Here is a 57,148-nt window from a genome sequence, read left to right as displayed (position 1 = left end):
AATTCCCGCTGCCGCACCAATGATCGCGCCCGGCCAGAGCCAGGACATGCCTGCTCCCAATCTGTCGTAGTCGTAGGATGCCTGCGTGCCTAACGGGTCCAAATAATCGGTCGGATCGTCACCAGCATATGTGTACCGATTCATCGCTCCTGCGCTACCGATCGACCCGGCGATCGGATCCCGTTGCGTCCAGCGGCCCACGATGGGGTCGTAGTACCTGGTTCCGAACTTGATCAGCCCAGTGGAGTCTAGATAGCCGCCGGCAAATTGCCAAGGGTTGCTGACCGTCTCCGACTTGTAGACAGTCTTGCCATAGGGCCCGTAGCTGTAGCGGTTGGCCACGGTCGAGCCCGAGTCGTTGATCAGTGCCGCGGTCGAGCCTAGGCCGTCCTTCAGGTAGTAGTAGCGGTTGGCGCCGATGCGCTCGCCGATCAGGTTGCCCTGATTGTCGCGGACGTAGTAGGTCGAGCTGCCACCCGACTTGGCGACCTGGGCGCCCAGCGGGCTGGAGGCATAGCTGCTGCTGCCGGCCTGGGTCCGCTCGGTCTGGTCGACATCGGCATAGGCGAGCGAGGAGAGCGTGCTGCCGCTGTTAGTGATCGAGGTCGACTGATTCTGGTCGTTGTAGCTGATGCTCGCCCCGCTCGAGTTGCCGGTCAGGTTCCCGGCCCCATCGTAGGACCAGCTTGAAACTCCGGGTGCGGCGGTCAGCTGGTCGGCGGCGTTGTAGCTGTAGGAGCCGTTGGTGTCTGAGGTCCGGTTGCCGGCGGCATCATATGCGAAGTTGATATTGCCGATCTTGGTGTTGAGGGCCGAAGTCAGCCGGTTGAAGGCATCGTAGACATAGGTGCTGGTGCCGCTGAAGACGGCGTCGGACTCGGTCACTGTCTTGCGCAGCGCGGTGTCCTTGGTGCCGACGTTGTAGGTCTAGCTGAAGCTGGTCAGCACCGCCGAGCTGGAGCTCTTGCCGACTACCGAGGTCTCGTTGCCGGCGTTGTCGTAGCCGATGTTCAGCGTGGCGCCGCCGGGGAAGGTGCTCTTGGTGCGCTGGCCGTTGTTGTTGTACTGGAAGCTGGAGCAGGGGTTGCTCCCGCAGGCGCTGCCACTGATGCTGCCGCCCGGCTCGGCGAGTGCGGTCAGGCTGTTGCCGGCGTCATAGCCGCGGATTGAGAGATCCTGGCCATGGATGACCAGGTTGCCGTTGGCGAGGTTGACCTGGAGGTCAGAGCGGTCGCTGAGCTTGTGGCTCTCGAAAGCAGCCAAACCGGACGATAGAGGGCTAGCGTTGACACAGTTGCGGCTCTCCTTCCTCCGCAGGCGTGAACAAATTCGGACGGATGCTCACCGGGCTGGCGGGCTCCGATCAAGAGTCGTGGCGGCGCCATAAAATGCGATCGGGAGCGCGCCGTTAAGCGCCGCGAAGCCGAGACGGATCTTGAGCGACCCAGCTCGCGGCCAGTTAACCACGCAGGAAGCGAAGGTAGTACAGCACTCCGTATACGATAAAGTACCCCACCAGTGCAGTCGCCGCTGTCACAGCAGCAACACGTGGCAGGAAGCCGGCTACGCTACCGGCGATTAAGCAAGCACACCCCACGACAACAACAGCGGCCAAGACGAGGGCGAGACGCGCGGGACTCATATGTTGGCCGACCATGATCAGCACACCTCAGTGGATTGACCGATTAGGGCCCCATAGCGGGCGCGCCGATGCCAGCCGCCGGCGGGTGGTCGCCTTGCTGGCATCGTTCTGCCGATGACGTGCCTCTTTTCGAGGCGGTAAAGGGTTACCATGCCCAGGCCGATGACCCCTTTTCTCGCCATTCCGCCAATGCGGCTTCAGACCCCGGCTGGGATTCTCGGCAGCTCCTCAATGGCGGCGTCGATCCGCGACTGCGACAGCTCCACGTCCTCCAGCTTGCCGGCGAAGTAGGCGTCGTAGGCCGACATGTCGAAATGGCCATGGCCGGAGAAGCCGAAGAGTATCGTCCGCGGCTCACCCGCCTCCCGCGCGGCAGCGGCCTCTTGCGCCACCGCCCGCAGCGCGTGCGCGGCCTCAGGCGCCGGCAGGAAGCCCTCGGAGCGCGCGAAACGCACGGCCTCGGCGAAGCATTCGTTCTGCTTGTAGGCGCGGCCCTCGACGATGCCCTGATCGACCAGCGTGCACAGGGAGGGCGCGTCGCCGTGGTAGCGGAGGCCGCCGGAGTGGATGCGATCGGGCACGAAGCTGTGGCCGAGGGTGAACATCTTGACGACCGGGCCCAGGCCCACCGCGTCTCCGAAGTCGTAGGCGTAGGCGCCCCGCGTCAGGGTGGGGCAGGCGGCGGGCTCGGCGGCGATGAAACGCGTCTTCGACCGCTCGCCCTTGAGGCGGTCACCGATGAACGGGTAGGTCAGGCCTGCGAAGTTGGACCCGCCGCCGACGCACGCGATGACCACGTCGGGGTACTCCCCCGCCATCTCCATCTGCTTCTTGGCCTCCAGGCCGATGACCGTCTGGTGGAGCAGGACGTGATTGACCACCGAACCCAGCGAGTACTTGGCATCGTCATGGGTGGCGGCGTCCTCGACCGCCTCGGAGATCGCGATGCCTAGGCTGCCAGGGGAGTCCGGATCCTGCTCGAGGATGCCGCGCCCGGCATTGGTGAGGTCCGTGGGCGACGCATGCACCGTTGCACCCCAGGCCTCCATCATGGCTCGTCGGTAGGGTTTCTGCTCGTACGAGACCTTGACCATGTAAACGGTCACCTCGAGGTTGAAGAGCGCACCCGCAAAGGCCAGCGCCGAGCCCCACTGCCCGGCGCCCGTCTCGGTGGTCAGGCGCTTCACGCCCTCCTGCGCGTTGTAGTAGGCCTGCGGAACGGCGGTGTTTGGCTTGTGGGAGCCGGCCGGCGAGACGCCCTCGTACTTGAAGTAGATCCGAGCGGGCGTGTCCAGCGCCTTCTCCAGGCGTTCGGCGCGGTAGACGGGGCTCGGGCGCCAGATCCGGTAGACGTCACGGACCTGGTCGGGGATCTCGATCCAGGGCTCGGCCGAAACCTCCTGGGCGACGATCGCCTGCGGGAAGATCGGCGCCAGGTCGGCGGGGCCCATCGGCTGCAGTGTCCCCGGGTGCAGATACGGTGCGGGGGGGCCCGGAAGGTCGGGCAGGATGTTGTACCAGCGCTCCGGGATGTCGCTCTCGGCTAGCAGGATCTTCTTGACCATGGCTCCGCCTCCTGACTATCGGTTGGACAACAGCTGAAGACTAGCGGTCTGGCGGGGTGGATCGGAATCGAACCCACTAAGGCGACTACTTCCTTTGGGCAGATTTCTATCAGCGGCGTGCCGTTCTCTGCGAAGTCAGGGTCGGCCATCACTTGCCCGAGTGCCAAGTCAATCATCCGCGACCTTCGCTATCGCAACCCCGGTGAATACGACACTACGCCCACCTCGAAGAGGGCCGAGTGACCAGTTTCCAGTACCCATCCCACTGGGAGCGAGGGCAGGACCGCCGGCGGTGTGGCTCCTCAGTTCGGTCTCCTGCCACCGTCGAGCCCGCGACCTTTCTCCGGCCGCCGCCTGCATTTCAACGCTGCCCACATCTCAGTCTTGCCCCAGGTGCGTGACCGCCCGAACGCGCTTGGCCCCCGACCAATTACTAACCTGGGAGCTTCCCGCTCCTGATCAAGGACGGACTATGACCTGTCGGCTGCTCGGCGGAAGGCCCAAGCCCCTGCAGCGTCGATCTCAAGTCGCCGCTGGCGATCCCAGACGAGTTCGAAGAGTGTCAACGATGCCCCGCCACTGTCATGTCTCAGGACATCGTTGACACTTGTCGCAAGACATTGTGCACAGGCCAGCGGCCTTCGAGTGGCTGATAGTTCCGATTCGGGTCGAGGGTGAGTCGACGAAGCAGGGCGCCATCGGTCGTTACGACCCGGACCTCGGGGCCGGCGACCAGGAGGAGGACTTTACGGTTGCGGTGGGCGGCGCCGACCGCAATGTGGCGCAGCTTGCCGAGGTAGCGCAGAGTGACCTTGCCCTTGGCATCGATGCGATCCTGACGGACCCTGTAGTGAGTGGGTGCTTCGGGCTGAGGGGGCCTGGCCTTGAGGCGTGCGTTGAAGGCGACCAGCGGGGTCCGCCTGCCCAGCGCCCCGGTGAGGTGGGTGGTGGTCGCAAGGTTGACACGGAAATCGTGTAAGTCTATACTTACGGTGCGTGCAGACTTACGAAGGTTCCGGCTGGACCGCTCTTGGCGATCACACGCGACGAGCAATCTTCGAACGGCTCGCCGATCGCCCCTGCGCCGTGGCGGAGCTCGCGAGTCGGCTCCCGGTCAGCCGACCTGCCGTCTCGCAGCACCTCAAGGTCCTCAAGGACGCCGGGCTGGTCGTCGACCAATCCGCTGGCAACCGCCGCATCTACCGGATCAACCCCGACGGTCTGGCCGAGCTCCGCGCCGACCTCGACCGGTACTGGCGCAGCGCCCTTGGAGCCTACAAAGCCGCCGTGGAACAACCCCAAAAGGAGAGCTCATGACCACACCAGCAGAAGCCACGTCCATCCGCCATGAGGTCGTCGTCGAGGTGCCGATCGAGCGCGCGTTCTCGGTGTTCACCGAGCGCTTCGGCACCTTCAAGCCGCGCGAGCACAACCTACTCAGCGTCGAGATTGCCGAGACGGTCTTCGAACCGCGCAAGGGCGGGCATGTCTATGACCGTGGTACGGACGGCAGCGAATGCCGCTGGGCGCGCGTCCTCGCCTATGAGCCTCCGGATCGGGTCGTCCTCAGCTGGGACATCGACCCCAACTGGCAAATCGAAACCGACCTTGACAAAACCAGCGAGGTTGAGGTGCGATTCATCGCCGAGGCGCCAGACCGCACGCGCGTCGAGCTGGAGCATCGCAACCTCGATCGACACGGCGCGGGCTGGCAGGCAGTGCGCGGAGGAGTCGACTCCGAGGGCGGCTGGCCGCTCTATCTGCGGCGATTTGCGGACATCCTGGGCGCGTGAGTCCCGTCAAAGGACACCGACCAACGACAACCCTGGGACAAAGGTGATGGCACCGATCGTGTCGAGCATCGATATCGCCCGTCCGCAGGACGAAGTATTCGCCTACGTGACCGACCCCGCCAGGTTCGCCGAATGGCAGACGGGCGTGGTCGGGGGAAGCATGGAAGCCGACAAGACCCCGAGTGTGGGCTCAAAGTGTCTAACGACGCGTCGCATCGGCGGTGCCGAGCGGGAAGTGACGTCGGAGATTACGACGCTCGACCCGTCAACGAGGTGGGCCATTCATGGCATCGACGGACCGATCAGGGCGACAGTCAACGTCACCGTCCGGCCCCACAACGGGACCGCACAGTCGCGCGTCATGATCGAGGTCGACTTCGAGGGACACGGCATCGGCAAGCTACTCGTGCCCCTCGTCATCCGCAGGCAAGCCCGTAAGGAGATGCCATCGAATTGCCTCAGACTCAAGCAACGTCTCGAAGCGAGACCCGGCCGCTGACTACCTAAGAGCCACAGCTGGTCATCTCAGTCGCCCCGTGGGTGTATCGGTGACCGGGGTGCAGCCAGCCACGCTGGCCGCAAGCCGGGCTATCGTCAACACGTGTCTAGGGGCCTCTCCGTCCCGCCGATCCATGCTTGCCACTGAGGGAACCCGCCATGGTCCGGCGCCCGGTTGGCGCGTACCATCGCCCGAGGAACACCTTCGCAGGCGTGGGCAAGGACGAGAGATTCCGCGGTCTTCTGCGTCAGGACGACCATCGACAATTTCGCCGCCCCCATGCGCAGGACGTCACCTACACCGCTGGTGTAGCGGCGGCTGACGCATCCGAGGACCGGCGGCGGCTGATCCTCGTGCCCGCCGCACGTCCCACGCCGGTGGACCTGCCATCGCCGGCCTGCTGGTCTTGCGAAGCGACGGGGAATTGGCGAGAGGGCTAAAGGGGTAGGAAGACGGCGTGGACCCTCACTGGTGGATTAGGAGGCGGCAGGGCGGAAAGACCCCGCAGAGCGGGATCACCGGTCCGGCCGACATCCCCGAGCCCGAGCCCGAGAACCAGCCTCAGGACCTTCGCAGCCGCCTGCAGAGCGCCCGCGGGGCGGCAGCCGGCACCCTGGCGTCGCTGCCGCGCGTCCTGCGGCTCGTCTGGCAGGCAAGCCCCGCGCTGACCATCGGGCTCGCCATCGCCACTGTGTTCAGCGGCTTCATCCCTCTGGCCACCGCTTACACGGCAAGGCTGCTCATCAACGCCGTGGTGGAGGGCATCAAGGTGCGGGCTCTGCACGCACCCGACCAGGCGAGCCTGAGCCTGGGTTTGATCCAGCTGCCTGTCACCACCACGCTCATGGTCATCGTTGAACTCGCCGTCCTGCAGTTCCTCATCTATGCAGTGAGCTCGGTCCTCAGCACCCTTCGCAACATCACCCAGCAGCTGCTGCAGGAGAAGGTTTCGCTGACGATCCAGTCGATGGTCATGGACCACGCCGGCCAGCTGGACCTGCAGTTCTTCGAGGATTCCGCCTCCTATGACCTGCTCCGGCAGGCGCAGCAGGAGGCCGCGATGCGGCCGGTGGTGATGATCTCGACAGCGTTCGGACTCATTCAGACCGCCATCACCTTCACAACGATGGTCGTGGCACTGGTGAAACTGAGCCCGCTCCTGGCTCTCGTCGCCCTCATCTCCCCGATCCCGCAATTCATCTCCGATACCCGCTACGGCTGGCGGGGGTACAACGTCGCCCGGTGGGCCTCGCCGATCCGGCGGCGAATGGTCTACCTGACCAGCCTGGTAACGACCGACACCTTCGCCAAGGAAGTGAAGCTGTTCGGTCTGAGCGGCTACTTCCTGCAGCGCTTTCGGCTCCTGGCCAACAGCTACTACGCCAGACAGCGCAGGCTGGTGACCACCCGCTACCTGGTGGGCAGTCTCTGGGGCCTGATCTCCATCCTGGCCGGCTCGGCCACCTATCTCTACGTCGCCGTCCAGGCGATCGCGGGACGTCTGACTCTGGGCGACCTGACGTTTTTCACTCAGGCGGCCTCGTCGGTCCAGACCTCCATCCAGGGTCTGATGAGCGGCTTCTCCTCGATGTATGAGAACAACCTCTACCTGAACAACCTCTACAAGCTGCTAGAAACGCCGACTAGCATCCAGCGACCCTCTGAGCCCCGGCAGCTGCCGCGTCCCGTAAGAGGCGAGATCGTGTTCGAGCACGTCTCCTTCGCCTACCCCGGCTCCGGCGCCCAGGCCCTGACCGACCTGAGCTTCCGAATAGCGCCGGGCGAGACAGTGGCCGTCGTCGGTCGCAACGGCGCCGGCAAGTCCACCCTGATCAAGCTGCTCTGCCGCCTCTACGATCCCAGCGGGGGCAGGATCCTGCTGGACGGCATCGACATCCGCGAGCTCGACCCTGACGAGCTCCGACAGACCATCGGCGCCATGTTCCAGGACTACGTGACCTATCAGGCGACAGCCGGTGAGAACATTGGCCTCGGCGACCTCCCGGGCCTCGAGGACAGGCTGAAGATCCAGGAGTCCGCCCGGAAGGCGGGCGCCGCCAAGCTGCTGGAGGAGCTGCCTGACGGTTACGACACGCCTCTCGGCAAGTGGTTCGACGATGGCGCCAACCTCTCCGGCGGGGAATGGCAGAAGGTCGCGCTGGGCCGCGCCTTCATGCGCGAGGTGCCCATCCTGGTCCTGGACGAGCCCACGTCAGCCCTCGACGCCCAGGCTGAGTACGAGCTCTTCGCGCGTCTTCGCCGCCTCAGCGAAGGCCGGAGCGCGCTCTACATCTCCCACCGCTTCTCAACCGTGCGCCAGGCGGATCGCATCCTCTTCTTGGAGCACGGCCGGCTGGTCGAGGAGGGCCCCCACACGGAGCTGATGAGGCTCAACGGCCGCTACGCCAAACTGTTCAACATGCAGGCTTCGGCCTACACCGACGACGTGCCGGCGTTGGATCCCGAGGAGGCGCTGTCCTGAGGGGGGCTGCGGCGACTGTCTACGAACAGGCTGGCGGCGAGCGCACCTTCACCCTGATCGTCGAAAGGTTCTACTCAGCCGTCGCCAAGGACCCGGTCCTGCGCCCACTCTATGGCTCCGACGAGGAGGAGCTCTGGCGCGCGGCCGAGCACCTGCGCCTGTTCCTGATCCAGTACTGGGGCGGTCCTACCTGGTACAGCGATCAACGCGGCCATCCTCGGCTCCGCATGCGCCACGCACCATTTCCGATCGGTCACGCCGAGCGCGAGGCCTGGCTCCGGCACATGACGGCGGCGGTTGAGTCCGTCGACCTCCAGCCCCAGATCCGGGAGGCATTCCTGGACTACTTCGAGAGCGCCGCCCTGGCCATGATGAACCGGGCCGACCCCTCCGCCGCACGCTCCTGACGGGCCCGCTCAATCTCTAGAATGGCGGCGTAGTGGCCTACATCATCACCCAACCCTGCATCTCGATCAAGGACGCCTCCTGCGTCGAGGTCTGTCCTGTCGATTGCATCCACACCGACGACGACTCGGACATGTACTTCATCGACCCTGATGAGTGCATCGACTGCGGCGCTTGCGTCGACCCCTGCCCTGTCGATGCGATCTTTCCCGAGGACGAGGTGCCGTCAGAGTGGGTTTCCTTCATCAAGATCAACGCCGACTACTTCAACAAGTAGGGGAGCTCCATTGGCGCGCCATTCGGTAACTCTCATCCCTGGCGACGGCGTCGGGCCCGAGATCTGCGAGGCCAGCACCCGAGTTCTGGAGGCGACAGGGGTCCAGTTTGACTGGGACGTTCAGCAGGCTGGTGAGAACGTCATGGCAGAGCACGGCACACCGCTGCCCAAGCACGTGCTCGATTCCATCCGGCGCACAGGCGTCGCTCTCAAAGGTCCCATCACCACTCCTGTTGGAACCGGGTTTCGGAGTGTCAACGTAGCCCTGCGACAGGAACTGGAGCTCTACGCCTGCGTCAGACCCATCAAGGCCTATGAGGGCGCCCGCAACCTGCGCGACGACCTGGACTTCGTAATCATTCGGGAAAATTCCGAGGACATCTATGCGGGTATCGAGTTCGAACGGGGGACGCCCGACTGTGACCGGCTGCTGAGTGAGATCTCGCAGCTGAGCGGCAAGCGAATCCAGCCCGACAGCGGGCTCTCCATCAAGCCCATCTCCGTTTCCGGGAGCGAACGAATAGTTCAGTACGCGTTCGATTACGCGCGGCAGTACCACCGTCGGAAGGTGACGCTGGTCCACAAGGCCAACATCATGAAGCACACCGACGGCCTTTTTCTGGCTGTCGGCCGTGAGGTCGCGCAGCGGAATCCGGACCTCGAGTTCGAAGATCGCATAGTCGACAACATGTGCATGCAGTTGGTGCTGCGTCCGACTGAATATGACGTGCTCTGCTGCCCCAATCTGTACGGGGACATCATCTCGGATTTGGGCGCCGGGATGATAGGTGGTCTGGGGCTGGCGCCCGGCGCCAACATCGGCGTCAATGGCGCCGTCTTCGAGGCGACGCACGGCAGTGCGCCCAAGTACACCGGACAGAACAAGGTCAACCCGATGGCTGTCATGCTCTCCGGCGTCCTGCTCCTGCGCCATCTGCAGGAGGTGGAGGCCGGCGACGCACTGGAATCGGCCATCGCGGGCGTGATAGCAGAAGGGCGATCCTTGACCTACGATCTGAAGCCCGATCGCAACGATCCGACAGCTGTCGGCACCAGCCAGGTGGCGGACGCCATCATCGAGAGGCTGGACGCGGCGGCCTGAGCGCCGCTGTCAGAAGGCGGCTCAGGCGGCTCGGGCCGCGCGCGACTCGTCCGCTTGGCGGGCTCGACTACAATCCAGCCACCACGTCAGCGCCTGAACCCTTCTCGACCCCCAGCCCAGGCAGTCGTCACAACCGGGGGAGGCGTCGCTTCCGCCGTGATCTGACGCTGCTCAGCGTTCTGGTGCTGGCAGTTGTTGTGGCCACCAGCTTCATGCTCGTGCGCGAGTTTCGAGCCAGCCCGACTCTGACCGGGCGCCCAGTGGCCGGCGCCCTACCTCTCCTCGGTGCCAGCCCGGCCGTCCCCAACTCGCCGCTGGCGCATCCAAGCGTGGTGCCGAACGCGCCGGCGGACCTCGATCTCTCCAGCAACTGGGCAGATCAGCATCCTGACGTGAAGATCGACTTCCACGGTCTAGCCGGGATTCTGGTGGACGTTGACGCGCGCGAGATCCTCTGGCTTCGCGACGCCCAGACCCAGCGTGCGCCTGCCAGCCTGGCCAAGCTTGTCACCGGCATGGTCGCCTACGAGCGGGCCGGGTCGCTGGACAAGACGGTGACCGTCACTCCGCAAACCGACATGGACGCGGAGAAGGCGATCGAGCCGGAAGCCACGTTGATGGGCATCAAGGCAGGCCAGGTGCTGACAGTGCGCGAGCTGCTCACAGGCCTTTTCGTCGTCTCTGGCAACGACGCTGCCGATACGCTGGCCTCGGGGCTCGGACCGCGTGACGACTTCATCGCCGCGATGAACGCCAAGGCGGCCAAGCTCGGCATGAAGAACAGCCACTTCACGACTCCTGTGGGCCTGGATGCACCAGGCATGCGAAGCAGCGCCTACGATCTGGCGCTGGCGGCCATGGCGATCGAAAACCACTACCAGGAGCTGGTCCAGATGGCCAGCATTCCGGAGATGCACCTGGCGGCGAATGCAGGCCATCCCGCCTTTGACGCCAACAACTGGCTGCATCGCTTTCTCACCACCTACCCGGGAGCCAACGGGATCAAGACCGGCAACACAGATGAAGCAGGCCCCTGCATAGCGGCCACGGCGGCCAGGGGCAACCGTCATCTGCTGGCGGTGGTCATGCACTCGAACGTGATGGTCGACGACGCCGAGCGGCTGCTGGACTACGGGTTCTCAGTGCAGCCGAGCCAGCGATCTCCCTGAACAGCCACCAGCCGGCGATTCCGCCGGCTACGCGTAGTGCCAGGACACTAAACTTCTGGCCGTATGGTGCCCATTGAAGGACTGAGCGCGCTCGAGATCCTCGACTCCCGCGGCAATCCAACCATCAGCGTCACCGTGCACACACAGTTTGGCGACGGCACGGCCGGCGTGCCGTCGGGCGCCTCCACCGGGGCGCACGAGGCAGTTGAGCTTCGCGACGCGGACCCCGAGCGCTTCAGCGGAAAGGGGGTTCTGACCGCCATAGCCAACGTCGAAGGGGAGATCGCGACGGCGATCGAAGGCCTCGACGTGATGCAGCAGTCCGCGCTCGACCGGCGCCTGTTGGAGCTGGACGGCAGTCCCAACAAAGGCCGGTTGGGAGCCAACGCCATCCTGGGCGTCTCCCTCGCCGCAGCTCACGCCGCGGCTCAGGTCGCCGAGCTGCCGCTCTATCGGTACCTGGGCGGCACCCAGGCGTGCCTGCTGCCGCTGCCACTTGCCAATGTGCTCAACGGCGGCGCTCACGCGGACAACAACGTGGACTTCCAGGAGTTCATGATCTGCCCCGTCGGCGCTTCCACCTTCGCTGAGGCGCTGCGGGCGGTGGCGGAGGTGTACCACTCACTGAAGAAAGTGCTCGGAGCGCGTCACCTCACCACGGCTGTCGGAGATGAAGGTGGCTTTGCCCCCCAGCTGGAATCAAATGAGGAGGCGCTCAAGATTCTGGTCCGCGCGATCGGCGAAGCCGGCTATGAGCCGGGCGCAGACGTCGCCATCGCCATCGATGCTGCGGCCACCGAGCTGTACGAGGAAGGCGCCTACCGGCTGCGAGGCGAGAACCGTCAGCTGGGTGCCAAGGAGCTGGCGGCCCTCTACGAGGGATGGCTGGAGCGCTATCCGATAGTGTCCCTCGAAGACGGTATGGCCGAGGATGACTGGGCAGGTTGGGAGCTTCTCAGCCAGCGCCTCGGCGGCCGGGTCCAGCTCGTCGGTGACGATCTCTTCGTCACCAATCCCGAGCGCCTGGCGCGCGGCATCGAAGCGGGCGTGGCAAACTCGATCCTGGTCAAGGTCAATCAGATCGGCACCCTCAGCGAGACGCTGGGCGCTATCGAGATGGCCAGATCGGCCGGCTACAGTGCTGTCATCTCGCACCGCTCTGGCGAGACCGAGGACACGACCATCGCGGACCTTGCAGTGGCCACCGGGGTGGGCATGATCAAGACGGGCGCTCCAGCGCGCTCCGAAAGGGTCGCCAAATACAACCGGCTTCTCCAGATCGAGGCGGAGTTGGGAGCATCGGCTCGCTATGCGGGCCGGAGCCGCCTTCGCACAGTCGGCTGAGCGTCTGCGCGGAGGGGAAGGCCGGCCTGCCCCTCCAGACTCCCATCCCGGCGAGCTGCGACAGCTGGCTCTGCCAGGCGCAGCCGCACACTGATCTGCGTCGCCCGAAGCCGAAGCTGCACGCATCCGCGAACGCAATGCGCCCGACGGCATGAAGGCGACCGATCGGAACGATGAAGGCCACCTGCGGCCGGAGACCCGCGTGGTTCACGCGGGCTGGCGCCCGGCGGCAGGCGAGTCGCTGGCGCCGCCACTGGTCCAGGCCTCGGCCCAGGTCTTCGACAGCCTTGACGACTACGACGATGTGGCCGCTGGGCGCCGGCCGGGTCATCTCTACGGCCGGAACTCCAACGAAAACGTGGCCAGCCTCGAGGCGGCCGTCGCGGACTTGGAGGGCGCGACTGCGGCAGTGGCTACTGCGTCGGGGATGGCCGCAATCCTCTGCACTGTGCTGGCGCTTGCCTCAAGGCCGCGTCCACTCGTCGTCGATCGCGACGCCTACGGCGTCAGTCTGGCGCTTCTTCGCTCCGACCTGGAGCCGCTGGGCTATGAGATCCGAGAGGTCGACCTCGCCGACGAAGATGCGCTGAAGGCAGCGCTGCCTGGCGCGGCTGTTGTCATCTGCGAGACAGTCACCAACCCGCTGGCTCGCGTGAACGATGTGCAACGCATCTCCGCGCTGGCGAGCACAGAGGGGAGCGCGGTGGTGGTGGACAACACCTATGCCACACCGCTGCTCTGCCGCCCGCTTGCCTGGGGGGCGACAGCCGTAGTCCACAGCGTGACCAAATACCTGGCGGGCCATTCGGACCTCATCGCGGGCGTCGTCTGCGCTGAGCAGCAGCTGATCGAGGCCGTGCGCCAACGCGTCATCCGCACAGGCGGCTCGCTAGGGCCCTTCGAGGCCTGGCTGGCGCTGCGCGGCCTGCGCACACTGGCCCTGCGGGTGCCTCGACAGAGCGCCAATGCCTTGCGTTTGGCCGAGGGGCTCGCGAAGCTGCCCCAAGTGGAGCGAGTCTGGCACCCTTCACTCTCAACCCCGCCTGGCCAGGCGCTCAGCGCGCGACTGCTGCCCGATGGCACTGGCGGCATGTTCGCCTTCGACCTGGCCGGTGGAAGGCCTGCCGTGCAGGCGATGCTGGATCGCCTCAGGCTGGTGCGTTTCGCAGCCAGCTTCGGTGGCGTCGAGACCACCATCTCCTATCCGGCGCTGGCCTCCCACCGTTCCCTTTCGCTCGCGGAACAGATGAGCCGCGGCATCGGGCCGGGCACTGTTCGCGTTTCGGCAGGCATCGAGGCTGCCGAAGACCTGCTGAGCGATTTCCGGCAGGCGTTGGGCAGCGGCTGAACCTGTCACCGGCGCTCCTGTGAACGTCTACACGGTCGTCCAGATGCTGGAGGTGTTGCTGTTCAGCCTCGTGCTGATCACTGGCCTGGTTCTGCACAGCCCCAGCCTGGTGCTGCTGGGAGCCGGCCTCCTGGCCGGCAAAGCCCTGCTCAACATCCTTGCCGTTGAAGGAGGCACTGTGCTGCGCCGGTCAGTCGTCGGCTACGCCGCCGGCGGTCTGCTCGCCCTGGCCGGGGAACTGGTCATCCGGCTCGTCCGGGTTTAGGCCCGAGCCACGCTGAGACCGCAGGCCGAAGGAACAGAGCGGGATTCCGCCGGGTTTCGACATCTGAAACAATTCATGCCAGTCAGGGCTCCCGACAAGCACACGTTGACCGAATTGGTGGGTGACACCCCGCTGCTCCAACTGCGGCTGTTCCAAGAACACCGACCGGGAGTCGAGGTATACGGGAAGGCGGAATGGTTCAATCCCGCCGGTTCGGTCAAGGACCGGGCCGCTCTGGCCATGCTAGAAGCCGGCGAGAGCAGCGGCGAGCTCACGCCCGATAAAACAGTCATCGATTCCACGTCCGGCAACACCGGCATCGCCTATGCGCTCTACGGGGCTGCCAAGGGCTACCGGGTCCTGCTGGTCATGCCGGCCAACGCCAGCGAGGAGCGGAAGCTGCTGGTTCAGGCCTACGGCGCCCAGATCGTCTTCTCCGACAGCATGGAGGGTTCGGATGGGGCAATCCGCCTCTGTCGGGAGCTGATTGCAGCTCATCCCGACCGCTACTTCTACCCCGACCAGTACAACAATCCGGCCAACGCCCTGGCGCACTACAACGGAACGGCGCTCGAGATCCTGGCCCAGACGGAGTCTCGCGTAACGCATTTCGTGGCCGGTCTGGGCACCACTGGCACATTCACCGGCACCGCCCGGCGGCTGAAGGAACACAACGCCAAGATCGTCACAGTGGCAGTCCAGCCCGAGGATGCGTTTCACGGCCTCGAAGGGTTGAAGCACCTGCCCAGCTCCATAGTGCCCGCCATCTGGGATGCGAGCGTCGCGGATCATGTCTGGGGCGCCCCCACGGAACGCTCCTACGAGCTGGCGCGCCGGCTGGCGCGCAACGAGGGCATCCTGGTCGGCCACTCCTGCGGGGCGGCGCTCTGGGCCGTCGAGCGGTTGCTCGAGCAGCTGGAGACCGGCGTCGTCGTGACAGTCCTCCCCGACTCGGGCGACCGTTACCTCTCGACCGGCCTCTACCGCCTGTGAAAATCGACCGGATGGCGCTGGACGAGATCCGGCGCCACGCTGAAGCGGGCTATCCGAACGAGATCTGCGGGCTGCTGGTCGCCGCCAAGGGCGACTCGGTCGTCGCTGAGACGCGGCCCATCCGGAACACTGTTGTCGACAGGGCCCGCGATCGCTACGAGCTTGACCCGATCGAGTACATCCGGGCTCAGAAGGAATGCGACGAGCGCGGTCTGGACGTGCTGGGCTACTACCACAGCCATCCTGATCACCCGGCACAGGCATCCAGCACTGATGCTGAGCGCTCCTGGGCCGGCGCCTCCTACCTCATTGTCAGTTGCGTGCAGGGGCGCTGTGTGGACCAGAACTCTTTCCGCGCCGAGCGTGACGGCGGCCCGCTGCGCCAAGAGGAGCTGGTAGTCGCCTAGCAGGTTCCGCCGCCGACGACGCCAACAGAGTAGGGGTTGTGTCGTCAACCCAGGTCTTTCGTCACATTCGCGCCCCACGCTCAGCGGTGTATCGCGGAGTTCTCGATCACCTCAGGAGAGGAGGGCCGCCTCCGCACGGCAGTGCATCCGGCAGTGGTCACTCTCTAGGAAGTTTGCCCTACCAAGCCGCCAGGGCAGGCCGCGGCTCAGCTCCTGCCACCGACTCGAGCAGTCGACGGCTGTGCTCATATTCGGGAATCGAAGCCATCGGCGGTCGCTCGTGATCGGCAATCTCCACCACCTCTAGGAAGAAGGGACCGTTGGCGTAGTGGATCAGCTTCATTGAGCGGTTCACCTCTTCGACCAGGTGCATGCGGTGCCGATCACCCAGCCGCTTCAGCGCCACCTGCATGATCGCAAAGGCCATTTTGGAAAGGTTCAAGAGCTCCTGGTTGCGATGGATGCGCACGCCCAGATCCGTCTGCGCGATGGTGTTCAGGCCGAAGTTCTCCAGCAGGTCGATCAGGTGGCCGACCTCTACTCCATAGCCTGTGAAGAAGGGCAGCCGCTCCAGGACCTCGCGCCTGCCGGCGTACTCGCCCGACAGCGGTTGGACCAGGCCTGAGAGCTCGGGATAGAAGAGGTTCAGCAGAGGCCTGGCCGCCAGCTCGGTGACTCGGCCGCCACCGGCGGTGCGCAGCTCCCCCCCGAACTGGAGGGGTCGGCGGTAGAAGCCCTTGACGTAGCCGATCCGGGGATCGGTCAGCAGCGGCCCCACTGTGCCATAGACGAACTGGGGGTGAATGTTCGAGATGTCCGTGTCGCACCACGCGACGATGTCGCCCCTCACCTGGTGGAGACTCTTCCACAAAGCCTCCCCCTTGCCCCGAAAGGCACCCAGCTCGGAGAGAATCTGGGGATGCGGATAAACCGGCACGCCCAGGGAACGGACGATGTCTATGGTGCCGTCGTCGGACCCTGAATCGACCACCACTATCTCGTCCAGCAGCGGGTGGCGCTGCATCAGCGATGTCTTCATCACTGTGACCACCTCACGGATCGTGCCGGCTTCATTCAGCGTGGGCAGGGCCAGGCTGATCGTGAGCCCCTGCCGGCGCTTCAACTCCACCAGCCGCCCCACATCTCGAAACTCACGCGAGTGGAAGGTGTTCTCCGCGAACCAGCGATCGACGACAGCTGAGATGTCCTGGGGGCGGCGAAGCGTGAGCGGGGTGGGGGCCTCGCTGTCGCTGATCGCCGGCAGCGCTTGGGGGCTCTTGGCCAGGATCACATAGCCGTGCAGCGCGTCGACCGCCCGCGCCAGGCGAGACCCCACCACCACATGGGTCCGGCTGACCTCGGCATAGGCGCCAAGGACGACAGCGCCGTACTTCTGGCCTTCGGCGATGATGGCCTCGCTGGGGCTCCGGGAATCGACTTCGACCACCTGGCAGTCGTGACCCGACTCGCTGACCAGTTGGCGAAACTGGTCCGACTCGCGCTCCCGGCGATCAGGCGAGTGCCTGCCGTCACGCACGTGCAGCACGGTCAGTGACTGCTGCCAGGCTGTAGCTATGGCGGCGGCCACACGAAGCGCGAGCTGGGCGCTGGGACCACCCCTGACCGGCACCAGCACCCCAAGTGCGGCAGCGCGGTCCGGCTGGGCCGCCCTCACGAGCACCAGATCGCTGGGTGGGCTCTCCAACAGATCTTCGATGCTGGCCCTCATTGTCACGTCGGCGTCCGGCCAGTCCATGACTATGAGGTCGGTCGAGTTCTCGTAGGCTGCCTCGCGAACGCCCTGAGCGACAGTGTTGGCCACTCTGACCTGCGCCCCCAGACTGCGGTGGCGCCGGCCCTGCAGCGCGCTGATCCGGCGCAGCAGCGCTCGGTAGCGCCGTGCCACCGTCACGTTCTCAGCCACCGGCCTACCGAAGGGATGGGCGACCACGCCAAGCATCTGGCCGCTTCCGTTCTCCCCTCTGAGCACCGCCTCAGCAATCCCCAGCAGCTCTCCGGCTGAGCTTTCCCGAATGATGGGAATCAGCAGGCGCGGCCGCCTATCCGCCAAGCACCTGCTCCATGACCTGCTCGGTGGCTCGCAACACCCTGGGCCAGGCGAAGGTGCGCAGGACGTTCCGGCGCAGGTCGGCGGCAGGGCTGCTCAACGCTTGAGCCAACGTCTCGGCGACGACCTCAGCTGAGGCGAAAGGGGGGAAGGTGAAGTTGCCGGCTCCCGGTTCCCGCAGCACAGGCAGGTCAGCGCAGACCAGCGGTGCGCGGACCAGAGCCGCTTCCAAGACCGGTAGGCCAAAACCCTCTGACTCACTCGGCAGCAGGATCATGTCAGCCAGCCGGTAGAGCTCGAAGACGTCCTGCTGGCTGATGGGATGCGGCGCCTCAAGCGGGGTCTGCTCATGCAGGAAGGAAACTACAGCCTCTAGCCCGAGCTGCGAGCGAAGCCTCTCCAGTTCCCGCCAATAGGCAAGGTTGTCGCCGGAGTGCGGGCCCAGTGGTCCAGTCACCACCAGCCGGAGGGCGGGCTCACGCCGGCGAAGGATAGCCGCTGCCGCCAAGGCCAGCTCCAGGCGTTTGCGGCGAGTGATGCGAACCGGGACCAGGATCAGGGGATCCGCGTCGTTGAAGCCGGCCGCGGCCGCCAACTGCAGCACGTGGCTGCCGAGCGAGAAGACCTGGGCCGGATCGATGCCGTTGGGCACGATGGGCACCTGATCAACCGGGAGGCCGAGCACCGAGCAGATCTCCCCCCGGCGGACCTCGGAGATGGCCACGTAGGTGGTCCGCTCCTGAGGAAGCCGCAGCAGCGAGGTCGGCCAGCTCCGGCGCTGGTAAGCCGCATGGCGAGGATCCACCCAGGCTAGATCGTGCGTCCAGGCCACCTTGGGCAGTCCCAAATCAGCCAGGGCCGCGGCGGCGGGCAGGTTGAACGGCATGGTCATCACGTTGTGGACCAGCACCAGCTCGCGATCTGAGAGCCTGTCCGAGAGAACGGTCCGCAGTCGGCTCTGGAGCTGACCGAACTTTTCGCCGGCGTCATCGCCGGCGGCCAGGGCCCGGGTCACCAATTCCACCTCCGGGTGGCGTGAGTCCAGCTCCGGGATCAGTTCGGCGTCGCCGCGCCCGGCCAGCACTCTCACATCGTGCCCCGCGCCTCGGAGGAGATCGGCCTGAGCGGCCAGGATGGCTTCCACGCCGCCGGTGACGGGCGGTGCCGTGTAATGCAGCAGCGCTATCCGGCGGGACGTCCGGCGGGTCAGGCGGGTAGCCCCAGCCGCAGGCCCACCGGCTGCCGATCCACCTGGACCCGGACCTGCCCGTCAGACTGGCGAACTGTGAAGTCCAGTTCCCCGTCCGCTACGCGCATGCCCTCCACGCGCAGCAGTTTGTAGAGCGACGAGGGCAGGGGGTCGATCTTGAGCTGCGCGGTCAGTGCACTCACCTGCACGCCGGCCAGAGTCTGCAGGAAATGGAACAGGGCTCCGGCCCCCCAAGCTTGCGGGCTGCAGCTGACCAGGTACTCGCCGGGCCCTGTGCCGAAGCGACCGTCTCGCGCAAAGCCACAGAAGAGTTCCGGCACTCGCTTGTCGGAGAACCGCATGCACGCATCCATCATTGAGTGCGCAACCAGCTCAGTCGCATCACGGCGGCCGTAGCGACTCATGCCCGCGGCGATGATCGAGTTGTCGTGCGGCCAGATGGAGCCGTTGTGGTAGCTCATGGGGTTGTAGCTGGGCTCTTGAGCCGAGAGGGTGCGGACGCCCCAGCCGCTGAAGAGGTCGGGCGCGAGCAGCCGATCGACCACCTGGTTCGCGCGCTCCGCTGTCGCAATCCGCGACCAGAGGCAGTGGCCGGGGTTGCTGGTGATCGACCGGACCTGCCGCTTCTCACCGTCCAGCGCCTGAGCGTAGAAGCTCTCATCAGGCATCCAGAAAGCTTCGTTGAAGCGCCTGAACAGCTCCTCCGCCTGCGCTTGCAGCTTGTCCGCCTCCTGACGGCGGCCCAGATGGCGCAGGATTCGAGCCAACCCCGCCTTGGCGTGGTAAACGTAGCCCTGGACTTCAACCAGCGCCGCCGGCAGGGACGCCAGCCGGTCGCCGTCCATGAGCGAATTCGTGGAGTCCTTCCAGCCCTGGTTCCGGACTCCCGCGCTGCCGTGCTGGGAGTACTCGACGAAACCGTCCCCGTCGTGGTCCCCATAGCTGTCGATCCACTCCAACGCTGCAGTCACGTTGGCACGCAGCTCGTCAAAGAGGTCGGTGTCGCCTGTCCAGTCGACGAGCTCGACAAGCAGGACCAGGAAGAGCGGGGTGGCGTCGACAGTCCCGTAGTAGGGCGTGTGGGGGACCTGCTTCAGGTTGGCCAGCTCCCCGAACCGCATCTCGTGCAGGATCTTTCCGGGCTCCTCCTCGCGGAAGTGGTTGACCTCGGTGCCCTGCCGCCGAGCCAGATAGCGCAGGCTGCCACGGGCCAAATCTGGGTTGAAAGCAAGGGTCTGAAAGGAGGTGATCAGCGCGTCGCGCCCGAAGGGGACTGCGTACCAGGGCAGCCCCGCGGTGGGGAAGAGGCCTGTCGAGCGATCGTCGCAGAGGACGCGGAGGTCCTCCCGGTTCCGCCAGATCAGCTCTGAATCGAGCACCTCGTTGTCGGTGCCGTAATGAGTGCAGGTCGCATTCCAGCCGGCATACGTGTGTTCGAGCGACTCTAGCGCCCCGTCGAAGTGGAAGCCGTCAGGCTCGGCCTCAACGCCCAGCCGGGGCAGGATGTCCACAAGCAGAACGAAGCGCTCCTGAGCTGCCAGTTCGAGCTGAAAGGTGGCAGCCTCACCGATCTGACTGGGCATGGGGTCAAAACAGATCTCCGTGCGGCGCTGGACCTGATCCAGTCCCAGATACGAATAACGCATGCCCTCAGCCGTGCGAGCGACAGGCTCACGCCGGCCCATCTCCAGGGGGCGGTGGTAGCCGCGGACTTCGAAGATGTCGAGGAAGTCGGCAGCGAAGTTGAGCTGCAGCTCCACCTGGACGGGATGCGTGTTCCAGTTCTGCAGACCAATTCTCTCGTGCATCCCGTTGTGGACGAAACGCGTGCGCCTGATGCTGAGCGTCTGCTTCGGGATGTAGCCAGCTTGATCCGGTTCGCCGAGCGCCGGATTGACCAGTTGGAACGTGGCGACGTAGGCCCTGTCCACGCTGCTGGAGAGCAGGATCGGCCGGACGTCGTTGATTCGCAGCTCGTAGCTGGAGAGGAACCGGGTGTCGGACCTGTAGAGACCCATGCCGTCCTCGTTGTCGGCGGGGATGTCACCGTCCAGCTCGGAGGCGGCGAAGAGGTCGTTCTGCTTCAGGATGATCCGGTCTTCGAGCAAGGCCACGAATTGTAAGAATGCTTTGGCATGGCGCGTCCACTGATAGCTCTTGTCGGCCGCCCCAACACAGGCAAGTCCACTCTCTTCAACCGCCTCGTCGGCTGGCGAAAGGCGATAGTGGACAGCGTTCCGGGACTGACCCGCGACAGGCTCTACGGCGTCACGGAGTGGCGAGGCCGAGAGCTCTCAGTGGTTGACACCGCCGGCTTGGGACTGGATCAGAACGACGCGCAGGGGCAGACCCGGGTAGCCATCGAGGAGGCTCAGGTACTCGTCTTCTTGCTCGACGTGCGGCAGGGATTGACGGCGATCGACAGGGATCTGGCCGAGCTGCTGCGCAGGTCCGGTCGGCCGGTGCTCGTCGCCGCCAACAAGGCGGATGATCCTCGCCGCGAATACCTCCGCAACGAGGTCCTGGAGCTCGGCTTTCCGGAACCTGTGATGCTCTCCGGTCAGCACGGCATAGGCGTTGACGACCTGCTGGACAGGGTGCTGGACCTGCTGCCGCCCTTCCAGGCCGAGCCGGAGGGGGAAGAGGCGGCTGCTCGCCTGGCCATCATGGGCAGGCCGAACGTCGGCAAGTCGTCGCTCTTGAACCATCTGCTGGGTGATGAGCGCTCGCTGGTCTCGGAACAGCCCGGCACCACGCGGGACCCGGTAGACACCGAGATCCGCTTCGACGGCTTACCGGTGGTGCTCGTCGACACCGCTGGCATCCGGCGGCGGGCGGCGGCCCGCGATCGGCTCGAGCACTTCAGCCTGCTGCGGGGCATCAAGGCCATGGAGCGCGCGGATGCTGTGCTGCTGGTGCTGGATGCAACCACCGGCGTGTTGAGCCAGGATCAGCACGTGGCGAGCTACGCGCTGGAGGCGGGCAAGGGCCTGATTCTCGTCGTCAACAAGATCGACCTGCTGGAGAAAGGGGAGCGGAACCAGGCGGTTTGGCAAAAACAGATGCTGCACGAGTTCAAGTTCGTCTCCCATGCTCCAGTGATCACCCTATCGGCCAAGACCGGCCAGGGTGTGGGCAAGCTGCTGCCGACTGCGCTGGAGGTGGTTGGCCAGCGCCGCATCAGGATCCCTACCAACGAGTTGAACCGGCTCCTGCGGGAGGCATTCGCAGAACGGCCGCCGCCGTCCTACCGCGGTCGCCGCCTGAGCCTCAAGTATGCGACGCAGGCGAACTCGGAGACCCCGACGGTGGTGCTTTTCGTGAATGACTCAGGGCTTGTCCACTTCTCCTATCGGCGCTACCTGGAGAACCGGCTGCGCCAGCGCTACAGCTTCGCTGGAAATCCTGTTCGCCTTGTCTTTCGGGCAGGGTCAGGTCGCGATTGAAGTCAGCCTTTACAAAGAGTTCACGCCTGTCACACGCTTTGAATGCGGATTGCGGTGCCTCTGGCCCGATGATTGATGGGCATGTCCACTCCTCCGGTGGCTAAACAGAAGGTGCTCATCGTCGATGACGAGGATCACATCCTCGAGTTGGCGCGTCTCTATCTGGCTCGCGAGGGCTACCAGATCGAGGCTGTGCGGGACGGAGCCGATGCGCTGCGCCGGTTCGGTCAGGTTAAGCCTGACCTCGTTGTGCTCGACCTCATGCTGCCCAATGTCGACGGGTTGACCATCTGCAAGGAGATCAGGCGCCAGAGCCAGATCCCGATCATCATGCTCACCGCCAGGGACGACATCACCGAGAAGGTGGTCGGCTTGGAGGTCGGGGCGGATGACTACCTGACCAAGCCGTTCCACCCCCAGGAACTGGTGGCGCGGGCGAAAGCACTGGTGCGTCGGGCACGGCTGGAGCCCGACCAGATCAAGGTGATCCGCGCCGGCGGCTTGGAGGTGGATCTGGAGCGGCACGAGGTCCGCTGCGGGACCGCGCGCCTTCAGCTGCGCCCGAAGGAGTTCGATCTGCTCGCGCTCCTGGCTCGCCATCCCGGTCGTGTCTTTCCCCGCAATGAACTGCTGGAGAGGGTGTGGGGATATGACTTTCCCGGCTATACCCGCACAGTCGACGTCCACGTCCAGCAGGTGAGGGAGAAGCTGACGGCCGCCGGCATCCGGGAGCCGGCCATCCAGACGGTGTGGGGCGTCGGTTACAAGCTAGACGGGGTGAACCGGCCCTGAGCTTCCGACTTCGCCTGCTGCTGGCCGCGGTGGGCATAGTGGCGGTGAGTCTGATCCTGAGCGGTGGACTCACCTGGGCGTTCGTCAGCCGGCTGGAGGAGCAGACGGCCAGAGACCAGCTGGCGAAGAATGCGCTCCTCATCAAGCCCCAGATAGTCGGCCTCGACTGCGTCAGCCGGGTCAGCAACAGGTGCACCGAGACAGTCGGGAGCGAGGATGAGTTCGCCGCCGTCGTGAACGCCAGGGTCGCCTCGCTCAACCTGGACGGCGCCCGGCTGGTGCTGCTGGACCAGGTTCGGAATGGGGCGCGGCGGCCGGTGGGCGAGCCGTTCGTGATCTATGACAGCCAGTCTCAGCTGGGCGTCGGAGAGAAGATCCCACTCGGCGCGGAAACCGTTGTTGCCGGCCAGCGCGTGCGAGAAGGAACTGTCAAGATCTCTGATCGCAGCTACCTGGTGGTGGCGGCCCAGACGACGCAGAACCGCTTCGCCACCTGGATCCTGTTGGTCAGGCCGACCCAGGACATCACCGCCCAGACCACGCAGCAGCTCCTGCCCCGGCTGCTGCTGGCCGGCGCCGTCGGGCTGCTGGTGGCCCTGCTGGCGACAGTGCTGCTGGGGCGCATGTTCACCCGGCCATTGCGCGAGCTGCAGGCCGGAGCGGAGGCGATAACTGCCGGTGACTACGGGCGCCGGGTGGATGTCTCAGGTCGAGACGAGATAGGCCTGGTCGGCCGCTCCTTCAACCGGATGGCGGAGGCGGTGGAGCGATCGCGTGCTCTGCAGCGAGACTTTTTGGCCAACGTGTCGCACGAGCTGAAGACGCCGCTGACGAGCCTGATCGGCTTCAGTCAGGCCCTCACCGACGGCAGCCTTTCGAGCGAAAGCGACAAGCAGCGCGCCGCCGCCATCCTGCACGAGGAGGCGGAGCGGGTCCTGCGCCTCTCCCAGGAGCTGCTGGATCTAGCGCGGGCCGAGTCCGGGCAGATGTCGCTGCAGACGACGGCTGTCGACCTGACCAGCCAGCTGCAGCAGGAGATCGAGCTGCTCCGACAGCGCGCCGACGAGCGTCAGCTGAAGCTGGAGCTGAGAGCGCCGGAAGACCTGCCGCCGGCGCTGGCAGACCCCGAGCGTCTGCATCAGATCCTTGACAACCTGCTCGACAACGCAGTGAAGTACGCGCCTGCCAAGACGGCTGTAAGCGTGACGGCCGGCTGGTCCAGCGGGGTGGTGACAGTTGCCGTGAACAACCGCGTCGGACCTCACAGGCCTGACCCAACTCGCATGTTCGATCGCTTCTACCGGGCAGATCCCTCCCGTTCTTCAGCGGCCGGCGGCGTCGGCCTGGGCCTGGCCATCTCGCGTGAGCTGGCCCGCGCCCAAGGGGGCGACCTCCGCAGTGAACTGGCCGATGATGGGCAGCTCACCCTCACCCTGACCTTGCCGTCGCGGGCCCCGGCTGCTGTGCCTCGCGCCGTCGAGCCCCGGCCGGCGCCTCTGGTCAAGCAGCCGATCAAGCCACCTTCAGGCTGACGGCCTCAGGCAGTGGCTACTTTCAGCAGCCACTCGAGCGCGCCCCGCAGATAGGGCCGCTCTAGAACCTGCAGCTGGATGCGGAGTTCGTCGGCGCCAGCGCCGGCGCCGGCCCAGCGCCACTTGCGCCGATCGGGGTGGAGCCAGTAAAGCCAGCCGCGCAGCGACCAGCGATCGACCACGCAGTCGCGCAGCAGCTCATCGTCCACACACTGCTGGAGGAACCATTCAGGCAGCTCGGCCGGCCATTCGCTCAGAGCGGGCCATTCACCACTGGAATGACGCACGACCGGCTCCAGCACCTCGCGCACCCTCGCCAGCGTCGCCCCAGCTCGGCCCGGTACCGGGGCTGCCAGCTCGTCCAGTTGGGGCTCCCCAGGCCGCAGGCCACCGGAAAGTAGTCTCTCCAGTTCCTCGGCAGGGGTCACGAGGGCCCGTCACAAGCGGGCCGGCACGCGGGGCCAGTGCTGCAGTCGCTGTCAGGCGCCAGGGCTCTACTCTTCCGGCGGCAGAACGAGACTGATCGGGTTCTCGAGCAGGCGCTTCAGCTCCGCCATGAACTGGGCGGCGGTGGCGCCGTAGAAGACCCGATGGTCGACCGACAGCGTCATGCGCATCACCTTGCCGACAACCAGCTGCCCATTTCGAACCAGAGCGACATCCTTGATCGCGCCCACCGCCAGGATCGCTGACTCGGGCGGGTTGATGATGGCAGAGAACTCATCCACGCCATACATGCCGAGGTTGGAGATGCTGAAGCTGCCTCCCTCCAAGTCGCCCGCGCCAGGCTTGCCCGAGCGCGCCCGCTCGATCACCTGCCGCGTCTCGATCGAGATCTGGACCAGATCCTTCCGATCGACGTCGTGCACCACAGGTACCAGCAGGCCCAGGCCCTCACTGGGCGGCACCGCGAGCCCGATGCTGACTCCGTGTTTGCGTTCGAACCTGCCCTCGACCCAGGAGCTGTTCACCTCAGGAAAGCGGGTCAGGACTATCGCGCAGGCGCGGGTGAGGAGATCGGTCATCGTGACCTTCTCGGCGCCCGGATAAGAGCTCTTCAGCTGCTCCCGAAGGCGAACAGCTTCATCGACCTCCGCTTCGACGGTTACGTAGAAGTGGGGAACCGTCGTCTTCGACTGCGCCATGCGCTTGGCGATGGTCGCCTGCATGCGGTTGGGCTCCACAGTTTCGCTGCCTGAGGCGGGACGGCGGGAAGCACCTGCGGCCCGTGCTGGCGCGGCGGCGGCCGGTCGGGCCTGGGACGTGCCGCCCTGCTCCGCGGCAGCCACAACATCTTCCTTGACTACCCGGCCCTCCGGACCGCTGCCCTGGACTGAGCCGAGATCAACGCCCATCTCAGAGGCGAGCCGGCGGGCGAGAGGGGAGGCCTTCGTTCCGGCCGCGCCTGCGGCCTCGGGGCGCTGCGCCGCTGCGGCCTGCGCCTGGCTCGGCTCTGCCGAAGCCGCCTCAGGCTGGCTGCCGGCTTCAGGTTTGGGTGCTTTCTCGGGCTCTTCGGCTGGGGCCTCGGCCTGATCCGGGCCGGGCTCCTGCTCACCTGCCGCAACCTCATGCTCGGTGCCGTCCGCGCTGCTGCCCTGCCCGTCGCCACCACCTTGCGAGGCGGCCGCCTGAACCGCTTTCTCCTCCGGCTCCGCTGAGGCGGCTGCCGGCTCGCCGCCGATGCTAGCGATCCTCTCACCAACCGGGACGGCCTGACCTTTCTGGACGGCTATGTGGAGAACGCCGTCCGCCTCGGCTTCGATCTCGAAGCTGGCTTTGTCCGACTCGATCTCGGCCAGCACCTCGCCCTTCTTCACCTCGGCGCCGTCCTGCTGCTTCCACTCCAGCACCGTGCCCTCCTCCATCGTGTCGGAGAGCTTGGGCATGTTGACTTCTGACATGGTTTCCTCCCGCTGACTAGACCGCGGCGGACTGCTTGCCGACAGTGACCAGGGCGTGGCGCACTATGTCATCGACAGCGGGGATGGAGGCTTTTTCCAAGCCCTTGTTGTAGGGCATGGGAACCTCGGCGCCGCCCAACCGGCGGACGGGAGCGTCGAGGTGGTCGAAGCAGCGTTCCTGGATGCCGGCGGCAATCTCCGCCCCGACCCCATAGGTGGGCCAGCCCTCCTCGACCACCAAGCAGCGAGATGTTCGGTCGACAGACTCGGTGATCGTCTCCCAGTCGATCGGCCGGATGCTGCGGAGGTCGATCACCTCAGCGTCCAGATCCTCCTCCTCCAGCTTCTGTCCGGCCAGCGTCGCCAGCACCGACTGACGGGACACGCCGATGATCGTGAGATCCGAGCCTCGTCGGCGAACCGCCGCCTTGCCCAGAGGGGTCGTGTAGTCACCATCGGGCACCTCGCCCCGAAGGTTGTAAAGGCTCATGCTTTCCAGGAACATGACCGGGTTGTTGGTCCTGATGGCCGACTTGAGCAAGCCCTTGCCGTCCTCGGGGCTGGTCGGCGCCGCCACTATCAGACCCGGGATCAAGCCATAGAGAACCTCGAAGCTGTGCGAGTGCTGGGACGAAAGCTGATGACCGGCGCCGCCCGGAAGGCGGATGACCAGCGGCACGCTGACCTTGCCGCCGAACATGTAGCGCACCTTGGCCGCGTTGTTGACTATCTGGTCGTAGGCCAGGAGTGAGAAGTTGATGGTCATCATCTCCACCACGGGCCTCAACCCACTCATCGCGGCGCCGATCGCGCAGCCGGCGATCACCTCTTCCGAGATGGGTGCGTCGACCACCCGGCGGGCGCCGTACTTGTCGATCAGGCCCTCGGTGACGCGGTAGGCGCCGCCGAAGACGCCTATGTCCTCGCCGATGAGGAAGATATCGTCGTCGCGCGCCATCTCCTCATCCAGGGCTTCCCTCAGCGCGTTGCGGAAAAGCTTCTCAGGCATTGGTTCTCACTGTCTCGAATTCGTCGGCGTAGAGGTAACGGAAGAGCTCTTCCACCGGCGGGTTCGGGCTTTCGTCCGCAAACTTGACAGCGGCGTCGACCTGCTCCTGCACCTCCTCGCGAACCTGGTTCAAGTCTTCCTCGGCGGCGATCTTGGCAGAGGTCAAACGGTGTTCAAAAAGGCCTATCGGGTCGTTCTTGTTCCAGCGCGCCTTCTCCTCCGCATCGCGGTACTTATCAGGATCGACCACCGAGTGGCCCTTGAAGCGGTAGTTGACCGCCTCGATGAAGCGCGGCTCCATGTCCTGGCGCGTCTTCTCGACCACTTCGGAAGTTTTGCGCAGCACTTCCAGCACGTCGTTGCCGTCAATCCGAATCGACTCCATGTCGTAGGCGCAGGCTTTGCGGTAGATCTCGGACAGGGCTGATGCCCGGTCGACGGCGGTACCCATGCCGTACTGGTTGTTGATGCAGAACCAGACGACCGGCAGCTTGAACACCTTCGAAAAGTTGAGCGACTCGTGAAAGGCGCCGATGTTGGTAGCCCCATCGCCGAACATGCAGAAAGTGACCTCGGACGATTCGGCGTAGCGGCTGGCGAAGGCGGCGCCCACCGCCAGCGGAAGGTGGCCGCCCACTATGCCGTAGCCGCCCATGAAGCGAGCGTCGTAGTCGAAGATGTGCATGGAGCCGCCCCGGCCGTGGGCGACTCCGCCCTCCCGACCGAAGAGCTCGGCCATCACCGCCTTCGGGTCCAAGCCGCGCGCGATCGCGTGGCCGTGCTCGCGGTAGCTCGTGTAGATGTAATCCTCGGGCCTGAGCGCCAAGATGCCGCCCACGACCGTCGCCTCCTCGCCCAGATTGAGGTGGCAGTAGCCGCCAATCTTGGCCCTCGTGTACTCCACCTGGGCCCGTTCTTCAAAGCGGCGGATCAGGTACATCAGCCGGTAGAGCTTCAGCAGCTCAGCCTTGTTCTGCTTCTTGAGCTCAAGTTTGGACTGGTCCACGTTGTGCCCAGGGGCGGCTCCGTTGCTGGCGCCGGCTGCATTCGTCTCGGTCTTCACAGTGCTGGACACCGGCTTTTCCTCCGTGCTGGCGCCGCCGGCGGCCGGAGCCGGGCGGCGGCGATTGGGGATTTCGATGGCGCGCCCGTCGGCCGCCAGCGCTGCCTGGAGCAGCGACTCGGCCAGGGTGGGATGGGCGTGCATGGTGAGGTCGAGCTCGTGCAGCTTGAGCCGCTGCTGGACGGCCAGTGTGGCTTCTGCCACCACGTCGGTCACTCGCGGGCCCACCATGTGCACGCCCAAGACCGTTTCGTCCTTGGCGTCGAGAATCACCTTGATGGCGCCCTCGGTCTGGCCCAGCGTCATGGCGCGGCCGGAAGCCGCAAACGGGAACTTGCCTACCTTGACCTGATAGCCCTGTTCGCCGGCTTCCTTCTCGCCCAGACCGACGTGGGCGATCTCAGGATCGGTGTAGATGCAGTTTGGCGCCGCGTGGTAATCGGGTGCGCGACCGGCGCCGGCGACGATGTTCTCGACTGCGCACACGCCCTCGTAGGAGGCGACGTGCGCCAGCATGATGCCGCCTATCACGTCGCCGATCGCCCAGACGCCGTCGGCGGAGGTGCGCAGCTGCTCATCGACCTTGACGCGGCCTCGCTCGGTCTCCACGCCGGCTGCCTCCAGGCTCAGCCCCTCGGTGTAGGGAACCCGGCCGGTGGCGCGCAGCACCACCTCTGAGTCGATCTGCTGCTTCTCGCCGCCGACGGTGAAGCTGACCGTCAGCCCGCCGCGGGTCTGCTTGACAGCCTCGACCTTGGCCCCGGTGTGGATGGTTCCGCCCAGGCCCTCGAAGTGCTTGCGATAGAGCCCAATCAGGTCGCTCTCGACAGTGGGCAGGATCTGCGGCAGCATCTCGATCACAGTCACCTTCGTGCCCAGCGCGGCATAGAGGGCGCCCCACTCCATGCCGACCACGCCGCCGCCGATCACCGTCATGCTGTCAGGCACCTGGCGAAGCTCAAGCATGCCGTCGGAGTCGATAGTCCCCTCGCCGCCTGGGACCGGCAGGCGGCTGGCCGCTGAGCCAGTGGCGATGATCGTGTTGCGGGCCATGTAGGCGGCGCCGCCGACCTGGAACTTGCCGCCTCTGGCCAGCGAGGCGCCTCCTTTGAGGACTGTCACGCCGTTCGCTTTGAGCAGACTGCCAACCCCGTTGACAAGTCCATCGACCACCTTTTCCCGTCGCGCCTGGGCGGCCGGTAGATCGAACCGGACGGTTTCGGCGATCACGCCGAATTCGGCGCCCTGCTTGCTCACCGTGTGGTACAGCTCGGACGACTGCAGCAGCGCCTTGGTCGGGATGCAGCCTTTGACCAGGCAGGTGCCGCCGAGCCGCTCCTTCTCGACCAGGGCCACCTGGGCCCCGAGCTGAGCGGCGCGGATCGCCGCGACGTAACCTCCGGGGCCGCCGCCGATCACGGCGACGTCAAAGCTTTCGGGCACAGATATTCCTCTTTCCCAAGGGTGCGATAGAACCTAATTATGCCTGGGGGTCGGCTCCCGCCCGCCGTTCGGTAGGTAGCGGTTGGTGATCGGCATCCGCCGATCTCGGCCGAAGGCCCGGGGAGTGATCTTGATGCCGGGAGCCGCCTGCCGCCTCTTGTACTCGCTGGCGTCCACCAGAGCGATCGCCCGGCGAACCGTTTCCGGCGAGTGGCCCTGGGCGACCAGCTCCTCAAAGCTGCGATCGTCCTCCACGTAGGCCTGCAGAATCGGATCCAGCTCCCCGTACGGAGGCAGGCTGTCCGAATCCTTTTGGTCCTGGCGGAGCTCGGCCGAGGGCGGCTTGTCAAGTATCCGCCGCGGGATCACCTCAGGGCCGGCTGAGTTGCGGTACTCGCACAGCTCGTACACGAGCGTCTTGGGAATGTCCTTCAAGACTGCGAAGCCGCCCGCCATGTCCCCGTAGAGGGTGCAGTAGCCGGTCGCCATCTCCGACTTGTTGCCGGTGGTGAGCACCATCCAGCCGAACTTGTTGGACAGGGCCATCAGCAGGTTGCCCCGGACGCGAGCCTGGATGTTCTCCTCCGCCAGACCTGGCTTGAGCCCCTGGAAGGCGTCGGCCAGCGCTGCCTCATACGCGCGGCGGAGCTCATCGATCGGCAGGCAGTAGAACTTGAGGTCCAGACTGCGCGCCAGCATCTCGGCGTCCTCCACGCTCTCGGGCGACGTGTAAGCGGAGGGCATCAGGACGCCTGTGACATTCTCCGCGCCCAGGGCGTCCGCGGCCACAGCGGCTGTGAGTGCGGAATCGACGCCACCGGAGAGACCAAGCAGCACCCTCTCAAAGGCCCCTGTCTTGCGCACATAGTCGCGAGTGCCGCAGACCAGAGCCGCATAGACTTCGGCCGGCCCGCTCAGAGGCTCAGCCAGGCGGGCGGTCAGCCGAGGTTCACTCCGCTCAGCCGGCGCCTCCGACACGACGATCTCCGCCACGGCGAGATCGATGTGAGCCGGTTGCGACGCTTCCTTGCGCAGACGGCTGTCGTGCAGGCGGCCACCGAATACGCTGCCGAGTTCAAGATCGGTAATCAGCAGCTCCTCCTCGAAGCTGGCGGCGCGAGCCACTGTCCCGCCATCGGGAGCGAAGATGACGCTGTTGCCGTCGAAGACGAGCTCATCCTGGCCGCCGACCAGGTTGTTCCAGGCAAGGAAGGCACCTGAGTCCATCGCTCGCGTCCTGATCATCGTCTCGCGCGCCTCCCGCTTGCCGTGGTGGTAGGGAGAGCCGTTGATGTTCACGAGCAGTTCCGCGCCGTGGGTTGCCTGGAGCGAGATGGGTCCCGTCGGGTACCAGGCGTCCTCGCAGATGGAGACGCCGATCCGAACGCCGCAGTATTCGAAAATCGGGCAGCGCCGGCCGCGCTGGAAGTAGCGCTCCTCGTCGAAGACGCCGTAGTTGGGCAGGTAGACCTTGTGGTAGACGCCCCGCAGCTCGCCCTCGGCTGCGAAGAAGGCGGCGTTGTGGAGGTCCAGTTCGCGATCGACGAAGCCGCCGATCGCGGCGATGCCCCTGGTAGCGGCCACCACCCGGTCGCGCTGAGCCAGGTTGTCGCGGATGAATGTAGGCTTCAACAGCAGATCTTCGGGTGGGTAACCGGTGAGGCAGAGCTCGGGAAAGACTAGGAGATCGCAGCTCTGGCCTTTGGCTCGTTCGATCCACTCGATCATGCGCCTGGCGTTTTCCGCCAGGTCGCCCACAGTCGGGTTGATCTGGGCCAGGGCCACGCGCAGAGGGCGCGCCAGCTCAACTTTCATACGAACCTAATTGTGCCCCGCTTCCCGAGCGCCACGCGAACCAGCGGACCCTTGCCGCGGCGTGAGGCCCAGGTTGAGCACCGCGCGGCAGCGCGCACCCAATGGCGGATCGGGGATCGCGCCTGACTACGATGAAGTGGCGATGCGGGATGTTTGAGACTGACGTGAAGCAGTGAAGGCGACGACAGGCGAGCTGGTCGCCCAGCTCAGCCGATCAGGCGACGCTCGGCTGCTGATGGTGGGCGCAACGCAGAGCATGAGCGGCCCGCCGGCCGCCGACACCGAGAACCATGCCGGCTGAACCTGGCTTCTTCGAGCGACTGCGACGAGCCGCCGCCAGCCGTCACTCCCTCCTCTGTGTTGGACTCGATCCGGACCCCGTTCGCTTGCGGGGCGGCGCGGCCGGCGCCCTTGCTCACTGCACGGAGGTGGTGCGGGCAACTCAGGAGCACGTCTGCTGCTACAAGCCCAACGCGGCGTTCTGGGAGCAGTACGGCGCCGACGGCCTGAAGGCTCTGGGCGAGCTGAGGCGGCGCATCCCGGAGGACATCCCCGTGCTCTATGACGCGAAGCGGGGCGACATCGATCACACCATGCGGGCCTATGCCAGCGGGATCTTCGAAGCCCTCGAGATGGACGCCGTGACCGCCCAACCCTATCTCGGGGGGGACTCCCTGCGGGAGCTGACCCAGCACCGCGCCCGGGGCGTCTACGTGGTCTGTCGCACCTCCAACGCGGGTGCGGCGGATCTGCAGGAACAGGATTCCGGCGGAGAGCCGCTCTATCTCCGAGTCGCCCGTCTGGCGCAGAGCCTGAACGAGTTCGAGAACGTGGGACTGGTGGTTGGCGCGACCGCGCCGGCGGAGATCGCACGTGTGCGTCAGACCACGCCCCTGCCGTTTCTCATCCCCGGGATTGGGGCCCAGGACGGGGAGTTGGAGGCATCGGTGCGGGCTGCCTGGAACGGTGACGATGCGTCGTGCCTGATCAGCAGCAGCCGATCGGTGCTCTACGCCGACGATCCGGGCGGAGCGGCAAGGCGGTTGAAAGATCAGATCAACGCAGTGCTGACAGCGCTGTGAGCGAACGCGCTTCGACTCTGCTGCGGTTGGAGGGCCACATCATCGACTCGATGATGCTGCCGCAGCTCATGGACATGGTCATGGACCTGGGCGGCTCGTTCGAGGTCCGGGAGCTGAAGGTCGGGCAGCGGAACGACGATCCCTCGCTCTGCCGGATCGAGGTCTTTGCCGATCAGCCCCAGGTGCTGGACGAGATAGTCCGCCGGGCTCGCGACCTGGGCGCGCGAGCCGAGCACGACGAGCCTGTCGAGACCGCTCGAGTGGAGCAGGAGGGTGTCTACCCGGAGGGCTTCTACTCCACCAGCAACATGCCCACGTCAGTGCTCCTGGACGGCGGCTGGGTGCGGGTGGCAAAACAGGAGATGGACTGTGCATTGGCGGTGGACCGTCAGCTGCGCAAGGCCTGGTGCATCCCCTTCTACGACGCCAGGCCGGGAGTCGAGGTGGTCGTCGGCCACAGAGGCGTTCGGATCACTCCCCGTGAGCGCTCGCGCGACACGGAGATCTTCGGCTTCATGTCCAGCGAGGTCTCCTCGGAAAAGCCGAAAAACGTCCTGATCGGCCAGATCGCGGCTGAGATGAAGGCGGTGCGGGACGCGGGAGGTCGCATCCTGGTGGTGGGTGGACCGGGCGTCGTGCACACGGGCGCCGGCCACTACCTATCCCGGCTGATCGAGCTGGGCTACGTCCAGGTGCTCTTCGCCGGCAACGCCATAGCAGTGCACGATGTCGAAGCGGCGCTCTTCGGAACGGCGCTCGGGGTGAATCTGAAGAGTGGCCTGGCGATCGAGCACGGCCACGAGCACCACATGCGGGCCATCAACCGGGTTCGGGCGGCAGGCAGCCTCGAGGCCATGGTGGAGTCGGGCCAGCTGACCTCGGGCGTCATGAAGACAGCCATCGACAACGGCGTGGAGGTGGTCCTCGGGGGAAGTGTCCGAGACGACGGCCCGCTGCCGGATGTGATCACTGAGATGGGCGAGGCGCAGCGCCGGATGCGGGCCGCCATCTGGCAGGGTGGCGACGACTTCGAGCCTGGAGTCCGGCTGGCGCTGATGCTCTCGACCATGCTTCACTCCATCGCGACCGGCAACATGCTTCCGGCTGCCGTCCGCACGGTTTGTGTCGATATCAACCCGGCGGTGGTGACCAAGCTGGCCGATCGCGGCACCTGGCAGTCGATTGGACTGGTGACCGACGTGGAGTCGTTCCTGCGCGAGCTGGTTCGAGCCATCGAAGCTGACCCGGCCGGAGAGGAGGCCAGATAGCCAGGGTCTACGCTTTCATCGGCGTCATCGCCGGCCTGCTCAGTGGGCTGCTCGGCGTGGGTGGGGGCTTCCTGATGGTGCCGCTGCAGGTGATGCTGGCGCGGACCCGCCAGGTTGAGGCGACCGCCAACTCGCTCACGGCCATAGTGCCGATCTCCATCGCCGGCATCCTGATCTACTACTTCGGCGGTTTCCTCGGTGGGCGCGGGGCGCCCCAGGTGGACTTCCGCTTTGCGCTGCTGCTGGCCGCCGGTGGGGTTTTCGGGGCCTTCGTGGGCGCTCGGCTGACTTCCCGGGTGCCTGACATATGGCTGGCGCGGGGGGTGGCGGTGGTCCTTGGCGTGGTGGGCGTGAAGCAGGTGCTCTTTCCTTGAGCGATGTGCTGGCGGTGACCAGCGGTTTTCTCGTCGGCGTCGTCAGCGGGCTGATAGGCATAGGTGGGGGAGTCCTGCTGGTGCCGATCATGGTGATCGGCTTCAAGTTCGAGCAGCACCTGGCCCAGGGCACGTCGCTGGCCGCGATCCTGCCGACCTCGATAGTGGGCGCGCTGACTCACTCCCGCAGCGGCAATGTCGCGCTGAAGCAAGCCCTCATCATGGGCGTGGCGGGAGCTCTGGTCGTGATCTTTGGGGCCACCCTCGCTCTCTGGCTGCACGGTGAGGTGCTGGCGCGCGTGTTCGGCGCCTTCCTCCTCTTTTCCGCCTATCGCCTGTGGCCGCGCCGCAAGAGAGTGCCCCAGACGCCGGTCGACGAGACCGGCGCTCAGACCTGAGTCGGCCTTCCCGCGTCCCGGCGGTCGGCGACCAGGGGAGGCAGTTAGACTTGAGCAGTACTAGTACGTACCAGTACTTCTCCTGGCAGGACCGAACGAGGGTTTGCATGATCTCCTTTCAACTGACGGAAGAGCAGCGCGAGATGCGCGACTGGGTGCACCAGTTCGCCGAGAAGGAGATCCGGCCGGTGGCGCCTCACTACGACGAGACTGAGGAATTCCCGTGGGACGTGGTGCGCAAGGCGGCCGATCTGGGCATCTACTCGCCGGAATTCATCTTCCAGGGCTTCCAGGATGAGACAGGGATCCTGCCGGCGATCGTGGCGGAGGAGCTGTGCTGGGGCTGCGCGGGCATTGCCCTGGCCATCCAGGGCACCGGGCTGCCGGTGGCCGCGATCTTCGCTCAGGGCACACCTGAGCAGATCGCAACCTGGATTCCCGCCTGTTACGGCAGCGCCCGCGAGCCTGCCCTGGGTGCATTCTGCGCAACCGAGGCGGACGCCGGCTCAGACGTCGGCGCCTACAAGTCGCGAGCTGTGAAGCAGAACGGCGACTGGGTGCTGAACGGGCAGAAGGTGTTCATCACCAACGGTGGCATAGCCGACGTCCACGTTGTGGTCGCCAGCGTGGACCCGGCACTCGGCAGCCGCGGTCACGCCTCCTTCGTCGTCCCCAAGGCCACGCCAGGTCTGCGCCAGGGCAAGAAGGAAAAGAAGATGGGGATCCGCGCCTCGCATACAGCAGAGGTCCTGCTCGATGACGTCCGCGTCCCGACCGACTGCCTGCTGGGCGGCGAAGATCGCTTGGAGGCGCGGCTGCGGCGCGCTCGGGAGGGCGTCTCCTCTCGCTCCAACGTGGCCATGAAGACCTTCGAGACCACCCGGCCGATAGTGGGCGCCCAGGCCCTCGGCGTGGCTCGGGCGGCATTCGAATTTGCACTGCGATACGCGAAGGAGCGCAGGCAGTTCGGCCGCCCGCTGATCGACAACCAGGCCATCGCCTTCAAACTCGCTGACATGGCGCTGGAGATCGAGGCAGCCCGGGGACTCATCTGGCGCGCTCTCTGGGAAGGCAAGAACGAAGCTCGCTTTGAGCACGCCGAAGGCTCGATGGCCAAGCTCAAGGCGAGTGAAGTCGCCGTCAAGGTGACCGACGAGGCGATCCAGATCTGCGGCGGCTACGGCTACATCCGCGACTTTCCGGTTGAGAAATGGCACCGTGACGCCAAGATCTACACCATCTTCGAGGGGACTTCCGAGATTCAACGGGTGGTCATCAGCCGGACGCTGGCAGGGATTTGAGATAGTGCTCAGCGGCCGTGCCCCGGCCGCCCCGCGCCTCTCCCAGCGGCGCCAGGACCGTCACCAGCGCCTGCTGGCAGCGGCCCTGGCGCTCTTTGCCGGCCAGGGCTTCCATGAGACGTCTGTGGACCAGGTGGTGGCCGCCGCCCGAACGTCGAAGAGCGCCTTCTACGCCAGCTTCGGCTCCAAAGAGCACTGCTTTCGCGTTCTCTTGGAGCAGGAGGGCGGCCAGCTCCTGGCGGCCGCCCAGGAAGCTGCACTGCGGAGTGGGGGGGACCATCGGGCCAAGATCGCGGCGGGCATTCACGGCTTCGTGGCCGCCTGCTTCCGACGGGCGGCGGTCGCGCGCCTGCTCCTGGTCGAGTCGGTAGGTCTCGCGGCGGAGATCGAGACTGTAAGAGCAACGCTGCATGCCGCCTTCGCCGCATTGGTCGAAGAAGAGGTGCGGCGCGGCCGCGCCGCGGGTGACTTCCAAGCGGTCGACGCCACCGTTTGGTCCCGAGCCGTGGTGGGAGCCGTCAACGAGGTCGTGGGAGCCGCGCTGAGAGAGGGAGGAAGCGTCGACCCGGCCCGCCTGGCGGAGCAGCTGGGTCTGGTCTTCGGCAGCGGTGGTCGGAAGCCTGGAGAACGCCGATTCGGGTCTTGACAGCGAACGCATGTTCGTCTAGGCTGGAAGCATGCACACGCTGATGACCCAGCTCCGTCTGCAGCGACTGCTCCGGCTCCACGGCGAGCTGGCAGAGCGCTTGGCCGCGCCGGGCACCGATCCGCGGCTGGCGTCGGCAGCGGTTCGCAAACTGCTGAAGGCAGTCGCCGATGTGCAGGAGTCCTGGCGGGCCGAAGTGGCGCGCGCCGGCACTGATCTCGGACCGCTGCGCAGCCGAGTGACGCGATCGATCAGCGAGCTGGCTGGGCCTTGCGTCAGCTTGGAGCAGCCGGCTGCGGACCCGCTGCTGCTCGACGCGGACTTCCGGGAGTCTTGCGTATCGCTGCTGCTGCTGCTCCGAGGCCTCGAGAGCACACAGCCGGATACAATGCGGGCCTGGTTGAAAGTGGCAGAGACGCCTCTCAGGCGACCGGCCTGACAGCTGGGGGTGCTGCTGGCGGTGCCAAACCCGGTTCCGGCGCTGGCTGACGGGTCGAGGCCGGCCAACGACGTTGCCCGACTGATCCTTGAAGACAACGGCGCCGAATCCACTCCGGCCGGCGCGCCGCCTCGGCCGGATGCACCGGAACTGCCCGGCTGGGCCAGAAAGATCCCCGCGCTTCGCTGGCTTTCCGGTGCCCACCGCCACTGATCGGCCACTCCAGGCTTGGCTTCCGCCCAGTCCCGAGCACGCTTGGCCTCGCTCTACTGCTACGGTAAACGGTCATTATCGTTAGCAACCTGTGTCTCCGATTCGTGCTTGCTTCCGGTTCCGTTCCCCACCGCAATCTCGCTTTGCCGCCCGGCCGGCAGTGGTGCAGTGGGAACAGGTTCGGCGGCCCGGAGCCGCCGAAACGCAAGGCTCCGGCGAGAAAGCAAGTCCTGACTTAAGTGCTTTCGATTCCTGCCGGGGCGTTGGCAGCTGTGTGCCCTCTGTACCGGAGCAGAAGGGAGCCGGCACGTGCCGCCCAAAGGCCGAGGCTGAGGAATAGGAAGTCGGCGGACAGGTCGTAGAGGAACCCATGCGGGCCCGAGTAGCCGGTGGCGCTGTACGGGTTGCTGCCGTAGCCACCGCTGAAGGCGTTGCCGGTCAGCAGAGCCCGGGCGCCGAAGCGAAGAGCGATAGTGCCCAGCAGGATCAGGGCGAAGAGAACGCCTCCCTGCATCCAGAGGGCGCCGGTGCCGGGGTCGGTCCAAAACTTCATGGTCCTGACCAGATACCAGCCGACGGCCCCGCCAATGACCAAAAACACAGGAGCCAGGAGCAGCGCCCAGGTATCAGAGAGGATCCGGGAGCCGGTGAAGGCAAGGCTGCTGCCCAGCAGCAGAACGATGATGAGGCCCGAAACAGCTATCCGACCGGGCCTGACCGGCTGGGGCCGCATCCGCCGGCGTAGCCCGATGCCCATGAAGAAGACCATCATCAGCAGGCCGATGATCTGGCTCTGCGCGGCACCGCTCACAGGCCGAGTCTAACCACTGCCCACCGGGCCGCCAGCCACCCGAAGGCCGAAGGGCGCCCCTTCAGCGGTTCCGCGACAGTGCGCCACGAACGTCCAGAAGTGCGTCGGCGGAGGGGCCGCGGCGTCTTCTCCTCCCCCACTCTCGGGCGGTCCTCTCCTCTCAGCGGGCGACGAGGACCGGTCGGGAGGCGTGTCGGACGACTCGCTCCGAGACGGAGCCCATCAGGAATCGCTGGGCTCGGGAGACGCCCCGATGGCCGATGACTATCAGGTCGAAGCCTCCCTCGTCCGCCATGTCCAGGATCTCTTCGGCGGGCCGCCCCGCTCGCATCACAGTCTGACCTGTCACGCCCGCTTCCCTGAGCAGCGCAGTGGCTTCGTCCAGCTGAGTCTGGCGGACTGAGGAGTCCCCGGCGGGATCCTCGGCGTCGCGGATCCGGGGCGAGAGCTCCAATGCAGTTGCGACGCCGATCACCGTGACTGAGCCGTCAGCATCTCCCGCGGCAATTCGCGAGGCCCATTCCACTGCCCGCCTGGATTCGACCGAGCCGTCATAACCTACCAAGATCTTCATGGCTGCATCCCCTTCGGTGCGCCAGTCGTTCGGACAGGCGCGGTATTCGCTGCGAACTTCAACTTTGCTTCGGCTCTCGCCCTCCATAAGCGCTGGGATGGGCGCTCGGTCGAGATGGATGACACGCTGCATCCCCTCGTGTACCATATTCGCACAGAGCAGGGGGCGGAAGGCGTCTTGGTCATTAGCCACAACAATGGCAGCGTGATCTTCCTGTCTTAGCCAGTGATTGTGGTGGCTGCGTAGCTGCAAGCTCGTGCAAGGTTTTTGGAGGGAGATCACATGACCGTCACCTCTCAGCCCAGCGAGGCTCGGCCCGAGACGCAGCGGCGGATGCGCCGCGAAATCGGTCCTATCGGCATTCTCTTCACCTCGGTCGGCATAGTCATCGGCTCCGGCTGGCTCTTCGGTGCGCTGAAGGGCGCCGAGATCGCGGGACCGGCCGCGCTTCTCTCCTGGCTGATCGGAGCGATTGCGATCCTGATTCTGGGCCTCAACTTGGCCGAGTTGGGCGGCATGTACGCGGTGGCCGGCGGCCTGGTTCGCTTCCCGCACTTTGCCTTCGGCAGCATGGTCGGCTTCGCCAGCGGCTGGTTTTTCTTCCTGGCCACCGTCACCGTGGCGCCGATCGAAACCGAGGCCGCCCTCACCTATGCGTCGAACTACATCCCCGGTCTGCTCCAGCCAGGCAGCAGCGGGAACCTGACGCTGCTCGGCCTGGGTGTGGCCGCGATAGTCATGTTCCTCTTCACGATCCTGAACGTGGCAGGCGTGCGCTGGATGTCGGAGGTCAATAAATACGCCGTCTGGTGGAAGATAGCCATCCCGCTGCTGACGGTGATAGTGCTCGTGGTGGTCTCCTTTCACCCCGGGAACTTCACAGCCGGAGGCGGTTTCATCCCCCTGGGAGTCCAAGGCATCTTCATAGCAGTGTCGACCGGCGGGATAGTTTTCGCCTATACAGGCTTTGAGGGCGCTGTGTCCTTCGGTGCCGAGAGCCGGAATCCCGGCCGCGACATCCCTCTAGCGGTGATCGGCTCAATGGCTATCGGTTTCATCATCTACATCGGGCTCCAGATTGCCTTCATCGCCGCTCTGCAGCCCTCCGCACTCAGCAAGGGGTGGTCGGCGCTGCAATTCAAGGGCAGCACTCTGGGGCCCTTCGCTGCACTCGCCGAAACGCTGGGATTGAGCTGGCTGGCGATTCTGCTTTACATCGACGCTGTGGTTTCGCCAGGCGGAACTGGTCTGCTGAGTCTGGCAGCCGCCGCCCGCACAATCTTCGCCCTGGCTCGAAACCGCTACATCCCAGACTTCTTCGCAGGGCTCACCACCCGCGGCGTCCCACTGACAGCGATAGTGCTTTCGTTTGTGCTGGGCCTCTTTGTCTTCCTGCCCTTCCCCGGCTGGGGAGGACTGGTCGGCTTCATCTCCTCGGCTGCCGTCATCACCTATGCACTGGTTCCTCTTTCGGTGGGAGCGCTGCGCCTGCAGGAACCAGACAGGCCCCGGCCGTTTCGCCTGCCGGCCGCGTCGGTGCTGGCGCCACTGGGCTTCATAGTTGCCAACGAGCTCATCCTGTTCGCGAGCTTCGCGGTGGTTTGGAAGCTCATAGTCGCGATCCTCATCGGATTCGCCCTGTTGGCGATCTCCCTGGCCACGACGCCTCGCGACCGGCGTCCATCGCTGGACTGGGACGGTGCCCGCTGGCTCTGGCCCTGGCTGATCGGGCTGCTCGTGATTTCCTTTCTCAGCTCGTTTGATTTGAAGAAGGCCGAAGTGCTCTTCGGCGTCAAGGTCCCCTTGGGCTGGTTGGGCTTCGGGGTCGATATGGCGGTGATGGCCATCTTCGCTGCCGTGATCTACTACCTGGCGATGAGGGTGCGCCTGGCTCCCGAGCGGGCGACGACGTACGTCCGAGAGCTGACGGCTGAGGAGGCGGAGCTGCCTGAGACGCCTGCTGCCTGATACCGGCGAACTGCTCAGCGACAACTGACTGGCGGCGGGGCTGATCAGGCCAGCCGGGTTCCCGTCAGCGCCGGTCCTGGTCGCGGCGGTCACGCATGATCTGGAGAATGCCCCGGACCAGCAGGAACAGTCCCAACGCCAGAGCAAGCCAGACGATCCAGCCAGCCGCCTCCGCCAGGGGAGCGCCGAGCCGCGGCATCAAGGTCTTGACAACGACTGCAAAGCCGATCATAGCCAGACCACCGAGGCTGGCACCCATGGCGTCGACCTCAGCCTTCCCCTCCCCCTCCTGGCGCTCCACCATTGTCAGCGCTGCGGGCAGGATGGCCGGAAAGGCCAGAAAGAGGCCGCCGAAACGCTGACCGACCAGGTCACCGGCGAGGCTGGCCACAATGGCGATGCCGGCCCCGAAGGCGAAGCGAAGCAGCAGCTGCTGCCAGGTCTGTTGCTTCAGCTTGGACCAGTTGACCGAAACCTTCTCGAAGCGCTCCTCAGCAATCTCCTGCCTGACGCTCATCGGGGCACCAGCAAATAGAGCAGGCCGGCAACGAGGCCCCAGACGGCCCAAGCACCGCCGCAGGCCCCCAGCGCCCCCAACCTCGGCAGAAGAACCGCAGCGGTCACGGTTGAGCCGACGAGGCCGACCGCACCCAGGATCATGCCCCCGGCTTCGGTTGCCGCTTTTGGCGGCTGGTTCAGGCCGCTCAGCAGCAGGCCAACTGTCGCGACGCTTGGTGCTCCCGCAAAAAGGCCGGCGAAGAACTTGGGCCGAAACATGGTGCTGAGTACGCTGATCACCACTACGAAGAGACCTGCCGCAACCGACTTGACAAGTACTTCGCTCCAGGGAATGCTGTGCATCTCAAACCCTTCTTTGATAGCAAGACTGTATGATTTGCTCCAGAACTTAGGGAGCATATTACCTGAGCTTAACCATGGACGACGCCTCCCAGCAACCGCCTGATTCGCTTTCGGGATTGCCCCTCAAGCCACGGCTGGCCCTGCTGCACTACAGCGCTCCCCCGGTAACCGGCGGCGTTGAATCAGTGCTTGGGGAGCAGGCAGGCCGCCTTGCTGCCGCCGGCTACGACGTCCGAATGATCGCTGGCCGGGGAGACGGCGAGCTACTCCCGGAGTTGGATACCGCTCATCCCAGGGTCCGGCGCCTCTTCCGGGAGCTCCTGGCCGGTCGGGGCTCGGAGACCGAGTTCCGCGAGTTGAGCTCAACCATCGCCGGCAGCCTCCAGCCGCTGCTGGCCGATCGGGACTGTGTGATAGTCCACAACGTGCTTTCGATGCCCTTCAACCTGCCGTTCACTGCCGCTCTCCTAGCCTCACGCCGGCGGCTTGTTGCGTGGGTCCACGACGTGGTGATCCGAGACGACGACGGCTCCCCGGTCGAGAGCGTCAACTATCCTTTCAGTCTCATCAACCAGCGGCAACCGGGCGTGAGTTATGTAGCGATCTCGGAGACCCGCCGGGAGGATCTGCGCCGGCTCTGGCGGGAGCCCGAAGCCAAGGCGGAGGTCGTCCCCAACGGCATTGATAGCCAGCGGTTTGCGGGGCTTTCGAGGAAGCTGATGGGGCTACTCTCCCCGATCCCGGTGGACCGGGCTTGGCCACTTATTCTCATCCCACAGCGCGTGACCGAGAACAAGCGCATCGAGCTGGCTCTGGCGGCCGCGGCGCAACTGCGTCAGCGCTTGCCGAGGCTGACGGTGCTGGTCACCGGGCCGAGTGACCCGCATTCCCACCAGGGCGAGTTGCTCTCGCAGCTACTCCGTCGCCGGCAGGAGCTGGGCCTGAACGGAACAGTTTATTTTCTTGCCGAGCAGGCAGTTGCCGGGCGAGCCCACCCGATCAACGCCGACGATATCGCGATGCTGTACCGCTTGAGCGACGTGGTCCTGCTGACAGGCAGAGCAGAAGGATTCGGCCTGCCTTTGCTCGAGGCGGCTCTGTCCCGGGTGCCCGTCGTCTGTGCAGCGCTTCCCGTCTTCCAAGAGATCAGCGGTGGCGAGATCTACCCCTTCCCGGTTTCCGGGGACCCCGCGTCAATCGCTGAGGCGCTGCTCAAAGCACTGGACACAGTGGTCGCCCGCGGCCGCCGCCATGCGCTCCAGCGTTACTCCTGGCCGGTTGTCATGGAGCAGCTGGAAGCTGTGATCGCCGGCGCAGTAGCCGCCCGAGGCGTCGCCGCCGCTCCTTAGCCGGCTCGCCGTTTGCCGCTTTTTCGGCCACTCAGCTGCCCGGCCGCCGCGGTTGGGCGTTGTGGCTGCCGTAGCGCCGCTCCATCTCCTCTATAAGCCGCCGGCTGGCCGACTCCAAGTCGGGCGGCTCGGCTCCCTCCGCCTCGGTTGAGCTGCTCATCCCGATCGGCCCTTGGCTCTCGCCCCGGTGAGGGTCAGCCTCCTCACCGAGAAAGGGCTGCCGGGGAGTCCCGGCCGGTGAGGCGGGGTCCGGGACCGAACTGGTGGCGATGCCGGTCGGTTGAACGCCGGCGCCAGAGTCTATGGGTGTGCCACCTGCCTCTTCGGGGCCGGCCGGTTGAGCAGTCCCGAGCGGAGACATGTGGCCGGCCGTCGTGGTGTTCACCACTGTGCTGCGCGCGGGCGCGGGCGCGGTCCTGGTGGCGGTCGGAGGGGCAGCCGTGGCGATCGCCTGCGGTTCGGGCGGGGAAGCCTGCGCCGCGGATTGCCGTCGGGCACCAACCCACCGAGAGCCCAGCCAGCCAGCCGGAATTCCAATCGCCAGCCCACCGAGCAGGCCCAGCAGCAGCCACGTCAAAGCCATGCCGTCCAGGATAGATCGGGCTCAGCCGCGCGCCAGAAGTGTGCGCAGCGAGGCTTCTGTCAGGCGTCCCTCCCCCACCACCCGACCATCGATGAGCAGCACCGGCACCCGGAAGTCATACAGCCTGAACAGCTCAGGGTCGGCGGCGACGTCGAGCTCTTCCAACGCGGTGCCAAGGGACCGCAGTGCGGCAGCAGCCTCGCCGCATAGGTGACAGTCCTTCCGACCGACCAGCTGTACTCGCATCGAGAAGAGCCTAAGGCAAGGGAGTTGGGCGTCCCTCGATGGCAGGCTCAGCTGGTGGGCAGCTTCAGCCGCTGACCTGGGTGCAGCTCAGGCCCGAAAAGAGAGTTGTCGCGCTCGATCTCATCCACCTTGACCCGGGTGTCGCTCTGGGGATAGTGCTCAGCGGCAATGCTCCAAACGGTGTCCCCCGGCTGGACGGTGACCGTCTCATAGGCGCCTGGCGCGCCGCCGAAGGCTGAGCGGGCCAAAACAAAGGTGAGCAGGCAGAGGAGCGCGAGACCGATGGCCAAGCGGTGAACCTGACTCGTGTGGCTCGGGCGTGGTCGCTTCAGTGCGTAGTCGCAAGCTGGCGCGTACATATGTTCGTCTCAGTATAGCGAACACCCGTTCGATGTCAAGCACGGGGCCTGCCGAACAAAGGTTTGCTTTCAGAGCCGAAAGCTGCTAGGATGGCTCCAGCCGGGAAGACCGGCGGCGCTAGATCAACTCAACGAGGTAGCCAGCGTGAACGAATCACCAGTCAGTGAGCGGCAGGAAAAGATCCTGACCTACATCAGGCAGGTAACCCGCGCTCGGAACTATCCCCCCAGCGTCCGGGAGATCGGCGAGGCCGTTGGCCTCTCCTCCAGCTCCACAGTGCACAACCACTTGAACCAGCTCGAGCGGCGCGGCCTCATCCGCCGCGATGCGAGCAAGTCGAGAACCGTGCAGCTCGTCGCGGAGGCCCCGCAAGAGGAGCAGCGGCGCAACGCCATAGCTCTGCCGATAGTGGGCAGCGTGGCTGCCGGCGTGCCCATCCTGGCCGAACAGAACATCGAAGACCATGTTCTGCTCTCGCCCGGGCTGGCCCAGGAGGGCTGGTTCGCCCTGCGCGTCAGGGGCGATTCCATGATCAACGCAGGCATCCTGCCCGAGGATCTGGTGATCGTGAAGCCGCAGAAGGATGCCCCTGACGGAACGATCATCGTGGCTCTGGTCGAGGACGAAGCCACGGTCAAGCGCTTGGATCGGTCGCGGGGTCGAGTTCGGCTGCTCGCCGAGAACGACGCTTACGCGCCCATCGAACCCGGCCACGTGGAGATGGTCGGAGCGGTCAAGGGGCTGGTCCGAACCTACTGAGCGGCAGCGGCGAGGGTTCTCCGGCAGTTCAGGTCGCGAGCCCGTGCTCGCGGAGCGCCTCGTTGAGGGACACCTTCTCGTCGGTCCTGGCGCTGCGCCAGCCGATGATCAGCCCGGTCGCCACCTGGTAGTCGCCAGCAGGAAACCGCTTGACCCGACTTCCAGGTATGACTATCGCGCGCGGTGGGACCTCGCCCCTGTGCTCGATGGGCTCACGGCCGGTGACGTCGACGATGGGCGTGGTCGCCGTCAGGACCACGTGCGCGCCCAGCACCGCGCCCTCTCGGACCAATACGCCTTCGGTGACTATCGAGCGAGAGCCTATGAAGCAGTTGTCCTCGACGATCACCGGCCTGGCTTGGAGTGGCTCCAGCACCCCACCGATGCCAACCCCCCCGGCGAGATGAACGCTGGCTCCGACCTGAGCGCACGAACCGACGGTGGCCCAGGTGTCGACCATGGTGCCGGTGCCGACATGGGCACCGATGTTGACGTAGCTGGGCATCAGAATCACGCCCTCCGCCAGATGGCTGCCGTAGCGGGCCACCGCCGGAGGCACCACGCGCACGCCAGCCTCCACCAAGCCGGCTTTCAGAGGGATCTTGTCGCGGTAGTGAAAGGGGCCCACGTCGATGGTCTCCATCTGGCGCAGCCGGAAGTAGAGCAGAATCGCCTTCTTCACCCACTCGTTGACCTGCCAGCCTCCGGCTGTGGGTTCCGCGCTGCGGACCCGGCCGCTGTCCAGCTCGGCAATCGTCAGCTCGACGGCTTCGGCGTCCATCTCCCCTGACTCGAAGGCGGAGTCGACCCGCTGCCGGAGGACCTCGGTAGGCAGTTTCTCCTCGCCCGACCCTGCCATTCAGAGCACCTCGGCTAGGATCTCGACAGCGCGCTGGCACTCAAGCATGGTGGGCACCAACGCCACGCGGAAGTAGCCCTCACCTGAGGCGCCGAAGAACGAACCGGGCGCCACCACCACACCCTGCTCCAAGAGACGCGCCGCCAACGCCTCGGACGTCTGCTCGCCGGGCACGCGGCACCAGAGGTAGAAGGTGGCCTCCTTGCCGACGACCTCCACCCCGTGGTCGCTGAAGAGCTCCAAGAACAGGTCCCGCTTGGCCGCGTAGGCGGCCCGCATGCGAGCGACATGTCCTTCTTGGGCCAGGGCTCGGATCGCGGCTCGCTGGATGAACTCGGGTACCGCCACGCCGGCCAGCGGCCGCCAGAGGTTGTAGCCCTGGACCAGCTCCGACGGGGCGGCCAGCCAGCCGCTGCGATAGCCAGTCATCGATGAGCGCTTGCTTTGAGTATTGAACACGCAGACGCGGGAGCGGTCCTGCGTCTGGAGCGCCGAAACAGGCGGGGCGCCGAAGTAGATCTCGCTGTAGGCCTCGTCCGACGCGATCAGGAAGTCGTGCTCGGCCGCCAGCCGTGTGAGGTCCTGATAGAAATCGAGCGGCGCCAGAGCAGCTGTTGGGTTGTTCGGATAGTTGACCCACACGATGCCAACCCTTTCCCACTCGGCATCAGGCAGCTCGCTGAGATCGGGCAGGAAGCGGTTCTCCTCCCGCAGAGGCAGCTTCAGCACCCGGGCTCCGGCCAGCAGGGCCGCCCGTTCGTAGATCGGATAGCAGGGCTCACAGATGACCACCGTGTCCTTGCCGCTGCTCCTGTCCAGCGCGATGAAGGGCAGGCTGAACACCGCCTCCTTGCTGCCCAGGGTGGGCATGATCTCGCGGCTGGGCTCCAGCTGGACGCCGTAGCGGCGAGCCAGCCAGGCCGCTATCGCCTCCTTCAGCTCGGGCAGCCCTGTCGCCTTGGGATACGTCGAACGTTCTTCGACGGCGTCGATCAGGGCCTGGCGAATGGCCACATCCGTGGGTTCGTGCGGGTCGCCGACGCTGAAGTCAATCAAGTCCAGGCCGCGGTCCAGTGCCCGCTGCCGAGCGTGGTCCAGCGCCAGGAAGGGATAGGGCCGCATGCCTGTGAGGACTGGGTTCAGCCGCATATGTACTCGCGGAGGATCGAGAGGCTGGTGCCGAGCGCCTCGATGCTAACCCTCTCATCCCGCCGGTGCGCGAAGTCCGGGTCGCCGGGGCCGAAGTTGATGGCATCCACGCCCTGGGCGGCGAACTCCGCTACGGGCGTCCAGGCCTGCTTGGGTTCTAGGGCGAGACCGCGGGTGTCGCGCAGGCGCTGGAGCAAAGGATTGGCCAGGTTGACAGGTGCGCCGGGCGCGTTGCTGCTTATAGTCAGCTCTCCGGCGGGGCCGACCAGCTCGCGCAGCCGTGCCTCGGCTTCAGCCGGAGTCCGGTCGCCCGCAAAGCGGAAATTCAAGCCCGCGACGCAGCTGTCCGGCACCACGTTGCCGGCCACGCCGCCGCGGATCTCCGTCACGCTGACGACCTCGCGGAATTCGAGACCGTCCAGAACGACTTCATGCGGTTCGAGCTCGGCCAGCCTCCGTAGCCCCCGCACGGCCTCATGGATGGCATTGCGGCCGAGCCAGGGCCGGGCTGAATGCGCGGCCACTCCGGCGAAGGTCAGCTCAGCCATTATGTTGCCCAGGCAGCCCGCCTGGAGCTGATTCGCAGTCGGTTCCATGACCAGAGCCAGCTGGGCGGCGAGAATTGCCGGGCAGCTGCGAAAGAGACCTGACAGCACGCTCTCCGCCAGCGCCACCTCTTCGCGGCCGAAGATCACGAAGAGCGGGTTGAGCCGGCGCTCAGTGCCCGCGGCCAGCTCGGCCGCCAGCGCCAGCATCACTGCGAGGGCGCCCTTCATATCAGCCGCGCCCAGTCCAAGAACCTCGCCGGCCTCAATCCTGCCCGGAAGGTTGCCCTGCTCCGGCACTGTGTCCGAATGGCCGGCCAGCACCACGTCTGGCCGGCCGCCGAGGCCGAAGACTATGGCGTCTGCCTGTCTGTGCACCACTTGGAGACCGTCCTTGGCGGCGACCTGCTGCGCTATCCACCCGGTCACCTCCTGCTCCTCACGGCTGACCGAGGGAATGTTGATCAGCGAGAGCAGAAGTTCAGCGAGCTGCCTGGGCGGCGTCAAACCAGCAGGTAGCTCTGGAAGCGATGAAGCGCAGCGCGCGGCGCGCGGCCCAGCGCACGGGTCCCAGTCGGCGTGTACTCGGTTCGCTCCACGCCGCCGACGGCGCGGAGCTCGCGCAGCACGCTCTCGCTGCCGTAGGGCACCAGCAGCTGGAGAGGGACCATGTCGCCCTCGGCCAGCGTGTGGAGAGCAGCGCCCAGCTGCTGGAGCCCGCGCTGCTGGAGCGCCGAGATCGGCACCACGTTCGCGTAGCGATCGCTGAACCACTGCCTGACCCGGCGCAGGCCGGCTGGGCCCAGCAGATCGACCTTGTTCAGAGCCACCACCCGCGGCTTGGCCGCCGCGCCGAGCTCGACCAGAACTTCGTCGACAGCCTCTGCCTGCTGCTGGGCGGCCGGGCTCGATCCGTCCACCACCTGCAGCACTGCGTCGGCGTAGGTCACCTCCTCCAAAGTGGCGCGGAAAGCGGCAACCAGATCGGTGGGCAGCTTCTGGATAAAGCCGACGGTGTCAGTGACCAACACCTCGCGCCCGCCCGGCAGCGCCAAGCGCCGGGTGGTCGGGTCGAGTGTCGCGAAGAGCTGGTTTTCCGCCCGCACCTTGGCACCTGTGAGGGCGTTGAGCAGGGTCGACTTGCCGGAGTTCGTGTAGCCCACTATCGCTATCGTGTCGATTTCAGAACGGTGCCGGCTGGCGCGCTGCTGCTGCCGCTGACCACGCACTTGCTCCAGCTCGCTGTCCAGGTCCTTGAGCCGCTTGCGAATGCGCCGGCGCTCGACCTCGATCTGCTGCTCACCGGGACCGCCGCGAGTGCCGATGCCGCCTCCCTGGCGGTGGTAGTCCCAGGCGCCGATCAGGCGCGGCAGCAGGTGATGAAGCTGTGCCGACTCCACCTGCAGGCGTCCCTCGCGGGTGCGGGCGTGCTGAGCGAAGATGTCGAGGATGAGCTCGGTTCTGTCGACAACGCGAGTCTCCAGCTCCCGCTCCAGGTTGCGCTGCTGGCGCGGGCTCAGGTCCTCGTTGCAGATGACCAGGTCGTAGCCCAACTCGGCTCTGCGCTCCTTGATCTCAGCCACCTTGCCGCTGCCGACAAAGAGCGCCGGTTCCACCTGCTGCCGCCTCTGCACGTCAGTCGCGATGACTTCGCCGCCAGCTGTGCGGGTGAGCTCCTCCAGCTCCAGCATCTGCTCCTGGGTTCGTTCCAGCCGCTCGCCGGGCAGGACGACCCCGAGCAGGTAGGCCCGTTCCGGGCCGGCTTGAGTCTCGATCAAATCAGCGTTTCTCTTAAGTAGGCCAGAATACCTGGCACAGGGTCGGACTCGGCCAGGAACCAGCGGATGCGGGTATCCCTGCGCAGCCAGCGCAGCTGGCGGCGAGCGTAGCGCCGGTTGGCCAGGTTCATTGCCGGCTCCAATTCGGCCTCAGGCAGCTCGCCCTGTAGGTGCGCGACCGCCTGGGCGTAACCGATGCCGGTCAGTACTGGCGCCTGCGGTGGCACCCCCGCCTCCAGCGCCGCCCGCGTCTCCTCGACCAAGCCGCGCCTCAGCTGCCGGCGCGAGCGCTCTGCGAGCCGGGCATCGATGGTCGCCAAGGACGCTGTGAGGCCGAGGCGGAGCGGGCGCCAGACCGGTGGCGTGCGGGTCCGGGTGCGGGCCAGCGGCGGCCCCACCGCTTCGAGGACCTCGATCGCTCGGATGAGACGGACGGGATTGCGGCGGTCGACAGTCGCCTCCGGGTCAAGGCGGCGCAGCAACGCGTCCAGCTTCTCGAGCGGCATCCCCTCCAGCCGGCGGCGGAGCGCCGGATCGGGTGGCACGCCCGAGAGCGAAAAGCCGTCCGTCAGCGCGTCGGCCCAGAGCATGCTGCCGCCCTCGACAATGGGCACCCGACCGCGGCCGGCCACCTCCGCGATCCTGGCTCCGGCCAGCTCCACGAAGTCCTTGACCGAAAAGACCTCGCGCGGATCAGCCACCCCGACGAGATGGTGGGGCACGCGGCGCAGGTTGTCGGGGCTCGGCTTGTTGGTGGCGATGTCCAGCCGGTCGTACACCTGGCGCGAGTCGCAGACGACGATCTCAGCCCCCAGCTCGCGCGCGATCCTGAAGGCTGCCTCGCTCTTGCCTACGCCTGTGGGGCCGAGCAGCACGGGGACTGTCAGCTGGCTCAAGGGCTGGGAACGGTGAGCTGCGCCTAGCACGGGGCTACGACAGCCGGGGTGGCGTTGATCGACAGGTCACAACTCCACTGGCTCGTCGGTCGCCTCAGTAATTGCGCCGGAAGTGCCGCTTCAGCTGCGACCAGTCGAGCAGGAGCCGCGTCGGGCGCCCGTGCGGGCAGGTGATCGACTCTTCGGCTTGCTCCAGCTCTTCCAGGAGCCGGCGCTGCTCGACAGGCTCCAGGCGGTCGCCAAAGCGAACGGCGGAGTGGCAGGCGAGCGAGGCTGCCGCATTCGCCAGGGCAGCCTGAGGCAGCGAATGAGCCAGTGTTTGGAGGAGTTCTGAAAGCGCCTCGCGGGCCCGCGCCGCGGGAGTCGCCAGGGGCGCGGCCCGCAGCTTCACCGTCTGGGGCCCGAACTCCTCCAGTTCGAAGCCGAGCGCGGCCAGCCAATCGCGATGGTCGCTGGCTGCCGCCGTCTGGGCGGGCTCCAGCTCCACGGTTTCCGGCAGCAGCAGGGCCTGACTGGCCCCGGCGCCGGCCCGAAGCTGGGCCAGGAAGCGGTTGTAGAGCACCCGCTCATGCGCGGCATGCTGATCCACCAGCACTATCCCTTCCCCACTCTCGGCCACCAGGTAGGCGTCCTGCACCTGGCCCAGCGGCCGGAGCGGACCCTCGGCCCCCGGCGCGGCCGGGAAGGCCTCCGCCACGACTGATTCGAGACCGGCAAAGGCGGGTGCGCTGTGCACCTGCGGCGTCCGCCACGCAGAGCCTGCACTCGAGAGCGCCTCAGCCATCCGGTAAGGCTGGCTGCCGTTGAGCGCAGCTCTGATCGCTCGCTGCAGCCGGCCGAAGACGACGCGCTCGTCTCGAAAGCGCACCTCGCGTTTGGCCGGATGGACGTTGACGTCGAGCTCGCCGGGCGGCACTGTCAGCTCCAACACGGCGATCGGGTAGCGGCCGCGCTCCAGCTGGCCCAGGTAGCACTCCTCCACCGCGTAGCCGAGAGCCCGGGAGGCTATCGGCCGCCGGTTCACGGCCAGCAGGAGGCTGTCACGGCTGCCCCTGTGCAGCCGTGGCTGCGAGGTCAGGCCGCGGATACCTTCTCCTTCCACGGGCAGCAGCTCCGCCGCCACTGCGGTGCCCAGCACGGCAGCGGCGGCGGCCGTCGCGTCACCGCGGCCAAGGGTCCTCAAGCCCACGCGGCCTTCGTTGGTGTACTCAAAGCGCACCTCCGGGTAGAGCAGCGAATACGCCTGCACCACCTTCAGACAGGCTGCCAATTCGGTCGCGTCGCTCTTCAGGAATCGCAGCCGGGCCGGCGTGTTGGCGAAGAGGTCGCGGACTTCGAGAACGGTTCCCGGCACTGGCACCGCTGCCGCACTCTCCACCACTTCGCCGGCCAGCAGCCGGATACGCCGGCCTCGGCTGCGGCACTCTACATCGGCAACGGCGGCCAGGCTGGCCAGCGCCTCGCCGCGGAAGCCCAGGCTGGAGATGGCCTCCAGGTCAGCCAGGCTTCTCACCTTGCTTGTGGCGTGCCGCTGGAAGGCAAGCTCCAACTCTTCGGCGGGGATTCCGGCCCCGTCATCCACCACCCGGATCAGCGTGCGGCCGGCACCTCGCACCTCGATGCCGAGCCGGCCCGACCCGGCATCGAGCGCGTTCTCGATCAGCTCCTTCAGGGCTGACGCCGGGCGCTCCACCACCTCACCGGCTGCGATGGCGTCGGCGACCTGCTGGGGCAGGCGGCGGATGGTCATGTCAGGCCGCGCAGCTCGTACAGCTTGCGCAGAGCCTCCAAGGGGCTGAGCTGATCCAGCTCGATCGCCGCCAGCTCCCGGCGCAGCTCGGCCTCCCCCGGCTGCAGGTCAAGCCCCAGCTGCTGGGCGGCGGGCTCCAGTGGTCGGTGGCTCTCCAGCTCAGCCAGGATCTGCCGGGCCCTGGCGATCAGGTGTGACGGCAGGCCTGCCAGCGCCGCTACATGAATGCCGTACGAACGGTCGGCGCCGCCGGGGACCACCTTATGCAGGAAGCTGACCTGGTTCCCTTCTTCCGCAACCTCCACCCGCTCGTTGCGCACTCTCGGCAGCCGCTCGGCCAGCGTTGTGAGCTCGTGATAGTGGGTCGCGAAGAGAGTCCGGCAGCTGAGCCGGGGGTTGTCATGCAGGTACTCGACCACAGCCTGGGCGATGGAGAGCCCATCGTAGGTGGAGGTGCCCCTCCCCACCTCGTCCAGCACCACGAGGGATGCGGGCGTGGCGTGGTTCAGGATATTCGCCGTTTCGGTCATCTCGACCATGAAGGTCGACATGCCGCCCGCCAGGTCGTCGTGTGCGCCGACCCTGGTGAAGATGCGATCGACCAGGCCGATTCGGGCCGAGCGAGCCGGGACGAAGCTGCCGCACTGGGCCAGCAGGACGATCAGCGCCACCTGGCGCAGGTAGGTTGACTTGCCTGCCATATTGGGGCCTGTCAGCACCACCATGTTGCCTCTCTCCGGCTCCAGTTGGGTGTCATTGGCGACAAAGTTGCCGGTGCCCACGGAGCGCTCGACCAGCGGGTGCCGCCCTCCGCTGATGTTCAGCTCCCGGCCGCTGGAGATCAGCGGTCGCACCCACTCACAGTCGGCGGCGGTCGCCGCGAGGCTGGCCAGAGCATCGAGTTGGCCGATCGCTGCAGCGGTGCTCAGCAGCTCCCTGCCTACAGCGGCGACTCTCCGGCCGAGTTCGGCGAGAATCTCCTGCTCCCGGGCCGCGCGATCCTGGTCGGCGTTCAGCACCACTGCTTCGCGCTCCTTCAGCTCGGGCGTTATGTAGCGCTCGCCGCCGGTCAGGGTCTGCTTGCGGATGTAATGCTCGGGCACGCCCGCGGCCTGGCTGTGGCTGACCTCCAGGTAATAGCCGAAGACACGGTTGTAGCCGACCTTGAGCGACTTGATGCCAGTGCGCTCGCGCTCGGCCGCTTCGAGACCGGCGAGCCACTCCCGCGCCGAGGCCGAGGCCGAGGCGATGGCGTCCAGCTGGGCGTCGTAGCCGGGCCGGATGGCGCCCGCCGCGCTCACCTGAGCCGGTGGGTCGTCGACCAGCGCGCGGCTCAGCAAGGCCACGAGCTCCGGCTGTTCAGTCAGGTCCGCGGCCAGCTGGCGGAGCAGAAGCGCGCTGCCGGCCCCTGCGCAAACCTTCGCCGCCGGCAGGGTCGCCAAGGCGCGGCAGAGCTGCGCGAGCTCGCGCGGCGTGGCCAGCCCGCTCGCCGCCCGACTCGCCAGCCGCTCCAGGTCGCCCAACCCACGCAGGGCGGCTGCCAGCTCCAGGCGTTCGGCATCGGTCAGCTCGGCCACTGCGCTCAGCCGAAGCTCGATCGCCTCGGGGTCGCGCAGCGGCGACCAGAGCCAGCGGCGCAGGCACCGGGCGCCGACAGGGGTGACGCAGCGGCAGCAGAGCTCGAACAGCGCACCCACCTCTAGGTTGCGCAGGGTGGCCGCGTCCAGCTGCATGCTGGACTCGATCGAGCGCGTGCTGATGCGCAGGCTGCGCGGATCGAGGGGCACCCGGTTGTGCTCCAGATACTCCAGCACGACGCCTGCCGCGCCCACTGCCAGCGGGGCGCCCTCGGCCCCGATCGAGGCCAGGAAGTGGATGCCCAACAGCGTCCGCAGTCGGTGGCGGCCGCGCGCCGGATCGAATCGATAGCGCTCCACGTCCGGTGGGCTGAGCAGCTCGGCCGCCTGAAGCCGGTCCAGCTCAGCTGTCAGACCTGTGGTGGGCAGCTGGCAGAGCTGCATTTCCCCAGTCGACACGTCGCAGGCGGCCAGGCCTGACTCATCGCCGCTGCTCCAGGCGGCGACCAGCCAGTTCGACTTTGAGGGATCGAGGTAGACGTCGTCCAGCACCGTGCCGGGCGTAAGAACGCGCGTCACCTCGCGCGCCACCAGCTTGCCGCTCATCGGTGGCTCAGTCTGGTCGCAGATCGCCACCTTCCTACCTGCTTTGAGAAGCCGGCCCACGTAGCTCTGCCAGGCGTGATGCGGCACGCCGCACATGGGCAGGCGGCCGTCTTTGGCCGGGCGCGACGTCAGCGTGATGCCCAGCAGCGGCGCCGCCTCCTTGGCGTCATCGAAGAAGATCTCGTAGAAGTCACCCATGCGGAAGAGCAAGATGGCGTCGGGGTGGGCCGCTTTGGCCGACCAGTACTGACGCATGGCCGGCGTTTCACCGCCTGGCCGGTTCAGGTCAGCAGGCCCGTGGGCCGGCCAGATGACCGGGCGTAGCTTCGGTGACGCTGACGGTGACCAGTTCCCCAGGCTGTACCCGGGAGCGCAGAACCGTCACGCGCTTGCCCTGGCGGTTGCGCCCGTAGGGCCGGCCAAGCTGGTCAGAGCCCTCGATCAGAACCTCGGCTGTGCGACCTAGCCAACGCGCACTGCGGCGGGCAGCGATCTCTCGCTGAAGCTGCAGCAGGTCGTTGATCCGGCGCCGCTTCTCCTCGGCAGGCACGTCGTCGAGCCACTTCTCGCCGGCGTGGGTGCCGGGTCGGGGCGAGTACTGGGCAAGGTGAACGACGTCGAACTCGACTTCCTGTAGGAGCCGCCGCGTGTTGAGAAACGCCTCCTCGCTTTCGCCTGGAAAGCCGACGATGACGTCTGTATAGAGACCCAAGTCGGGCATCAGGCCACGCGCCTCGTTCACGATCGCGAGATAATGCCGCATCTGGTAGCCACGCGCCATCCGGCGCAGGATCAAGTCGTCACCTGACTGCACAGGCAGCTGAAGCTCGTGGGCGACCTTCGGGTTGGCGGCCATCACACGCAGCAGCTCGGGCTCCAGGTCCTGCGGATGCGAGGTCATGAAACGCACGCGCAGCAGTGCCTCGATCTCGCTCACCGCGCTGACCAGTGCCGCCAGCCCGGCGCCGGTCGCCGGGTCGTGATAGTCGTCGACGTTCTGGCCCAGCAGGATGACCTCTCGAGCGCCCTCCTGCACGGCCTGGCGGCATTCCTTCACCACCTGGGCCATCGGTCGGTGCACCTCACGGCCGCGCACCTTGGGCACTATGCAGAACGTGCAGTTGTGATCGCAGCCCTGGATCACATTGATGTAGTGGCTGACCAGGGTGCGTCCCGCCGCCGGCAGCGGCTCGCCCTGCGCCCAGTCGTAACGCGCCTCCAGATCGCGCAGGAAAGGATCGTAATCGCCGATCGGCACCACCGCATCCAGGTGCGGAAAGCGCGATAGGAGGGTGTTTCCTTCCTTCCCCACCAGGCAGCCCGTGAGAGCGATGGTGCGCTCGGGGCTCTTCCAGCTGCGGAGCTCGTGGAGCTTCGAGTACACCTTCTCCTCGCTCGCCTGACGCACCACGCAGGTGTTGAGCACGGCTATGTCGGCCCGCTCCAGGTCGGGGGCTTCACTGTAGCCTGCCGCCAGCAGACGGCGCGCGAGACTCTCGGAATCCGCCAGGTTCATCTGGCAGCCGATGGTCCAGACGTGGAAGCTGCGGGCGCCGGCATTGGCCGGCCCGGCCGCCTGCCGGGACAGATCTCGCGGCTCGCCGATAACGGGCAGGGGGATCTGGGCCGTGGGCTAACGCACCTCCACCAAGAGGCGGATACCGGTTCGCTCCTCGCCGTCGATCGAGATGTCGATGAAGGAGGGGATGCAGACTATCTCGATTCCACCGGGGGCCACGTACCCGCGCGAGATGGCTATGGCCTTGACCGCCTGGTTGATGGCCCCGGCGCCGATGGCCTGGACCTCAACCTTGCCCTGGCTGCGGATTACGCCCGCTATCGCGCCGGCGACGGCGACCGGCTTGGAGCCGGCCGAGACTTTGAGCACCTCGATCTCTGCCCGGCCCTGACCTGTCATTGCTGCAACGCTCCCTAACAAAGGTGTTCTCGATCGATTCGCTGGATGGACACGGCGCGGCCCGTGAGCCTGCTAATGGTAACCAGTACTGAATTGAAAGTCACAACTCCATCCGCCGCCTCGAACCGGTGCGGCAGGCCGGTGAGGAAGCGGCGGAGAGCGGATTCCTTGTCGGCTCCGATCACTGAGTCGCGGGGTCCGACCATGCCGACGTCAGTCACGTAGGCGGTGCCGCCGGGCAGAACGCGATGGTCAGCGGTCGGCACATGAGTGTGAGTGCCGACGACAGCGCTCACCCGGCCGTCCAGGTGCCAGCCGAAAGCCTGCTTCTCCGAGGTTGCCTCGGCGTGGAAGTCGCAGAAGATGGCATCCACGTCGGGATGGGCTGCCAAGATCTCGTCAGCGGCGCGGAAGGGATCGTCCAGTGGCGGCATGAAGATCCGGCCCTGCAGGTTCATGACCAGCACCTTCAGGCCGGCTGCCTCGATCACCAGGCAGCCGATCCCCGGCGCCCCGGGTGGATAGTTGTAGGGCCGCAGCAGGTTGGGCTCGTCCTCTATTTCGGCCAAGAAAGTCTTCTGATCCCAGACGTGATTGCCTGTCGTGAGCACATCGGCGCCGGCCTGGCGGAGTTCTTGGGCGAGTTTGCCAGTGAGGCCGTGGCCAGCCGCAGCGTTCTCGCCGTTGACCACTGTCAGGTCCGGCTTGAATTCGGCCTTCACCTGTGGCAGCAGATCGGCCAGTGTCTCGCGGCCGGCACGGCCGTAGACGTCGGCCACAAAGAGCAGCCGGAAATGGGCTTCGGGCACGACTGTCCAGTATCACTCCGCAACCGCCGCCACTACTGACGGGTCCGGCGAGGCGCTGATGACTCGGGACGGCGGTGTCAGTCCGACTCATCGCGGGCGCGCCTGTAGCGCTCGTAGATCACGCGCGAGCCGAACGTCCTGGTCTCGACCAGGTCTAGCCGAACGTCGTCGGTGACCGGCGGCAGGAAGGGCGTGCCGCCACCGACGACGACCGGATTGCGGAACATGCGCAGCTCGTCGACGAGGCCAAGCTCGATCGCTGCCGCGGCCAGGCCGGCGCCGCCGATCGAGACGTCCTTGTCGGTCGCGTCGAGCGCCGCAGCGGCCTCCTCGGCCACCGACGCCTCGGCGAGCCGGGCGTTGCCCTGAACGCTGTCGAGCGTGCGGCTGAAGACGACCTTCGGGATAGCGCACCAGACGTCGGCGAACGCGGCCCCGAGCTCGTTGTCGCGCATCGAC

57 protein-coding genes (1 of these 57 cut by a window edge) are annotated in these 57,148 nt (G+C 66.2%); 28 read left to right on the top strand and 29 right to left on the bottom strand.

Annotated elements, in window-relative coordinates; translation table 11 throughout:
* The 3 genes from ACR2MZ_RS11950 to ACR2MZ_RS11940 form a co-directional block, all read right to left on the bottom strand.
* A protein-coding gene (locus ACR2MZ_RS11950; protein WP_434005257.1) for an RHS repeat-associated core domain-containing protein crosses the window boundary here: on the bottom strand, positions 1-885 show its 5' portion. The gene continues 144 nt to the left of window position 1, outside the view; the window shows 885 of its 1,029 coding nt (coding positions 1-885); its start codon is at positions 883-885; its stop codon lies beyond the left edge, outside the window.
* A gap of 42 nt (positions 886-927) precedes the next feature.
* Complete coding sequence (locus tag ACR2MZ_RS11945) at positions 928-1,263, bottom strand: hypothetical protein (protein ID WP_434005256.1); 336 nt, start codon at positions 1,261-1,263, stop codon at positions 928-930.
* 576 nt (positions 1,264-1,839) lie between these two features.
* Positions 1,840-3,207, bottom strand: a complete 1,368-nt coding sequence (locus tag ACR2MZ_RS11940) for a TrpB-like pyridoxal phosphate-dependent enzyme (RefSeq protein WP_434005255.1) — start codon at positions 3,205-3,207, stop codon at positions 1,840-1,842.
* Between the two features lie 607 nt (positions 3,208-3,814).
* Here ACR2MZ_RS11940 and ACR2MZ_RS11935 point away from each other — a divergent pair.
* The 14 genes from ACR2MZ_RS11935 (at position 3,815) to ACR2MZ_RS11870 (ending at position 15,291) form a co-directional block, all read left to right on the top strand.
* The gene (locus ACR2MZ_RS11935) at positions 3,815-4,186 is read left to right on the top strand and encodes a hypothetical protein (RefSeq protein ID WP_434005254.1); all 372 of its coding nucleotides are present in this window, start codon (positions 3,815-3,817) and stop codon (positions 4,184-4,186) included.
* A gap of 17 nt (positions 4,187-4,203) precedes the next feature.
* Positions 4,204-4,524, top strand: a complete 321-nt coding sequence (locus ACR2MZ_RS11930) for an ArsR/SmtB family transcription factor (RefSeq protein WP_434005253.1) — start codon at positions 4,204-4,206, stop codon at positions 4,522-4,524.
* Positions 4,521-5,000: an SRPBCC family protein gene (locus ACR2MZ_RS11925; protein ID WP_434005252.1), complete on the top strand. Its 480-nt coding sequence runs from the start codon at positions 4,521-4,523 to the stop codon at positions 4,998-5,000. The genes ACR2MZ_RS11930 and ACR2MZ_RS11925 overlap by 4 nt, the downstream gene beginning before the upstream one ends.
* Before the next feature lie 46 nt (positions 5,001-5,046).
* Positions 5,047-5,499, top strand: a complete 453-nt coding sequence (locus tag ACR2MZ_RS11920; protein WP_434005251.1) for an SRPBCC family protein — start codon at positions 5,047-5,049, stop codon at positions 5,497-5,499.
* A 457-nt stretch (positions 5,500-5,956) separates the two neighbouring features.
* On the top strand, positions 5,957-7,981 hold the full coding sequence (locus ACR2MZ_RS11915) for an ABC transporter ATP-binding protein (protein WP_434005250.1): 2,025 nt from the start codon (positions 5,957-5,959) through the stop codon (positions 7,979-7,981).
* Positions 7,978-8,388, top strand: coding sequence for a globin domain-containing protein (locus tag ACR2MZ_RS11910; protein WP_434005263.1), 411 nt, complete (start codon positions 7,978-7,980; stop codon positions 8,386-8,388). Before ACR2MZ_RS11915 ends, ACR2MZ_RS11910 begins: the two co-directional genes overlap by 4 nt.
* 32 nt (positions 8,389-8,420) lie before the next feature.
* Positions 8,421-8,663: a 4Fe-4S dicluster domain-containing protein gene (locus ACR2MZ_RS11905; protein WP_434005249.1), complete on the top strand. Its 243-nt coding sequence runs from the start codon at positions 8,421-8,423 to the stop codon at positions 8,661-8,663.
* Between the two features lie 10 nt (positions 8,664-8,673).
* Positions 8,674-9,765 (top strand): isocitrate/isopropylmalate dehydrogenase family protein, encoded by a 1,092-nt coding sequence (locus ACR2MZ_RS11900; protein WP_434005248.1) that lies wholly within the window; start codon positions 8,674-8,676, stop codon positions 9,763-9,765.
* A gap of 182 nt (positions 9,766-9,947) precedes the next feature.
* Positions 9,948-10,934, top strand: coding sequence for a D-alanyl-D-alanine carboxypeptidase family protein (locus ACR2MZ_RS11895; RefSeq protein ID WP_434005247.1), 987 nt, complete (start codon positions 9,948-9,950; stop codon positions 10,932-10,934).
* A gap of 63 nt (positions 10,935-10,997) precedes the next feature.
* Positions 10,998-12,278, top strand: a complete 1,281-nt coding sequence (gene eno, locus ACR2MZ_RS11890; protein ID WP_434005246.1) for a phosphopyruvate hydratase — start codon at positions 10,998-11,000, stop codon at positions 12,276-12,278.
* Between the two features lie 151 nt (positions 12,279-12,429).
* Positions 12,430-13,626 (top strand): trans-sulfuration enzyme family protein, encoded by a 1,197-nt coding sequence (locus ACR2MZ_RS11885; protein ID WP_434005245.1) that lies wholly within the window; start codon positions 12,430-12,432, stop codon positions 13,624-13,626.
* A gap of 19 nt (positions 13,627-13,645) precedes the next feature.
* A complete protein-coding gene (locus ACR2MZ_RS11880; protein WP_434005244.1) occupies positions 13,646-13,891 on the top strand; it encodes a hypothetical protein in 246 nt (81 codons plus the stop codon).
* Between the two features lie 75 nt (positions 13,892-13,966).
* Entirely contained in the window at positions 13,967-14,884 is a 918-nt protein-coding gene (locus ACR2MZ_RS11875; RefSeq protein ID WP_434005243.1) for a PLP-dependent cysteine synthase family protein, read from the top strand.
* An 11-nt stretch (positions 14,885-14,895) separates the two neighbouring features.
* Entirely contained in the window at positions 14,896-15,291 is a 396-nt protein-coding gene (locus ACR2MZ_RS11870) for a M67 family metallopeptidase (protein ID WP_434005242.1), read from the top strand.
* Positions 15,292-15,469: 178 nt separating this feature from the next.
* On the opposite strand, the gene ACR2MZ_RS11865 is transcribed toward ACR2MZ_RS11870, so the two are convergent.
* The 3 genes from ACR2MZ_RS11865 to ACR2MZ_RS11855 all read right to left on the bottom strand — a co-directional run bounded on the left by ACR2MZ_RS11865 (position 15,470) and on the right by ACR2MZ_RS11855 (position 20,677).
* A complete protein-coding gene (locus ACR2MZ_RS11865) occupies positions 15,470-17,362 on the bottom strand; it encodes a glucosyl-3-phosphoglycerate synthase (RefSeq protein ID WP_434005241.1) in 1,893 nt (630 codons plus the stop codon).
* Positions 17,352-18,503 carry a glycosyltransferase family 4 protein gene (locus ACR2MZ_RS11860; protein WP_434005240.1) on the bottom strand — a complete coding sequence of 384 codons (1,152 nt, stop codon included), beginning with the start codon at positions 18,501-18,503 and terminating at the stop codon, positions 17,352-17,354. Before ACR2MZ_RS11860 ends, ACR2MZ_RS11865 begins: the two co-directional genes overlap by 11 nt.
* Positions 18,504-18,565: 62 nt before the next feature.
* Positions 18,566-20,677, bottom strand: a complete 2,112-nt coding sequence (locus ACR2MZ_RS11855; RefSeq protein ID WP_434005239.1) for an amylo-alpha-1,6-glucosidase — start codon at positions 20,675-20,677, stop codon at positions 18,566-18,568.
* Positions 20,678-20,704: 27 nt separating this feature from the next.
* Between ACR2MZ_RS11855 and der the strand changes: the two genes are divergently transcribed.
* From der to ACR2MZ_RS11840, 3 genes are all read left to right on the top strand, one after another.
* Entirely contained in the window at positions 20,705-22,015 is a 1,311-nt protein-coding gene (gene der, locus ACR2MZ_RS11850) for a ribosome biogenesis GTPase Der (protein WP_434005238.1), read from the top strand.
* 81 nt (positions 22,016-22,096) lie between these two features.
* A complete protein-coding gene (locus tag ACR2MZ_RS11845; RefSeq protein ID WP_434005237.1) occupies positions 22,097-22,807 on the top strand; it encodes a response regulator transcription factor in 711 nt (236 codons plus the stop codon).
* A gap of 44 nt (positions 22,808-22,851) precedes the next feature.
* On the top strand, positions 22,852-24,339 hold the full coding sequence (locus ACR2MZ_RS11840; protein ID WP_434005236.1) for a sensor histidine kinase: 1,488 nt from the start codon (positions 22,852-22,854) through the stop codon (positions 24,337-24,339).
* 5 nt (positions 24,340-24,344) lie between these two features.
* Here ACR2MZ_RS11840 and ACR2MZ_RS11835 read toward each other — a convergent pair whose 3' ends face one another.
* From ACR2MZ_RS11835 to ACR2MZ_RS11815, 5 genes are all read right to left on the bottom strand, one after another.
* On the bottom strand, positions 24,345-24,650 hold the full coding sequence (locus tag ACR2MZ_RS11835) for a hypothetical protein (protein ID WP_434005235.1): 306 nt from the start codon (positions 24,648-24,650) through the stop codon (positions 24,345-24,347).
* A gap of 183 nt (positions 24,651-24,833) precedes the next feature.
* A complete protein-coding gene (locus tag ACR2MZ_RS11830) occupies positions 24,834-26,240 on the bottom strand; it encodes a 2-oxo acid dehydrogenase subunit E2 (RefSeq protein ID WP_434005234.1) in 1,407 nt (468 codons plus the stop codon).
* 16 nt (positions 26,241-26,256) lie between these two features.
* Positions 26,257-27,249 carry an alpha-ketoacid dehydrogenase subunit beta gene (locus ACR2MZ_RS11825; RefSeq protein ID WP_434005233.1) on the bottom strand — a complete coding sequence of 331 codons (993 nt, stop codon included), beginning with the start codon at positions 27,247-27,249 and terminating at the stop codon, positions 26,257-26,259.
* A complete protein-coding gene (lpdA, locus tag ACR2MZ_RS11820; protein ID WP_434005232.1) occupies positions 27,242-29,755 on the bottom strand; it encodes a dihydrolipoyl dehydrogenase in 2,514 nt (837 codons plus the stop codon). The genes ACR2MZ_RS11825 and lpdA overlap by 8 nt, the downstream gene beginning before the upstream one ends.
* A 33-nt stretch (positions 29,756-29,788) precedes the next feature.
* Positions 29,789-31,570: an NAD+ synthase gene (locus tag ACR2MZ_RS11815; RefSeq protein ID WP_434005231.1), complete on the bottom strand. Its 1,782-nt coding sequence runs from the start codon at positions 31,568-31,570 to the stop codon at positions 29,789-29,791.
* Between the two features lie 172 nt (positions 31,571-31,742).
* Here ACR2MZ_RS11815 and ACR2MZ_RS11810 point away from each other — a divergent pair, with 172 nt between their 5' ends.
* The 8 genes from ACR2MZ_RS11810 to ACR2MZ_RS11775 all read left to right on the top strand — a co-directional run bounded on the left by ACR2MZ_RS11810 (position 31,743) and on the right by ACR2MZ_RS11775 (position 37,078).
* A complete protein-coding gene (locus tag ACR2MZ_RS11810; RefSeq protein ID WP_434005230.1) occupies positions 31,743-31,871 on the top strand; it encodes a hypothetical protein in 129 nt (42 codons plus the stop codon).
* Positions 31,861-32,652: an orotidine-5'-phosphate decarboxylase gene (pyrF, locus tag ACR2MZ_RS11805; protein ID WP_434005229.1), complete on the top strand. Its 792-nt coding sequence runs from the start codon at positions 31,861-31,863 to the stop codon at positions 32,650-32,652. The genes ACR2MZ_RS11810 and pyrF overlap by 11 nt, the downstream gene beginning before the upstream one ends.
* Positions 32,649-33,920, top strand: coding sequence for an ornithine cyclodeaminase, nickel-pincer nucleotide-dependent (locus ACR2MZ_RS11800; protein ID WP_434005228.1), 1,272 nt, complete (start codon positions 32,649-32,651; stop codon positions 33,918-33,920). Before pyrF ends, ACR2MZ_RS11800 begins: the two co-directional genes overlap by 4 nt.
* Positions 33,917-34,294, top strand: coding sequence for a TSUP family transporter (locus ACR2MZ_RS11795; protein ID WP_434005262.1), 378 nt, complete (start codon positions 33,917-33,919; stop codon positions 34,292-34,294). Before ACR2MZ_RS11800 ends, ACR2MZ_RS11795 begins: the two co-directional genes overlap by 4 nt.
* A gap of 5 nt (positions 34,295-34,299) precedes the next feature.
* Entirely contained in the window at positions 34,300-34,692 is a 393-nt protein-coding gene (locus ACR2MZ_RS11790; protein WP_434005261.1) for a sulfite exporter TauE/SafE family protein, read from the top strand.
* Between the two features lie 107 nt (positions 34,693-34,799).
* Positions 34,800-35,993, top strand: a complete 1,194-nt coding sequence (locus ACR2MZ_RS11785) for an acyl-CoA dehydrogenase family protein (RefSeq protein WP_434005227.1) — start codon at positions 34,800-34,802, stop codon at positions 35,991-35,993.
* A gap of 4 nt (positions 35,994-35,997) precedes the next feature.
* Complete coding sequence (locus ACR2MZ_RS11780; protein ID WP_434005226.1) at positions 35,998-36,639, top strand: TetR/AcrR family transcriptional regulator; 642 nt, start codon at positions 35,998-36,000, stop codon at positions 36,637-36,639.
* Positions 36,640-36,682: 43 nt separating this feature from the next.
* Entirely contained in the window at positions 36,683-37,078 is a 396-nt protein-coding gene (locus ACR2MZ_RS11775; RefSeq protein ID WP_434005225.1) for a hypothetical protein, read from the top strand.
* Positions 37,079-37,526: 448 nt separating this feature from the next.
* Here ACR2MZ_RS11775 and ACR2MZ_RS11770 read toward each other — a convergent pair whose 3' ends face one another.
* Together ACR2MZ_RS11770 and ACR2MZ_RS11765 are read right to left on the bottom strand one after the other, a co-directional pair.
* Positions 37,527-38,102, bottom strand: a complete 576-nt coding sequence (locus tag ACR2MZ_RS11770; protein ID WP_434005224.1) for a CcdC protein domain-containing protein — start codon at positions 38,100-38,102, stop codon at positions 37,527-37,529.
* A 160-nt stretch (positions 38,103-38,262) separates the two neighbouring features.
* The gene (locus tag ACR2MZ_RS11765; protein WP_338178077.1) at positions 38,263-38,676 is read right to left on the bottom strand and encodes a universal stress protein; all 414 of its coding nucleotides are present in this window, start codon (positions 38,674-38,676) and stop codon (positions 38,263-38,265) included.
* Between the two features lie 282 nt (positions 38,677-38,958).
* Here ACR2MZ_RS11765 and ACR2MZ_RS11760 point away from each other — a divergent pair, with 282 nt between their 5' ends.
* On the top strand, positions 38,959-40,644 hold the full coding sequence (locus ACR2MZ_RS11760; RefSeq protein ID WP_434005223.1) for an APC family permease: 1,686 nt from the start codon (positions 38,959-38,961) through the stop codon (positions 40,642-40,644).
* Between the two features lie 64 nt (positions 40,645-40,708).
* Here the strand turns inward: ACR2MZ_RS11760 and ACR2MZ_RS11755 are convergent, their stop codons facing one another.
* Positions 40,709-41,161, bottom strand: a complete 453-nt coding sequence (locus ACR2MZ_RS11755) for a DUF3147 family protein (RefSeq protein ID WP_434005222.1) — start codon at positions 41,159-41,161, stop codon at positions 40,709-40,711.
* On the bottom strand, positions 41,158-41,505 hold the full coding sequence (locus tag ACR2MZ_RS11750) for a DUF3147 family protein (protein ID WP_434005221.1): 348 nt from the start codon (positions 41,503-41,505) through the stop codon (positions 41,158-41,160). The genes ACR2MZ_RS11755 and ACR2MZ_RS11750 overlap by 4 nt, the downstream gene beginning before the upstream one ends.
* Before the next feature lie 116 nt (positions 41,506-41,621).
* Between ACR2MZ_RS11750 and ACR2MZ_RS11745 the strand changes: the two genes are divergently transcribed.
* Positions 41,622-42,854 carry a glycosyltransferase family 4 protein gene (locus ACR2MZ_RS11745; RefSeq protein ID WP_434005220.1) on the top strand — a complete coding sequence of 411 codons (1,233 nt, stop codon included), beginning with the start codon at positions 41,622-41,624 and terminating at the stop codon, positions 42,852-42,854.
* Positions 42,855-42,885: 31 nt separating this feature from the next.
* Here the strand turns inward: ACR2MZ_RS11745 and ACR2MZ_RS11740 are convergent, their stop codons facing one another.
* From ACR2MZ_RS11740 to ACR2MZ_RS11730, 3 genes are read right to left on the bottom strand one after another with little or no spacing between them, the layout of a single operon-like run.
* Positions 42,886-43,437: a hypothetical protein gene (locus ACR2MZ_RS11740; protein WP_434005219.1), complete on the bottom strand. Its 552-nt coding sequence runs from the start codon at positions 43,435-43,437 to the stop codon at positions 42,886-42,888.
* Between the two features lie 21 nt (positions 43,438-43,458).
* Positions 43,459-43,683, bottom strand: a complete 225-nt coding sequence (locus tag ACR2MZ_RS11735) for a glutaredoxin family protein (protein ID WP_434005218.1) — start codon at positions 43,681-43,683, stop codon at positions 43,459-43,461.
* Between the two features lie 47 nt (positions 43,684-43,730).
* Positions 43,731-44,042: a LysM peptidoglycan-binding domain-containing protein gene (locus ACR2MZ_RS11730; protein ID WP_434005217.1), complete on the bottom strand. Its 312-nt coding sequence runs from the start codon at positions 44,040-44,042 to the stop codon at positions 43,731-43,733.
* Positions 44,043-44,187: 145 nt separating this feature from the next.
* Here ACR2MZ_RS11730 and lexA point away from each other — a divergent pair, with 145 nt between their 5' ends.
* Positions 44,188-44,802, top strand: coding sequence for a transcriptional repressor LexA (gene lexA, locus ACR2MZ_RS11725; RefSeq protein ID WP_434005216.1), 615 nt, complete (start codon positions 44,188-44,190; stop codon positions 44,800-44,802).
* A gap of 28 nt (positions 44,803-44,830) precedes the next feature.
* On the opposite strand, the gene ACR2MZ_RS11720 is transcribed toward lexA, so the two are convergent.
* The 11 genes from ACR2MZ_RS11720 to ACR2MZ_RS11670 all read right to left on the bottom strand — a co-directional run.
* Entirely contained in the window at positions 44,831-45,583 is a 753-nt protein-coding gene (locus ACR2MZ_RS11720) for a 2,3,4,5-tetrahydropyridine-2,6-dicarboxylate N-succinyltransferase (protein WP_434005260.1), read from the bottom strand.
* A gap of 78 nt (positions 45,584-45,661) precedes the next feature.
* Positions 45,662-46,810 (bottom strand): pyridoxal phosphate-dependent aminotransferase, encoded by a 1,149-nt coding sequence (locus ACR2MZ_RS11715; protein WP_434005215.1) that lies wholly within the window; start codon positions 46,808-46,810, stop codon positions 45,662-45,664.
* Positions 46,801-47,862, bottom strand: a complete 1,062-nt coding sequence (dapE, locus tag ACR2MZ_RS11710) for a succinyl-diaminopimelate desuccinylase (RefSeq protein WP_434005214.1) — start codon at positions 47,860-47,862, stop codon at positions 46,801-46,803. The genes ACR2MZ_RS11715 and dapE overlap by 10 nt, the downstream gene beginning before the upstream one ends.
* The gene (gene hflX / locus ACR2MZ_RS11705) at positions 47,859-49,133 is read right to left on the bottom strand and encodes a GTPase HflX (RefSeq protein ID WP_434005213.1); all 1,275 of its coding nucleotides are present in this window, start codon (positions 49,131-49,133) and stop codon (positions 47,859-47,861) included. The genes dapE and hflX overlap by 4 nt, the downstream gene beginning before the upstream one ends.
* The gene (gene miaA / locus ACR2MZ_RS11700) at positions 49,130-50,029 is read right to left on the bottom strand and encodes a tRNA (adenosine(37)-N6)-dimethylallyltransferase MiaA (RefSeq protein ID WP_434005212.1); all 900 of its coding nucleotides are present in this window, start codon (positions 50,027-50,029) and stop codon (positions 49,130-49,132) included. The genes hflX and miaA overlap by 4 nt, the downstream gene beginning before the upstream one ends.
* Positions 50,030-50,123: 94 nt before the next feature.
* Positions 50,124-51,779: a DNA mismatch repair endonuclease MutL gene (mutL, locus tag ACR2MZ_RS11695; RefSeq protein ID WP_434005211.1), complete on the bottom strand. Its 1,656-nt coding sequence runs from the start codon at positions 51,777-51,779 to the stop codon at positions 50,124-50,126.
* Positions 51,776-54,217: a DNA mismatch repair protein MutS gene (gene mutS / locus ACR2MZ_RS11690; protein ID WP_434005210.1), complete on the bottom strand. Its 2,442-nt coding sequence runs from the start codon at positions 54,215-54,217 to the stop codon at positions 51,776-51,778. Before mutS ends, mutL begins: the two co-directional genes overlap by 4 nt.
* A 31-nt stretch (positions 54,218-54,248) precedes the next feature.
* Positions 54,249-55,550 (bottom strand): MiaB/RimO family radical SAM methylthiotransferase, encoded by a 1,302-nt coding sequence (locus tag ACR2MZ_RS11685; RefSeq protein ID WP_434005259.1) that lies wholly within the window; start codon positions 55,548-55,550, stop codon positions 54,249-54,251.
* 45 nt (positions 55,551-55,595) lie between these two features.
* A complete protein-coding gene (locus ACR2MZ_RS11680; RefSeq protein WP_434005258.1) occupies positions 55,596-55,856 on the bottom strand; it encodes a stage V sporulation protein S in 261 nt (86 codons plus the stop codon).
* Between the two features lie 38 nt (positions 55,857-55,894).
* Complete coding sequence (locus ACR2MZ_RS11675) at positions 55,895-56,689, bottom strand: TIGR00282 family metallophosphoesterase (RefSeq protein WP_434005209.1); 795 nt, start codon at positions 56,687-56,689, stop codon at positions 55,895-55,897.
* Between the two features lie 77 nt (positions 56,690-56,766).
* On the bottom strand, positions 56,767-57,148 hold a 382-nt coding region (locus tag ACR2MZ_RS11670), incomplete at its 5' end, for a dihydrofolate reductase family protein (RefSeq protein ID WP_434005208.1).

It is taken from the genome of Candidatus Dormiibacter sp., assembly GCF_050999135.1.
GTDB classification, from domain to species: Bacteria; Chloroflexota; Dormibacteria; order Dormibacterales; family Dormibacteraceae; genus Dormiibacter; species Dormiibacter spiritus.
Note: the sequence above shows the minus strand (reverse complement) of the source record. Positions and strands in the feature narration are given on the sequence as shown.

Coding starts and splice junctions, on each gene's coding strand:
- ACR2MZ_RS11830 (WP_434005234.1), bottom strand. CDS start 26,240: ATGTCAGAAGTCAACATGCCCAAGCTCTCCGACACGATGGAGGAGGGC.
- ACR2MZ_RS11750 (WP_434005221.1), bottom strand. CDS start 41,505: ATGCACAGCATTCCCTGGAGCGAAGTACTTGTCAAGTCGGTTGCGGCA.
- ACR2MZ_RS11755 (WP_434005222.1), bottom strand. CDS start 41,161: ATGAGCGTCAGGCAGGAGATTGCTGAGGAGCGCTTCGAGAAGGTTTCG.
- pyrF (WP_434005229.1), top strand. CDS start 31,861: ATGCCGGCTGAACCTGGCTTCTTCGAGCGACTGCGACGAGCCGCCGCC.
- ACR2MZ_RS11775 (WP_434005225.1), top strand. CDS start 36,683: ATGACCCAGCTCCGTCTGCAGCGACTGCTCCGGCTCCACGGCGAGCTG.
- der (WP_434005238.1), top strand. CDS start 20,705: ATGGCGCGTCCACTGATAGCTCTTGTCGGCCGCCCCAACACAGGCAAG.
- ACR2MZ_RS11760 (WP_434005223.1), top strand. CDS start 38,959: ATGACCGTCACCTCTCAGCCCAGCGAGGCTCGGCCCGAGACGCAGCGG.
- ACR2MZ_RS11785 (WP_434005227.1), top strand. CDS start 34,800: ATGATCTCCTTTCAACTGACGGAAGAGCAGCGCGAGATGCGCGACTGG.
- ACR2MZ_RS11875 (WP_434005243.1), top strand. CDS start 13,967: ATGCCAGTCAGGGCTCCCGACAAGCACACGTTGACCGAATTGGTGGGT.
- ACR2MZ_RS11730 (WP_434005217.1), bottom strand. CDS start 44,042: ATGTACGCGCCAGCTTGCGACTACGCACTGAAGCGACCACGCCCGAGC.
- ACR2MZ_RS11940 (WP_434005255.1), bottom strand. CDS start 3,207: ATGGTCAAGAAGATCCTGCTAGCCGAGAGCGACATCCCGGAGCGCTGG.
- ACR2MZ_RS11925 (WP_434005252.1), top strand. CDS start 4,521: ATGACCACACCAGCAGAAGCCACGTCCATCCGCCATGAGGTCGTCGTC.
- ACR2MZ_RS11870 (WP_434005242.1), top strand. CDS start 14,896: ATGGCGCTGGACGAGATCCGGCGCCACGCTGAAGCGGGCTATCCGAAC.
- eno (WP_434005246.1), top strand. CDS start 10,998: ATGGTGCCCATTGAAGGACTGAGCGCGCTCGAGATCCTCGACTCCCGC.
- ACR2MZ_RS11815 (WP_434005231.1), bottom strand. CDS start 31,570: ATGAAAGTTGAGCTGGCGCGCCCTCTGCGCGTGGCCCTGGCCCAGATC.
- ACR2MZ_RS11765 (WP_338178077.1), bottom strand. CDS start 38,676: ATGAAGATCTTGGTAGGTTATGACGGCTCGGTCGAATCCAGGCGGGCA.
- ACR2MZ_RS11885 (WP_434005245.1), top strand. CDS start 12,430: ATGAAGGCGACCGATCGGAACGATGAAGGCCACCTGCGGCCGGAGACC.
- ACR2MZ_RS11740 (WP_434005219.1), bottom strand. CDS start 43,437: ATGGCTTTGACGTGGCTGCTGCTGGGCCTGCTCGGTGGGCTGGCGATT.
- ACR2MZ_RS11735 (WP_434005218.1), bottom strand. CDS start 43,683: ATGCGAGTACAGCTGGTCGGTCGGAAGGACTGTCACCTATGCGGCGAG.
- ACR2MZ_RS11920 (WP_434005251.1), top strand. CDS start 5,047: ATGGCACCGATCGTGTCGAGCATCGATATCGCCCGTCCGCAGGACGAA.
- ACR2MZ_RS11845 (WP_434005237.1), top strand. CDS start 22,097: ATGTCCACTCCTCCGGTGGCTAAACAGAAGGTGCTCATCGTCGATGAC.
- ACR2MZ_RS11825 (WP_434005233.1), bottom strand. CDS start 27,249: ATGCCTGAGAAGCTTTTCCGCAACGCGCTGAGGGAAGCCCTGGATGAG.
- mutS (WP_434005210.1), bottom strand. CDS start 54,217: ATGCGTCAGTACTGGTCGGCCAAAGCGGCCCACCCCGACGCCATCTTG.
- mutL (WP_434005211.1), bottom strand. CDS start 51,779: ATGACCATCCGCCGCCTGCCCCAGCAGGTCGCCGACGCCATCGCAGCC.
- ACR2MZ_RS11720 (WP_434005260.1), bottom strand. CDS start 45,583: ATGGACGCCGAAGCCGTCGAGCTGACGATTGCCGAGCTGGACAGCGGC.
- ACR2MZ_RS11715 (WP_434005215.1), bottom strand. CDS start 46,810: ATGCGGCTGAACCCAGTCCTCACAGGCATGCGGCCCTATCCCTTCCTG.